Below are 54,969 nucleotides of genomic sequence, written 5' to 3' on the forward strand. Positions count from 1 at the left end.
CCGGCCAGGCCGACCGCCTGGATATGTATCAGCTGCGCTGCGAAGCCAGTGAACACCTGGCGCATCATCAGGCCAGTGAGGTTGCCGGTTTATTAGGTGTTCGTACCCATTTGCTGCCGCACCAGTTGTATATTGCCAAAACTGTTGCCGACCGTTACCACCCGCGAGTGCTTTTAGCCGATGAAGTGGGCTTAGGTAAAACCATTGAAGCCGGCATGATCATCAAGCGCCGCCTGAATACCGGCCGCTCGCAGCGGGTCTTAATTGTGGTACCGGAATCTTTAATGCATCAGTGGCTGGTTGAGTTACGCCGCCGCTTTGCGCTGAACTTTACTCTGTTTGATGATGAGCGTTGCGAGCAGGCGGAAGCCGACAGTGAAAATCCGTTTTTAACTGAACAGCACATTATTATCAGTAGCCGCTTTATGCACGAGTCGCGCTGGAGTCAGGCGTTGCTTGAGGCGGAATTCGATCTGCTGATAATTGATGAAGCACACCATTTACAGCCCGAGGCACCGGAATTTAGTGCGGTTAAAAGCCTTTGCGAAGCGGTTCCCGGCTTGTTGCTGTTAACGGCAACCCCGGAGCAAGAAGGTGCCGAAGGTCATTTCCAGCGACTGCAGCTACTGGACCCGGACAGGTTCTCCGACTTTGCCAGTTTCCAGCAAGAGCAAACACAGTATAAAGAATTAGCAGAACAAGCCGAGTCTGTTACTGACCCGGCAGAACTCGATGACCTGCTGGATAAACATGGTACTGGCCGCGTTATGTTCCGTAACCGTAGGGCCGATATTGGCGGTTTTCCTGAACGCCATTTTCATCCGGTAGAACTGGATGAATGCGAACCCGATGAAGACATGCCCTGGTGGATGGAAGATCCGCGCATTGACTGGTTATTGAATCACATTAAACAGAACCGCTCGGAAAAAGCACTGCTGATATGCAAAACGGCAGAGCAAGTACTGGATTTGTCGGAAGCCTTGCGCGTACTGGCGGGGGTACAGGCGGCAACCTTCCATGAAGGTATGACGCTGACCGAACGTGACCGCTCCGCCGCCTTTTTTGCCAGCGAAGAAGACGGCAGCCCTATTCTGCTGTGCTCAGAAATTGGCAGTGAAGGTCGTAACTTTCAGTTTGTTCATCAACTGATTCTGTTCGACTTGCCAACGAACCCTGACCTGCTGGAACAGCGTATTGGCCGCTTAGACCGCATTGGCCAGCAGCAAAATATTGATATTTACCTGCCTTACTGCAAAGGCTCGGCGGAAGCCATATTGCTGCCATGGTACGAGCAGGGTATGAACGCCTTCTCTCAATGTAATGCGATAGGCCGTAAACTGTACGATGCTTTTGGTAAGGACATTGAGCAGGCTGTTGCTGAGCAGAAGCCACTCAGTGACGAATTGCTGGAGCAGACGAAAGAACTGCACAAAACCTGGCTGGAACGGAACCGTGAAGGGCAGGACAAGTTGCAGGCACTAAACGCCTGTCGTCCTGAAACTGCTGAAAAAATCATAGAACAAATTCATAGCGACAGCGATACCGACACTCTGGCAGACTTTATGATTGCCTTCTTTGACCGTTTTGGCGTGACTAACGAAGTGCTGGATGAAGAGCGCTGGTTTATTCGCCCGGGTGAGCATATGCGTGTCGGCAGCCTGCCGGGACTGCCGGATGATGGCATCACCATAACCTTTGACAGGGTGACCGCACTGAACTTTGAAGATACTGACTTTTTAAGTTGGGATCACCCCATGGTGCAGGCTGCGCTTGAACTGCTGACTGCAGATGACTTTGGCAGCACCTGCGTTGCAGAGCTGAAAAACCCGGCTATTCCGGCTGGCAGCTGGTTCCTGGAACTGGACTTTGCCAGCATAGTACCGGCGCCTAAAGCCGCGGCATTGCAGGAGTTCTGCCCATTGCAGAGTTTACGTCTGTTGTTTAATGGTCAGGGTCAGGAGCTGTCCGCTAAAGTGTCACGCGAGCTGCTGGACCAACAATCCAGCTTTATTGATAAAAAGACCGCGCGACAGATATTGCGTCAGTTACGTGACCCGGCGCAAAAGATTATTCAGTCCGGCCAGCAACAGGCTCGTGAGTGGCAGCAAAAGCAGCTGGATGAAGTAAAGCAAAATGCGCTGGCTGCACTGCAACACGAACGCACGCGCTTGCTGGAATTACGACAGAAAAACCCGTCGGTGCGCAGCAGTGAAATAGAGGCGATAAATTGGCGCGAAGAGCAAATTACGGCGGCGCTGGAGAGCCCGCAGTTATCGCTTCAGGCAGTGCGTATCCTGGTGAATAACCATTAATGACGCTGCTCCATTATCAGCCGCCGACAACGCCATTTCTTCAGGTTATCTATGAGGACAGCCAGTTGTTGGTGGTTGATAAGCAAAGCGGGCTGCTCAGTGTTCCGGGCAAGCGACCAGAACATAAAGACTCGGTTTATACCCGCGTACAGCGCGTACACCCAGAAATAAGAGTGGTCCACCGGCTGGATATGGCAACTTCCGGAGTTCTTTTACTGGCAAAAACTAAAGCCGCGCAAAGTCACCTGAACCGGCAGTTTCAGAATCGCACAACCAGTAAAAGGTATATTGCCCGAGTTTGGGGCAAACCACCTTCTCCGCAAGGGGAAATAGAGTTGCCGTTGTCCTGCGACTGGCCGAATCGCCCGCGCCAGCACATGGATTTTTTCACCGGCAAACCCAGCACGACCTTTTATCGTGTAACGGATTTTGATAACGGTTGTAGCCGCCTTGAACTGACACCTCATACCGGACGCTCACATCAGCTCAGAGTTCATATGCAGGCCCTTGGCTGCCCGATACTTGGAGATAAATTCTATGCACACAGCGATGCTTTCGCTGCTGCTGAGCGTTTATTACTGCATGCGGAATACCTTGGCGTAACCCATCCGCAAACCGAACAACCTATAGAGTTTTTCAGCCCCGTTCAGTTTTAGCAATTTGCACTCAAGCTAGCGCCGCTTCAGCCGATACAGGCTGCATGAAGCGCTATCTATTAATTCTGCTGGCGGTTGTTTTCATCAACCCCGCAGTAAGCCAGGACGACCTAGAACGTTATTTGCCGCAAGACCAGCTCCATTGGTTAACCGGAAATGACGGCGAACGCTATTTGGCGTTAAAGAAAGAGTACTTGCAGGCCTTTGAGCGCGGGCAAATGGTGCTTTTACCAGATTGGTACTACCATCCACTGCAGTCTTTTTATATTCGCCCGGTTTATGAAAACGCACCGGATTTTGGCTGGACCACCTGGGCTTTAACCCCGCCCGACAACGACATACGTACAGACAATTTGCAGACACCTGCTACGACAACGCATTTCCCTGAGGCTGCAGACGAAGAGGTCTTTACGGCACCAGTGAATGCTTTGCAGCAACGCATGACTCTGCTGCTGAACGAAACCCTGGACCGCCCGGGCTTTTCTGTATGGGTAGTAGAAGGAATTACCGCAGACATAGCCCTGCGTTTGCTGGAAAGTGAGCCTTCAATAATGCCCGATGCTATTGTATTGGTTAACGCTTATGTGCCTCAGTTTCAGTATAACCGCACTCTTGCTGAACGCATTAGCCAGTCGCAACTGCCGGTTCTCGATATTCGCAGTGCGGAAGCTAACCGTTGGGTGAGTGAACACTGGGCCTTGCGTAAAAAACTAGCGAATAAATACCAGCACCCAGCGTACCGCCAGCGTCAGCTGGTTAATTCCGGTAACACCGGGCAGCGTGAATTAATCTCTACTATAAAAGGCTGGCTGGAATTTCACGGCTTTTAACCTTTCCAGTTTTAACACCCTTTTTTAACGGACGCCGCGCTTTTCTTTGATCTTCTCATAAGCCGCCTGAATGTCCTGAGCACGTTGATGAGCCTGCTTCATTACCTCTTCCGGTAACCCCTTAGAAGCCAGCTTGTCCGGATGATGCCGAGCCATTAATTTACGATACGCTTTCTTAATTTCGGCGTTACTGTTTTGAGCTGTTACGCCAAGCACTTCATAAGCGTTATTTATTTCATCCTGGCTGGTGGTTTTTCGCTGTTGCTGATGCTGCTGCCGACGATGCTGATGAAAACGAAAAGCCGCTTTTTCCATCATCAACCACTGGTCCAGCTGAAAACGAGTAAACCCAAGGTGCTTAGCCACGTTAACCAAAACTTCATGCTCTGACTTTTCCAACACACCGTCATTTAACGCAAGACCAATCAGCTGCTCCATAAAAAGCTGCAGAACATCGCGGTTACCGTAAAAGGAGGCACTAAAATCCTTCATGACTTGTTGCAGAGGAAACGTCGGTTCTTTACCTTCGCGAAAGGCTTCCTGTGCTTCGCGGGTCGCGTCCTGATTTAAATTCAAACGACGCATTAGCTCCTGAGCCTGAGAAATATCGCTAGTGGTGACTTTACCTTTTGCCTTAGCAACGTGGCCCATTACTGCGAACAGTGTGTAAATAAAATTAGCGTCCCCGGCGGCTTGCTCTGCCCCATACAAAAAACGCCCCCAGGCGCCTTTTTGGGAAAAGTCCTGAGCCATGCCCCGATCAAACCAGTGACCAATGAGCGCCCCCAGAATAGCACCCGGCCATTTCATAAACGCAAAGCCAGCCAGTGCGCCGACTACCTTTCCCCAAACCATGTTATTTCTCCAGCCGCTGGTTAACTTGATGCAGGCGTTCCGGTGTACCTACGTCTGTCCAAAATCCATCCTGATGGCTTGCTGCCAGTTGCTTCTTATTAATTGCCCTGTCGAAAAAAGGCTTTAATGCCCGTTTCCCCTCAGGGTATGGCGCCAACAGTTCTTTGCGATACAGACCAACACCGGAAAAAGTTTTACGGGCATCATTCTCATTTTCCCCATTAACCAACAATCCATTTTCAATAGCAAAGTCACCATTTGAATGATGAATCGGATTATCCACCATAATTAAATGTCCCAGCAGCCCTTTTTCCAGATCCGTTGGTAAATCCCGGTAATCCCAGTCTGTCCAGATATCACCATTAATAACCCAAAACGGGTCATCTCCGAGCAGTGGCAAGGCTTTAATAATACCCCCTGCAGTCTCAAGTCCACCCTCAGGTTCCGCAGAGAATGAAACCTGCAGACCCCACTGGCTGCCGTCCCCGACAAAATCTTCAATTTGCTCACCATGCCAGGCATGATTAATAACCACTTCATTAACACCTGCGTTTGCCAGCTTTTCCAGGTGATAACCCAACAAGGGTTTTCCCGCTACCGGCAACAAAGGCTTTGGCTGATTATCCGTTAACGGGCGCATTCTACTGCCCCGTCCGGCAGCTAAAATCATCGCTCTCATAGGCTGTCCTTCCAGGCTGGGATAATGCGCTCACGCAACCAGCGGTTGTAATTTGAAAGCTGCGGATAGTTAGCACTTACTCGCTGCAAATACCCGAGGGTTCTGGGCACATCCTGTAAATAGCCGGGCTTATGATCGCGATGCGCCAACCGGGCAAAAATACCTGCCGCTTTGGTGTGCCGCTGCAGCCCCATCCAGTCAAACCAGTGTTGCCATTGTTGTGGTTCAACCTGCGCCGCTAAGCAGTCAGACTCAACCAGATGTTGCCTTAACCCTTCACTCAATTCGTTGACCAATTCCTCTGGCCACTCAATATAGCAGTCGCGTAGTAACGACACCGCGTCATAGGTCACCGGACCCAGCACCGCATCCTGAAAGTCGATAATACCAATACGGTCATCGTCCAGCAGCATTAAGTTACGTGAATGAAAGTCCCGATGCACTCCCACCTGCGGTTGCTGCAATGCGTTATCAATCATTTGTTGGCTAAACTGACTCCAAACTTCATCGTCCCCGGTATGCCAGTCTAAGTTCAGGTGATGTTTTAATAACCAGTCCTTAAATAAAGAAAGTTCACGTTCCAACAAAGCGGTATCGAAAGCGGGCAGCTCACCCTGCTCAGTCCGGCGTACCGACATAATGTTAGGCAGCGCGGTAAGTGCCTGCTGGTAGTATTGCCGCGCATTTCGTGGATGCAGTTTACTCAGCAACAGTATCTGACCAAAATCGGATTGCAGCATAAAGCCCTGTTCTAAATCCGCCGCAATAATCTCTGGCACAGTAACGCCGGCTTCAGAATAGGCTTGTGCAACGGCCAAAAAAGGCTTCATTGGTTCTTTTTCGGGAGGACAGTCGACCGCTATCAGGCTTTCCTGGCCATTAGTTGCCCGAAAATAGCGACGGAAACTGGCATCACCGGATACAACTTCTAAAGTTGGTTGTGAAACACCTGTCTGGGCTTCACACCAAGCCTGCAGAGCCACTTCTCGTTTGTCTTCCAAAATATCCTCCACCAAATTTGTCGCAAAGCCTTAAAACTAGCAGTGTACCAAATAGCGAAACAAACAAAATTGCTTTATTATACCCTCGCGCTGCAAAACAGAATAAATGCATTTAACAACAACGACGGAAGATTAAATTGCTGCAACGGTTTATTACTTCGCTAATGCTACTGCCCTTTCCCGGCAGCGCGCTAGCGGCTTTACAAAATCAAGACGCACCACAACACATGACTTGCACCGTGCCTCAGTCTACTGAGAGTACGATTACCGCCGTCCAGTTGCAGGAAACCGATGCAGGAACTATTGGTGTTGAATCGCGTAGCGCCGAAATTCTGGCCAATGAAAAAGCGTATTTTACCGGTAACGTCATCATTCAGCGTAACGGACAGTGGCTTTCAACTTCAAAAGCCACTATCGATCAGCAGCGGGGTGAGATTATCGCCTCAGACGGCATTACTTTTAATGACGGCTATTTAAGCGTTACGGGTGATTCGTTATCGCTAGACTTAAACGATGACGAGGCCAAACTCTACAACAGTGATTACCGACTGCGAAATCATAACGCGCGTGGCCACGCAGAGTTGCTTTCATTGTCCCGGCAGGAAGTTTTATTACAGGACTCAAGCTTCACCACCTGCCCGGGCGAGACTCCGGCCTGGCAATTACGCGCAGAACGTATTCAGATAAATGAAACCAGCGACTTCGGTGAAGCCTGGCACGCCCGATTTGAGTTATTCGACGTACCGGTGCTTTACTTACCGTATTTTAATTTTCCATTGAGTGACGCGCGTAAAACCGGTTTGCTCTACCCCACGTTCGACTCATCATCAAACAGTGGTTTTGAAGTAGAAGTTCCCTACTACTTTAATATTGCTCCCAATATGGATGCGACAATAGCTCCGGTTTATATGTCCGAGCGCGGCACCATGATGAAAGGCGAGTATCGCTATTTATTTGAGCAAAATGCCGGACAATTCAATTTAGAATATTTAGGCAATGACGACACTCGCATCGCAAATAAAAAACGCTACCTTTGGCACGTTCAGCATTCGGCGCAAATAAACCAGGACTTGAGTTTTTACCTGGATGCGACCGAAATTAGTGACGACAACTACCTGAATGACTTTGGTAGTGATTTTGCAGGCCGGGCTGACACTCACTTATATCGCGTAGCCCAGCTTGATTACGACAACGAAAACTGGACCGCACAATTACGTACCGAAGACTACGAGCTTATTGGCGACTACCGCAGCCCCTATCGCACACTGCCGCAGCTTAGTATCGATTACAACACTGGCGACTTCACCGGCTTTAGCGCCAGCTTATACAACGAACTAACCTATTTTCAGAATCAGGATCAGACCCGCGAATACGCGACCCGGGCACATATAGAGCCGAGCATTCAGTACCGTTTTGAGAAGCCTGCTTTTGATACAGAAGCCGAGCTTTCTTATCTTTATACGCGCTATTGGCAGGAAAGCCCGGACAACAAGATTGCTGAGGAAGTTTCACGTGCGCTTCCCCGCGCTCGTGTAAGGGCTCGTTTGCATCTCGAGCGAGCCATTGAACTGGGTGACAGCCAGTACCGTCAAACCCTGTCGCCGCAAATTCAGTATTTGTATGTGCCCTATGAAAACCAACAGAACATCGGCATTTATGATACCTCTTTATTGCAGGACGATTACCACGGGCTGTTCCGTAGCCGCCGTTTTTCGGGGTTGGATCGCATCGCCGAGGCTAACCAGATAACGTACGGTGTCAGCAGCAGCTTATTCACTCAGAATGAACGCGAAGTGCTGCGAGCCAGTATTGGGCAAATTTACAATATTAATGACAGTCGTACGCAACTGTTTGCCAGCGATGAAGAAACCACAACCTCCAGTAACAGTGAGTGGGTTGCCGACATTAACTGGGCTGTTGATGAGAACTGGTCAATACGCAGCTCAATTCAATACGATACGGAACTTAACACCACCCGTAAGAGTCAGACCGCGGTAGAGTTCCGTAAAGATGAATCAAACTTGATACAGGTCAGTCATCGCACCGCAACCAACATTCTGAACAACGATATTGAACAAGTTGGAACGCAGGCAGTTTGGTCAGCAAGTTCGCGCTGGCAAGTCGCATCAAATGTCTTTTACGATCTCACACATGATCGTTTAAATGATGCTATGGTGGGCATTCAATACAGCAGTTGCTGCTGGGCCTTACGGGTTAGCGCGTACAGACGCATAAACCGTGATCTTGAGCCGGCTTTTAGTGCGACTCAGATAAACGGCGAAACTCAATTTGACAATGGCATTAGTATACAATTTATTATCAGCGGTTTAGCTTCTGATAGCAGTGGTCTAATTAACATGCTTGAGAAAAGTACGTACGGTTACCGCCGTCCTTTTTATCTCAGTAACTAGTGGTAGGTATAATGAAAAAAATTGCATCGTTTTGTTCAGCAGCTGTGCTGATTGCATCGTCTTTTTTGCTGAATAACACCGTTCAGGCTCAGCAAATACTGGATCGCGTTGTCGTCGTAGTCGATGACGGCGTAGTGCTGCAAAGCCAGATTGACCAACTTATCCAACAAGTTAAGAACGGTCAGAACTTCAACTCGAGTAACGCGCCTTCAGACGAAGTTCTGGAAACTCAGGCTATAGAACGCCTGATTCTGCAGGAAATTCAGTTGCAAATGGCTAACCGCATGGGTATCGAGATTGACGACAACCAGTTAGAGCAAGCCATCAACGAAATAGCAAATAACCAAGACCTTACAACAGCTGAGCTTCGGGAAAACATGGTCAGTAGTGGTATGAGCTGGGCAGCCTACCGCGAAAATATTCGTAACGAATTGGTTATCCAGCAAGTTCAACGAGCAGCTGTACAGCAACGCGTTTCTATCACACCGCAAGAAATTAATAACCTGGTGAAACTCATAGAGAGCAACCAGGAAGTTCAGACAGAGTATCGTTTGGCTCAAATTCTGATTTCCGCTGACTCAAACTCATCACAAGCCGAACTTGAAAAAGCCAAAGAGCGTGCCAACACAGTTTTGAATTTACTGGACAAAGGTAGTGACTTTGCTGACTTGGCGGTACGTTCCTCCTCCGGTTCTGCGGCATTGGATGGCGGTGACCTGGGCTGGATGACAGTTAATGGCATGCCGACCTTGTTTGCGGAAGCGGTAGATGGGAAGTCTGTAGGTGACGTTGTCGGCCCAATCCGCAGTGGTATCGGCTTTCATATTTTGAAAGTACAGGACAAGCGCGGAGAGCAAACAGTCGAAGTACAAGAAGTTAAAGCACGTCATATTTTAATCAAGCCTTCCGTTATTTTGTCAGACAACAAAGCGAAAGAGATGCTCAATCAATACCGTGAGCAAATTGCCAATGGCGAAAAGACTTTTGCTGAACTTGCACGTGAACATTCAGCTGACCCTGGTTCGGCCTCTCGTGGCGGCGATTTGGGCTGGGCTCGTCCCAATAAATACGCACCAGAATTCAAGCAAAAAGTAGAAAGCATTGAACAAGACACAATAAGTGAACCGTTCAGCACACAGTTTGGCTGGCACATTGTAGAAGTTACCGGTCGCAGAACTCTGGATGCCACTGAAGAAAACAAGCAAGAACGCGCATACCAAATGCTGTTTAGCCGTAAATTCCGCGAAGAGCTTGATAACTGGCAGCAAGAAATTCGCGACCAGGCGTTTATCAGAAGAGTTGCTGAGTGAGTATACCAACTCTTGTATTTACACCGGGTGAGCCGGCAGGTATTGGCCCGGACTTAATTATAAAAATAGCGCAGCAGCCCTGGTCGGCTGCTGTCGTTGTCTGTGCAGATAAAAATTTACTAAAACAACGCGCCGAGCAATTGAACCTTCCTATTACCTTGCACAGGTATAGAAAAGGTGAAGAACTGCCGCAACATGAACCCGGACATCTTTGGGTAGAACATATTCCAGTGTGCGAAGACGTGACTCCTGGCGAGTTATGTACAGCCAACGGTCATTATGTGGTTGATTGCTTAAAAAGAGCCTCTGACGGTAATCTCTCAGGCGAGTTCGATGCCATTGTTACCGGCCCTGTACACAAAGGTGTGATTAATCAAGCCGGCGTGGCGTTTTCAGGACACACTGAATTTTTAGCTCATGAAGCGAACTGCAATGATGTCGTTATGATGTTGGCTACAGAAGGCCTGCGTGTGGCGCTGGTCACGACTCACATTCCGCTGGCCTATGTGGCAAAAGCCGTTACCGCGGAGCGTCTGACCAACATTATTACCATACTGCATAACGACCTGACTAAGAAATTCGGCGAGTCGTCGCCCAAAATATTGGTTTGCGGATTAAACCCTCATGCGGGAGAGTCGGGACATTTAGGCAGGGAAGAAATAGACATTATTATTCCGGTTCTGGAACAACTTAAAAAGCAAGGCATGAACTTGCACGGCCCGTATCCCGCAGATACCATTTTTCAGCCAAAGTACCTTGAAGATGCCAGTGCGGTAGTTGCTATGTATCACGATCAGGGTCTTCCGGTGCTAAAATATAAAGGTTTCGGGCAGGCCGTAAACATTACACTCGGGTTACCTTATATCCGGACTTCTGTTGATCACGGTACAGCACTTGAGCTGGCCGGGTCTGGCAAGATTAGCGACGGTAGTTGCCGCCTGGCAATGCAGACCGCTATAGATATGGCAAGAGCAGCGTATTATGAGTAAAAACCAAGGTGGGAATAAACACCAGGGCGGAAGTAAAACCCACTTGGGCCACCGGGCACGTAAACGGTTTGGCCAGAACTTCCTGAATGACGACTATATTATTGAGCAGATTGTTGATGCCATTAACCCTTTGCCCGGTGAAAACCTAATAGAAATTGGCCCGGGGTTAGCAGCACTAACTGAGCCGACAGTAGATCGCAGTGGCCATTTAAAAGTTATCGAAATTGACCGTGACTTAGTTGAAAGGCTTCAGCATCACCCTTTTTTAAGTTCAAAACTGGAAGTGATTCAAGCCGATGCGCTAAGCATAGATTTTAGTCAGTTTGCCAAAGAGAGTCCGGCACGAGTGTTCGGTAACCTGCCCTATAACATCTCCACGCCGCTTATCTTTCATCTGCTGAAGTTTGCCGATGATGTAAAAGATATGCACTTTATGCTGCAAAAAGAAGTGGTTGATCGCTTAGCAGCAGAGCCCGGCTCAAAAAGTTATGGCAGAATCAGCGTCGGCGTGCAGCAAGCCTGTAAAGTCACCCCGGTGGTTGCCGTTCCGCCATCGGCGTTTACGCCGCCACCGAAAGTAGAATCGTCGGTGGTTCGGTTAGAACCTTACACCGAAAGTCCTCATCCAGTTAAAGATAAAGCGCAACTGCACAGCTTATGTTTGACAGCCTTTAATCAACGCCGTAAAACAATAAGAAACAACCTTAAACAGTTGGTTCCTGCAGAGCAGTTGGAAGCCCTTGGCATTGACCCGGGCGCAAGACCGGAAACACTCTCTGTAGACGATTACTGCAGGATATCCGACTGGCTCACCGAACAAGCGAAAAAGAATGACAGTCAGTAACATTACAGTAGAGGTTAAAACACAATATTTAGCGGCTCAGTCAAACCCTGATACCGGACAATATGTGTTTTCTTACACCATAACCATAACCAATGAGTCCAGCCAGATAGTACAGCTACTTGCCCGCGAATGGCGCATTACCGATGCCGACAATAAGATTACCCGGGTGGCCGGTGATGGAGTTGTGGGACAACAGCCTAAACTGGCTGCCGGTGAATCGTTCAGTTATACCAGCGGCACCGTTCTGGCTACGCCTATTGGCACTATGGAAGGTCATTACCTGATGATAGATGAACATGGCTCGCAGTTTAAAGCGCCGATTCCGTCTTTCCGGCTGGCCATTCCTAATATTATTCATTAATTATGAGCAATTACGTTGTTGGTGATATTCAGGGCTGCTTCCGCGAACTTGAAGCTCTGCTTACTCAAGTCAGCTTTAACCCTGCAAACGACTCATTATGGTGCGTAGGTGATATTGTCGCGCGCGGCCCCGATTCGCGCGATGCGTTGCGTTTTTTCTACGAAAACAGTAACTCGGTACACACCGTATTAGGTAATCACGATTTAAACTTAATGGCAGTGTTGCTGGGTTGCCGACAACCTAATCCGAAAGATAAACTTAACGCATTGCTAGAAGACAGCAGTCGCTATGACTGGTTAGAGTGGCTTCGCCACCAGCCTTTGCTGCACCAGCTGATAGAGCACAAAACGGTAATAGCTCACGCCGGTATTTACCCATGGTGGACACTCGAACAAGCCAGTCAATACGCGCAGGAAGTCACGAAAGTTATTGCTGGCAATGAGTTTGAAAACTTTATGCAGCAATTATTTGGCAACTCCCCGGGAAAATGGGACTCAAGTCTGCAAGGTTTTGACCGATACCGTTTTATAGTGAACGCCTTTACCCGAATGCGTTACTGTAACCCGGAAGGTGAACTGGATTTTTCTCAAAAAGATAATCCATATGAGCGTTCGTCGCAGGATTCGTATAAGCCATGGTTTAACTTTTGGTCAGAATCTGAGAATCGAGTATTATTCGGGCATTGGGCTGCGCTAATGGGCGAAACCCGCCGTCAGGATGTGATAGCGCTGGATACTGGCTGTGTTTGGGGTCAGTACATGACGTTATACAGCGTTGAAAATAAAACCTTCTTTCATGAACCGGCTTTGACCGGGAAGTGATAATAATAATTATGCAGTGCTGAGGAAAGTTTCATGAAAATTACTGTTGCCATGCGAGTTATCGGTGGTTTTGCCATCATTACTTTGCTGTTACTCATCATTAGCTTAAGCTCGTTGTTTAATATCAACAGCATAGGCTCGTCGGTTGATAAGCTCAACGATGAGGCAGTACCGGCACTGAATCAAGTCTCGGCTATTAAAGTCGATATTCTCGAGCTGGGTAATGTTCAGCTAGAAACTTTTTATGATGAAAGTTTAGAACAGGTAGCAGCTCACAAAAAAGAGTTTAACGAATCTAACAAGTTGCTTTTCTCCTCTCTTGATAAGCTTAAAGAGCTTATTCAGGGGAATGGTCAGAGTGACGAAATTAACGAGCTGGAAAAAGACTCACGCCAGTACATTAGTCTGATAGACCGCCTGTTTAGTCAGCACAGTGAATACCTCGAACTGCAAAATGTTACTGCCTCGCAGTTAGATGAAATTGCATTCAATATTGATGATGCCGCTATCATGCTGCTGGACACTATGGATGCCTCTAATAACGAAGTAATCTCCCGTGAAGCCAGCAACATCGAATCGTCACTGTCCAGTCTCATCACTTTAATGTATGACCTGAACAAAGCGAATAAATTAGACAGTGCTCAAATCATTCGCAGCGAAATTGACATAAATATTGACAGTATTCGTCCTCGCCTGGAAGTTTTAGATAATGAGGCTACAGGCGGTACAGCCTCAATGGTAGATGATGCAATTGCGACAGTTCGTGATGCGCTCGACAGCCTTCAAGGCACGGGTTCGTATCCGGACAATGTCATTCGTCGCCAACAGCTTCGTGTAGACTCAGAAGACTCTCTGAATAAATCAGAAGTCCAGCTAAATAAATTAATGGCTGAAGCCGACCGCCTACAAACTGCGGTTCGCGGAATAGCCGACGGTACACGGGTTTCAGTAACAGACTCTATCTCTACCAGTAGCTGGCTCAATAGTATTATCACCATTATTTCTATTGCTCTGGCCGTGTTTATTTCATGGTACACCGTACGTAGTATCAGCCGTCCATTGTCACGCGTTAACCACATGTTGAACATTATGGCTGATGGTAACTTAACCGAACGTGTTGACTATAGCTCGCAGGACGAATTTGGAGAGCTAGCCTCAAATACCAATAAACTGACCGGTAATTTACGTAAACTTATTGAAGGTATTGCGAACCGCGCCACTCAGCTAGCTACGGCCGCGGAGCAGTCTTCCAATGTTTCAGACGAGACAACTAACGCCATTGACGAACAGCGCCGTCAAATTGAGCAAGTAGCCACGGCCACTCAGGAAATGAATAGTACTGCCAGCGAAATGGCTGACGGTGCAGAACAGGCCTTACGCGAAATTCAACACTCTGATGATGAAGCAAAACGCGTTCGTCAAATTTCAGACAAGAACCGTGCAACTATCGAAGGCCTGGCAAATGAAATTAAAGGCGCATCGGAAGTTATCGATCAGTTGTCAGAAAACAGTAAAAACATTGGTGGCATTCTGGATGTTATTCGCGGTATTGCCGACCAGACTAATTTGCTGGCACTGAATGCTGCCATTGAAGCGGCACGAGCCGGTGAGCAAGGCCGCGGGTTTGCGGTTGTTGCTGATGAGGTTCGTACTCTGGCCAGCCGTACTCAAGAGTCCACCGAAGAAATTCAGGACATGATTGAGAATCTGCAGAATGACTCTCAGCGAGCGGTTACCGTAATGAATAAAGGCCGCGAGCAGGCTGAACTCAGTGTTCAACAGTCCGATGAAGCAGCTCAGGCACTTCAGTCTATTACTGAGTCAGTGCATCAGGCGTCTGACAGCAGTAACCATATTGCTAATGCGGCGAAAGAGCAAAGTAGTACTGCGCAGGATATCAGCGAGCGTCTTGAGTCTATTGTTTCCATTGCCGAACAAACGGCTTCTGGTTCCAAACAAACAGCTCAGGCGTCTAATGAAGTCGCTAAACTGGCAGATGAGCTCCAGGACTCAATTAAGAGTTTCAGAGTCTAAAGCAAACCTCTGAACTGCAGAAACGAAAAAAGGCGCCCTTTGAAGGCGCCTTTTTACTATTTAATGACTTTATAGCCTCAACATTTAACGCTCTTAGGCGGTTAAGTTAATTTTAGCGAAGCGGCGTTTACCCACCTGATAAACTCCAGAGTCCTTTTCTGTGCACAGGTAACGCGAGTCGCTGAATTTCTCACCGTCCACTTTAACGGCATTTTGTTTTATCATCCGTAACGCTTCAGAGGTGGACTCAACCAGCCCGGCTTCTTTTAGCACATTACCTATTGCCATTCCCTCAGTGCCAACTTGCACCGTCTTTTCAGGTATGTCGTCCGGTAAGGCGTTTTTCTGGAAACGCTGAATAAAATCCTGCTCGGCTTTTTCTGCGTCGTCTTCCGAGTGGAAACGAGCAATAATCTCTTTTGCCAGCAAAACTTTCACATCACGCGGGTTTTTCCCGTCAGCTACAGCGGCTTTCAGTTCGTCAATTTCGGTAATGGAACGGAAGCTGAGCAACTGGAAGTAGCGCCACATAAGCTCGTCTGACACCGACATAATTTTACCGAACATGTCATTCGCCGGTTCAGTAATGCCAATATAGTTATTCAACGACTTGGACATCTTCTGCACACCGTCCAGCCCTTCCAGCAACGGCGTCATAATGACAGTTTGTGGACGCTGCCCTTCTTCTTTTTGCAGTTCACGACCCATTAGCAGGTTAAAGCGCTGGTCAGTACCACCAAGCTCAACATCTGCTTTTAACTCAACCGAGTCCCAGCCCTGAACTAACGGGTATAAAAACTCATGAATGGCTATGGATTGATTGTTCTGATAGCGCTTTTTAAAGTCATCACGCTCTAACATACGGGCTACGGTCTGGCGCGCAGCCAGTTTAATCATGTCGGCCGCCCCCATTTTCGACATCCATTCGGAGTTAAAGCGGATTTCGGTTTTAGCCGGGTCGAGAATTTTAAAAACCTGTTCTTTATAAGTTTCAGCGTTAGCAATAACCTGTTCGGTGGTCAGCGGCTTTCTGGTGACATTTTTGCCTGTAGGGTCACCTATCATGCCGGTGAAATCACCTATCAGGAATACCACTTTATGGCCAAAATCCTGAAATACTCTCAGCTTGTTAATTAAAACAGTATGGCCCAAGTGTAAATCGGGGGCAGTTGGGTCAAAGCCAGCTTTCACTATCAGCGGCTTACCACTGGCTAACTTCTCAGCCAGTTCCTGCTCGAGCAAAACTTCTTCGGCACCGCGAGTAATCTCGGCAATAGCTTCCGCCACTTCGGTTTTCATCCTTATCTCCAACTGTAAAAACTCATAAACCAGCCATTTTACGCCATTATTACCACTGTTTTAAGCTCAATAATCTGGTATTCTTCATTTTTTCGTATTATCCTCGAAACCATAAGGTTATTCCGTGGTCGTAAACAGGTGCAGTAATCTCCGTGTTTGCTGACAAATGTTTACTGGATAATCACAATAAAGAAAGTGAAGTGCGCTAAAATATGACATTAAAATCTGTCACCAAAATTCAGCGGATGTTTATGGAACTTCCGCATTTTCATAAAATTCTGATCAGTGCGATCAGCGTTGCCCTCTTGCTATTACTGATCATTCCGTCGGAACCCGCCACGGCATCTAAGAACAGTACTTCAGCAGAGCAGTTAATGCCGGGTAAACGCTATCAGCTGGATTTAGCCTTTGAGCAATCCAGTTCAAATGAAAACTCCGAAAACTCAGAACTGACCTGGCAGACCTATCAGGTTAAGTCGGGTGACAGCTTAGCAAAAATATTCAGCAAAGTAGGCTTTAGTGCCCAGCAGCTTTATCGTGTTACCGAGTCTGGTGACGATGCGAAGTACCTGCGTAAAGTCCACCCCGGTGATTTGCTTCGCTTTGCGACAGACAGTGACGACAATCTGGTGCAGCTAGCGCATCAGATAAACGACACCGAAACACTTATTATTACTCGCCAGAACGACAACTTTGTTGCTGAAATAGAAACTAAAGAAGTTGAAGTTCGCACAGAGTTTACTCATGCCGTTATTGACTCCAGCTTCTGGAATGCCGGTATCGACTCAGGTCTGACTGACAACCAAATTATGCGCATTGCCGATATTTTTGGCTGGGATATCGACTTTGCTTTAGACCTGCGTAAAAACGATGAATTTAGCGTACTTTATGAAACGCACTATGTAGATGGCGAGTTTGTTGGCTACGGCAAAATTTTAGCGGCAGAGTTTGTCAACCGGGATGAGAACTTCCAGGCCATTCTTCACGACAATGGACAATATTATACGCCGAACGGTCGCGCCATGCGCAAAACCTTCCTGCGTTCACCGGTTAACTTTACTTACATAAGTTCAAGCTTTAACCCTCGTCGTCTGCACCCTGTTACGGGCCGGGTACGCCCGCATAACGGTATAGATTACGCAGCGTCTACTGGCACACCAGTGATGTCATCCGGTGACGGTAAGGTTATTTCCGCAGGCTATAGCTCATTAAACGGCAACTTTATTTTTGTTCAGCACGGCGAGCGCTATGTAACTAAGTATTTGCATCTTAGCCGTAAGCACGTGAAAAAAGGTGACCGTGTTAAGCAGGGTCAGGTTATTGGCCGTGTCGGTGCTACAGGTCGGGTAACGGGCCCACACTTACACTACGAATTCCTCGTAGACGGCGTACATCGTAACCCTCGTACAGTAGAATTGCCGGAAGCTAAGTCGCTGGGCGAATCAGAATTGCCTTCTTTCCGCCAACACGCGGATCAGGTAATGGCCATACTAAACGACAACAGACGCGTTTACCTGGCGATGCAGTAATGTTTCAGCGTTATATTGGACTGATGTCGGGCACCAGTATGGATGCGGTTGACGCGGCATTGGTTCAGATAGACGCGCAAGGCACACTTAAACTTGAAGCTCATCACTCTTTGTCTTTCCCTCCGGAACTGCGCGCTGGCCTACTGGCTTTAAGCCATACAGATACCTGGCAGGCAGATGAGCTGGCCGGTTTAGACATCGCTTTTTCCGAGCTTTGTGCCAAAGTGGTACGCCAACTTCTTGAACAGGCCGATATAACAGCAAAAGAAGTTACCGCTATTGCCAGTCACGGGCAAACCGTTCGACACAAACCCAATGAAATACCAGCCTACACCTGTCAAATTGGCGACCCTACACGGTTGGCTTTAGGTACGGGCATTGATGTTATTTACGATTTTCGGCGCAAAGACATTGCCGCAGGTGGTCAGGGAGCACCGTTGGTTCCGGCTTTTCATAAGCAAGTTTTTGCCCGCAAAAATCAAAGCATTGCGGTTATTAACCTGGGTGGCATTGCCAATGTCACCTGGCTGGGCCATAAAGGCCAAGTACTGGGCTTTGATACAGGACCTGCCAACACCTTACTGGACCAATGGGTTCAGTATAATGACCCAAGTAAAAGCTTCGATGAAAACGCCCAATTTGCGAGTGCAGGCAAACTTCAGCCTGACCTGCTAAAGCGTTTATTGCAACATCCGTTTTTTGCTAAACCAGCTCCCAAAAGTACGGGTCGCGAGGAGTTCAACTTAAAATGGCTGCAACAACAATTGGCCGGGCAGAATATATCTCCGGCTGATGTACAGCGCACTTTGACCGAACTTACCGCTATTAGCATCAAAGATGCACTGGCAACGCTGCCACAACAGCCCGATACGGCTTATTTTTGTGGTGGAGGCACCCGAAACCCATTATTGATGGAGCGCTTAACTGAGCTCTTAGCACCGATTCAATGCGATACTACAGCAAGTTTAGGCGTTGACCCGCAATGGGTTGAGGCAATAGCTTTTGCCTGGTTAGGCTGGTGTTACGAGCATAAAAAACCGGGTAACCAGCCTGAAGTTACAGGAGCCAGTCACCCGGTGGTTTTAGGCGCTAAAGTCCTACATCAATAGCAGCGTTATTCAGCACCCAGCTCTTTGAAGGCGTCCCGGGTCAGGTTTTCGTTACCATCAGCTCCAACGACAATACTGTCTTCAATACGTACACCACCGTATGGACGCAGCTCATCAACTTTCTCCCAGTTAATATCTGCACTGTCTTTGTGCTCTTCCAGCAGCTGATCGACCACATATAAGCCCGGCTCAATAGTAAAGACGTGGCCAACTTCAATGTCTCGTAGTAAGCGTAAAAACGGATGACGCTCACTGCGCTCGTAGCTGTTGCCTTTGTCATCTTTCAAGAAACCGCCAACATCATGTACCTGCAAACCGATAAAGTGGCCTAACCCGTGCGGCATAAAGGCACTGGTGTAACCTTTGTCGTAAATGCTTTGCTCATCACCTTTTATAAACTCAAAGTCAGTTAAAATTTGCGCGACTTTCAGATGCATAGATACATGCAGGTCGTAATAGCTCACACCGGGCTTAATCTCGCTCAACAGCTCTTGTTGAGCTTTATCCATAGCTTCAACCAAGTCCGCATAGAAACCCTCTTCATAAGCGTACGAGCGGGTTATATCAGAGCAATAACCACGGTAGCGTGCGCCAGCATCAATTAAGAACGAACGGATTTGCTTAGGCGGAACGGTGTCGTATACGTCGTAATGCAAAATTGCGGAATCGCTGTTCAATGCAACGATGCTATTGTAAGGCACCTGAGACTCACGAAAGTCGATAGCACTCAGGTAAGCATGGTGTATTTCCAGCTCGCTTTTACCGGCAAAAAAAGCTTCTTTTGCTGCAACATGGGCTTTTGCCGCTAAGCGGTTGGCTTCGCGCAAATTGTCCACTTCCCATTCCGTTTTTATTGAGCGATGGAAATGCAGATGATCAATCAATGCCTGCGGGTTGCGAGCTTTCACTTTCCAGTCACTGACCGGCTGAGCAAAGTCTTCACCAATAAAGGCTGACTGTTCTAAGTCACTACCTAAATCTTCAGTCAGCATGCTTAAGTCGTCGATAATTTTTAAATCAACGTGCTGCTGCCATTCTTCTTCCGGCACGTTAACCGGAGCATGCCAGAAGTCCCGAGCCTGAAATAAGTAAACCGTAGGACGTTGGCTACCCTTACGATAAAAAATAGCACTTTTGGGGCTTTCTGTGACCGGAACCCAATATTTAAATAGCGGGTTAACCCGGTACGGCGGCGCGTTATCGTCGAGAAAATCAACTCGTGGCTGGCCCGAGTAAACCAAAACGGATTCAAACTGATTATCTTCTAACGCTTTATCAAAGCGGCTACAAACTGTCTTGATGTGTTCTGCGTACGCGCTCATAAAAAAACCTCACAAAAAATTGTGAGGTTATTCTAGCGGAAAAGCCAAAAAATTTCAGCTGTTCCCGAGGGGAAGCTAAAGCCTAAACGGAAAAGCTGGAGCCACAACCACAGGTTGTTGTGGCATTCGGGTTGTCGACAAAAAAGCGAGAGCCCTGCAGCCCTTCTTCGTAGCTGACCACGCCACCCATTAAATACTGTAAACTCATTGGATCAACCAGCAGGGTGACGCCGTTTTTTTCTATTTCCATATCACCCGGGTTTTTCTTTTCATCAAAGGTAAAACCATATTGGAAGCCCGAACAACCGCCTCCGGTTACGTAAACACGCAACTTCAAATTTGGGTTTTCTTCTTCAGCAATCAGCTTACCCACTTTGCTTGCCGCTTGTTCAGTGAACTCAATCGGCATTGCCTGCTCTGCTGCACTGCTCATGATTTCTCTACCTTGGTTGAACTCTACTGCTATTTTCTCTTACCTGAGTATTTTGGTCAAGTATCGCCGTCACTACGCACACCGGGGTTAGCATCTCCCCGGCTAATTTCTTTCCAGAAAAAGGTTCGATCCAGCGTGCCGTTACCACCTTTGGTAATTCTGACTTTCACCTCTACCCGTTCAGGAGCCAGTCCTTCCGGCATAAAGAAGTCGCCCTCGTACAAGGAAAAATAGCGCATAGAAAAACTGCGATCATCTTGCGCTATATTGGCAAGTTGCAGTAAGTCATAACGCTTTTTCTTGCCATCGATACGACCAACCAGCTCAACAGTAACATTTCCCTGGACAAAGTTGCGACGCTGCTCAATTTGTAAAACCGCCAGAGAGAAATGGAAATGGTTTTCCGAACGATTCTGAGTAACGGTTAAAGAGTCTATAGTAACGCCGCTTTCCTGTAGCTCCGGCGCCATAATTTTCTGATAAAACGCTAAGTCACGACGCAAACCGTAGTTATCATTTTGTAACGCGCTCAACTCGTCCTGCAAACTTTGGTTGGCCGAACGCTCAATATCTAGCTCAACTTGCAGTACATGGCGTTGATACTCCATCTGCTCAAGTCGCTGATAAAGCTCTTCAAGTTGCTGCGACTGCTTCGAAACTTCTTCTTTTAATGCCTTTGCATGCCACACACCAGCTAAGTAGGCTAGGTAAACAACCAAAACAGCAACACAGATCAACAACACAAATACCGGGAAGGCTCCCCAGCGTTGTTGCCAGTATTTCAGGTTAAAATAGGGCTTCATAACTTCCAGCTCATTTCCATCAAGCGTTTATGCTGATATGTTATTGATAAATATGCAAGCGCCATCCCACGGTTTAAGGTAAGGATCTTATTTTAAATGGCTTCTAACTCGGTACTCCGACAACAATTGCGCAAACAGCTGGCGATGCCATCGACCACTATCGCCATTTGTTTAATGGGACTGGCCGGCGGAATTCTGGCAGCTCTTATGATTGCCGGGTTTCGTTTTGCAATAGAACAAGGCGCTTATCTTGTCGGGAATGACAGCTACTGGCAACAGCCTTTACCAACTACTTACCGCTTTTTACTACCTATTATTGCCGCCGCCATTGTTTATGTTCTGTTTCGGCTGTCGGGCTCTAAACACGTGCGCATGGGTATTCCCTACGTTATCCATCGTATGAAGCAGCACTACGGCATGCTTCCCTGGCGCAGTACCGTAAACCAGTTCTTTGGTGGAATAATTGCGCTGGTTGCCGGTTTCAGTGTTGGCCGCGAAGGGCCAGCAGTTCATTTAGGCGCGGCAGCCGCTACCTGGCTAGGCTTTCATTTCGACGCCCCCAAGAACGCCATACGAACCCTAGCGGCCTGTGGTATCGCCGCAGCTATCGCTGCCTCTTTTAACACGCCGTTGGCGGCTATGGTTCTGGTAATGGAAGTGGTACTGCGGGAATACAAAGTTCACGTTTTTATACCGGTTATGTTGTCGGCGGTAGCCGGTTCGCTAATTACCGAAGAAATTTTTGGTGTTGCTTCTGAGCTGGCCGTGCTCTCAGCCCAGGATATTCCCACCACACAGTTGCCCTGGGTGATGCTACTGGGCGTTGTACTGGGGTTTGTTGGGGTGTTGTTCAAAAAACTCATGCTGGATGTTATGGAAACCGTGCAAGACATGTCATTGCTTACGCGCTTGCTCTTTGCCGGGCTTATAACGGCAATGCTGGCTGTCATCATTCCCAGCAGCTTAGGTCCGGGGCTTACAGCTATTGAGCAGGTGTTGAATCATCAGGGTGAAATGTCGCTACTGACCACCTTACTTATAGCTAAGCTTTTTGCCTCAGCTATTGCTTTGGGCATGGGGATACCCGGCGGTTTAATTGGTGCCGTGTTTGGTATCGGAGCCATTATTGCTGCGGTATTTGTCGGTGCAGTTAACGGGCTGGATATTCAACAGCCATTGTCTTTCGACAGCTTCATTCTATTAGGAATGGCTGGTATTTTAGCGGCCTGTATTCACGCTCCAATGGCAGCCCTGCTCGCTATTGTCGAGTTGTCACGCAGTGTGGAAATTATTATTCCCGCTATGTTAGTGATTGTTCCGGCTTACTTAATATCCAGTCAGTTACTGAAATCCAAGTCCATTTTCATCTCCCAGCTAGAGCTGCAGGGTTTGCCTTACCAGTTAGCTCCGGTGCATGTCGCATTACAGAAAACCGGTGTTGAAAACGTCATGGAAACGGATTTCAAATTGCTGCTTGAGCCCACTCAGAACGAACTGGTTGATTCACTTGAATCTGCGCAGGCGAAAACCGTTATTGTTATGTCAGTCGATGAAGATAATCAGGCACTTTATCGTCTGGTAACTTATGATATCAACGCCGGTGACAGTCCCAGCCTGAGCTACACTCCTATTAAAGGAATTCGAGTCACATCGACTCTGGCCGAAGTGTATGATGAAATTGGGCCCCAACGCCGGGGCGCCGTGTATATCTATGAAACGGATGACGGCCAGCCCTGTGGCATTGTTACCTGGGAAATAGTCCGTAAAGCCCTACAGAGAGAACTCGCATGACATGGATACTATGGGTTAAAGCCCTACACATTGCTTTTATGGTGGCCTGGTTTGCCGGCATTTTCTACTTACCACGTTTGTTTGTTTATCACGCAATGAATGCCAAGCCTGCCGTAGACGAGCAACTCTGCATAATGGAAAGACGCTTACTGTATTTCGTCACCCCCTTCGCCATTCTTACGCTCATTTTCGGTGTCGTGCTTATTTTTGCCTATGGTTCAGCCTGGTTTGCCGCCAGTGGCTGGATGCACACTAAACTGGTACTGGTGTTACTACTTTTTGCGTATCACGGTTACTGTTTCAAACTATTGAAGGACTTTAAAACCGGTACCAACCGCCGCAGCCACAGGTTTTACCGGGTGTTTAATGAGCTCCCGGTACTGGCACTTTTCGCTATTATCATTTTAGCGGTAGTTAAGCCTTATTAGATTCTCTTGTGCCGCATGATTTGCTATAGTGTGCGCCCAGTGACATTCTGCGGCAGAGGCGCACCCAAAGATGAATTTCACCGGCTCCAATATTCTTTCTGTAAATCAGTTCAATCGCGACAGCATTGACTACATATTCTCCGTTGCGGACAAGATGCAACCTTACGCCCGGCGTAAAACACGCACTCGAGTTCTTGACGGCGCTATCCTTGGTAATCTTTTCTTCGAACCTTCAACTCGTACCCGGGTAAGCTTCGGCACGGCGTTCAACCTGTTAGGGGGCGAAGTCCGCGAAACCACCGGCATGGAAAGTTCGGCCATTGCAAAAGGCGAATCGCTTTACGATACCGCCCGCGTATTAAGCAGCTACAGCGACGTTATTGCCATGCGCCACCCAAAGTCGGGCTCGGTAAGAGAGTTTGCTGAAGGCAGCCGGGTACCGGTCATTAACGGTGGTGATGGGGCGAACGAGCACCCTACTCAGGCATTGCTGGACCTTTACACCATCCAGAAAGAACTGGCGTACCATCAGCAGAGCATTGATAACATGCACATTTGCATGATTGGCGATTTGAAATACGGGCGTACCGTACATTCGTTGTCCACTTTGCTCTCTATGTACAAAAACATTAAATTCACTTTAATTTCGCCCCGTGAACTTTCCATGCCAGATTCCGTATTAGATACGCTGGCAAATGCAGGCCATCGTGTAACGGTTACAGAAAAAGTCGACGGTATTGTCGATGCTGACATTGTTTATCAAACCCGCATACAGCAAGAACGCTTCGCAAGTCCGGAAGACGCTGATCAATATCGCGGTAAGTTTCGTTTAAACCAGGCTATTTACACTAAGCACTACAAGCCGAATACGGTCATCATGCATCCTTTGCCGCGAGATTCGCGCGCCGAAGCGAATGAACTGGATAACGACTTAAACCAAAACCCCAACCTGGCTATTTTTCGTCAGGCTGACAACGGAGTGCTAATTCGTATGGCTCTGTTTGCATTAACACTTGGGGTCGTTGACCAGGTTGATAAGCACCAATGTGATGTCATCTGGTACAGCGAAAAAAGCCAACAGTAAAGAGGTAGTTACGACATGAGTCGCTCAGAAGAATTATACACCCAAGCACAAATCAGTATCCCTGGCGGCGTTAACTCGCCGGTACGGGCTTTTAACGGCGTTGGTGGCAGCCCCATTTTCTTTGAGCGTGCTGAAGGCGCTTACATGGTTGATGCCGACGGCAAACGTTATATCGATTACGTCGGCTCATGGGGCCCCATGATTTTGGGACATAACCACCCGGCAGTGTTAGAAGCCACTTTACAGGCGGCCAAGCGAGGCCTAAGCTTCGGTACACCGACGGAAGTTGAAATCACCATGGCGGAGACTATTCGCAAAATAGTCCCTTCTATTGAAAAAGTACGCATGGTGAACTCCGGTACCGAAGCCACGATGACGGCCATTCGTCTGGCACGCGGCTACACCGGCCGGGATAAAATTCTGAAGTTTGAAGGTAACTACCACGGCCACGCCGACTCCTTACTGGTTAAAGCTGGTTCAGGCGCTTTGACTCTGGGCGTTCCTAACTCTCCCGGCATTCCGGAAGACTTTGCGAAACATACTTTAACCGCAACTTACAACGATATTGAATCAGTGAAACAAATTTTCGCTGAAATGGGCGATGAAATTGCCTGCATTATTGTTGAGCCGGTAGCCGGTAACATGAACTGCATTCCACCAGTTGAAGGCTTTTTGGAAGGCTTACGCAGCCTTTGTGACGACCACGGTTCAGTTCTGATTTTCGACGAAGTTATGACTGGCTTCCGTGTAGCTCCGGGCGGCGCTCAGGATCGTTACAAGATTAAGCCTGACCTCACTACTTTGGGTAAAGTCATTGGCGGTGGCATGCCGGTTGGCGCTTTTGGCGGCAAAAAAGAAGTCATGGACTACATTGCTCCTGTTGGCCCTGTATATCAGGCAGGAACGTTATCGGGTAACCCGGTCGCCATGGCCGCCGGCTTAGCCGCGTTACAGCAATTATCCACCCCCGGGCTTTACGACCAGCTTTACCAACGCGTTGACACGCTGCTGGACGGTTTACAGGAACGCGCTGACAAGGCTGGTGTACCAATGACAACGAACCGTGCCGGTTCTATGTTTGGTTTCTTCTTTACCGAAGAGCCCGAAGTGACCACTTACGCTCAGGCTACACAGTGTAATATGGAACACTTTAAGACGTTCTATCACGCCATGTTAGAGCAAGGCGTGTATCTTGCGCCATCGGCCTTTGAAGGTGGCTTTATGTCGGCAGCGCACAGTGAAGAAGACATTCAAAACACTCTGGATGCCGCTGAAAAAGCCTTTGCTAAGTTAGTCTAGCTCTGCGGCTATAGCGCCTGGCCTTGGCTCCGGCGCTTTAGCCACCAAATAAACGTTCCCACCAGCTTTTCTCGCGGATATCGCCTTCACAGGTAATATCCTCGGGAAGCCTTATTTCCTCAGCCGGTAATCTACGACCATTGCCGCAATCTTCAGGAATTCGCTGTCCCGTTGTGGGGTGGAAGTTTTGCATTTGCAGAGGCTCCGGTACATCTAAAGCCATGCTCAACGGCGGTAAGTAATCATAAAAATCCGCCACAACTTTGAGAGCGCCACTACTGCCAGTTAAGCCAACCGGTTGATTATCATCACGGCCTAACCAGACCGTAACTACGTGCTCGCCATCTACTGCGACAAACCAGCTGTCGCGATAATCATTCGTTGTACCTGTCTTGCCACCAACTACCTGACCGGCTAAAGCACTTTGCAGGCGGCTTGCAGTTCCCTCTGATACCACTCCGCGTAAACCATAGCGAGTCAGATAAGACACTTTTTTATCGAAAACTTCTTCTGTCTCAGGTGCTTCGCGCCTATAAAGTACCTCACCCTGATGTGTGGTGATAGACGAAACCGCAGCCAAAGGCTGATAACGACCATCATTCATAAGCGCGCTGTACATTCGTGTCACCGCCACAGGCGACAGCGATGCTGAGCCTAAAGTCAGCGACGGGTAAGCTTGTAGTGGCGTTGTCACGCCTAACTCGCGTAAATAACTCACCAGTTGATCTATACCTACTTCCATGCCCACCCGAACGGCCGGTAAGTTGCGCGACTGAACCAACGCATCATACAACAGCAAACTACCATCAAACTCTTTATCGTAGTTTTGCGGCTTCCATTCTTTGCCCTTTTTGTCAGATAACGTAATGGGTTCATCTGCAACCGGCGTATGCAGACCAACGTTTGAATCCTGCATCGCGGCGGCATAAATAATGGGCTTCATTAGTGAACCTATTGGTCGCAGTGCTAACAACGCCCGGTTATAACCTATAGCCTGACTTAAGCGCCCACCAGCCAGCGCACTAACCGTGCCGTTGCGGTAATCAGCAACTACCATTGCGCCTTCTAACTTTTCATCTTCGCCGTCAGCCATAAGCTGTTGTGCTAACGAGCGCTGCACTGCATTTTGTGCATCCACCTGCAAATGCGTGAAGATTTTCAGCCCGGTTTCCTGCCAGTCTTCCGGCAGGATAATGCGCTTCATCTCGCGCCGTACTAAGTCCATATAATGTGGGTACGGGTGTTCAACCAGACGACGGCTTTCTTTAACCTCAAGCTGCTGCTCAACCGCCGCAACGTAGTTATCTTTACCGAGCAGATCCTGTTCAAACATGACTTTAAGCACGGTGTCCCTGCGGCTGCGGGCGCGCTCCGGGAAGCGTCTTGGGTCATAATAAGAAGGACCTTTTATCATCCCCACCATTAAAGCAATTTCGCTGGGGTTCAGTTCCTGTACTTGCTTACCAAAATAAAACTGACTGGCAAGTCCTATACCGTGAATAGCGTTGCTTCCGTCCTGCCCAAAATACACTTCGTTCAGGTAGGTCTCTAATATGGTGTTTTTATCAAACCGGTAATCGATAACCAGCGACATCATGGCTTCATGAAACTTGCGCCACAACGTCTGGTCTCTGCTCAGATAAATATTTTTTACCAACTGCTGAGTAAGAGTAGAGCCACCCTGAACCGTTCTGCCTGCTTTTAAGTTCGCAGCTAAAGCCCGCAGAATAGACCATGGCGATACGCCCTGATGGTGATAGAACTCTCTGTCTTCAACTTTTAATAAGGTTTCAATGAGTAGGTTAGGCACGACTTCCAGCCCAACTAACAAACGATCTTCTTTACTTAAGGTGCTAATGCGGCCTATCAGCTCGGGTTCCAGACGAAAGCTTTCCAGCTCTCTGCCACTGGGCCAGCTTTTTATAGACTCAATACGGTCACCGTGAAAGTTGATTTGCACTCGTTGCGCCATCTGCGGCCCATCGGAAAAGTCGAAAGGCCGTCTGTGCACCATGACATTGTTTTTACCCACAGAATAGTAACCCGACTGCTCGGTATTACTATTACGCTGATAACCCACCCGTTCCAGAACGTCGACCAACCGCTGCAAACGCATAGGGTGATTCTTTACCAGCGTCACTTCCCCCGCGTAGACCAAAGCCGGTGCCTGATAACGCTTGTTGCTATAGTGGCGGGATAAACTGGCATCCAGATAAATGGCATAAAGCCCAATGACGGCGATAAGTACCAGCCCTATCTTAAAGCTTGTCCAGAATAGGTATTGAAACCATCGACTTTTTATCACTACTGCTGCCTTTTGGTTTTAAACGTTGCGGTTGCATTCAGAGGGTCTTCCGGCCATGGATGCTTAGGATAGCGACCGCGCATTTCTTTGCGCACGTCGGCGTAAGCATTTTGCCAGAAACTCGCGAGATCATTGGTTCGCTGTAACAGACGCCCGGCCGGCGACAGAAGATCAACGGTCACAACTTGTTGGTTATCGATAATTTTAGGCGACTCAGAGACACCAAACATTTCCTGTAATTTGACCTCAACTCTGGGGGTATCGTCCAGATAATTTATAAACACTTTACGTTCTGTCGGAGTTTGCCACCATTCAGGACAGGCCGAATTAAGACGTTGCAGTTCTGAGTAGTCGAGAAAATAACACAAAGCTTCGTATGGATCCCACTGCTGCAATTGCTTTAGCGACCGGAGATTCGTCCAGTATGGCGCAGCCCAGCGCTCCAGGCTATTAAGTAATCCTGCATCGCTCATGTCGTAAGCGCCCAACTCTCCGGCTTGTTGCAGCCAGTAGACTCTGCGTTGTAGCTGTTTCGCGCGTTGACTCCAGTTGAGTTTATCCAGGCCTTTATCGCGCAACCACAGGCAGAAGGCTTCGGCTTTTTGTTCATTGGAAACCGGTCCATTATTATTGGTCTGACTGAGTACCAAAGAGCCCAACTGAGTGCGGGTTATTTGTCGCAGTTGTTGCTGTTCACCTACCCATTCAGCTGTTTGCACGGTCTGCAAAGGAATACCGGCTTCTTTCAGTAACGACGGGGCATCGTCCACAGGTAACAGACAGCGGCTGCGCCCTATCGTGTCTTGCTCATGAAAGGTGACATCAAAAATAATTGCCCAGGTTGGCTGCTGAAGGCGACTGCTGTCGCCACTAACCCGACCACCGCAAGCCAGTTGAAAGTCGCCTCGGCTGACATCGTACTTTGCGACTCGGTCGGGGTACCCCTGCAGTAAGGCAGCGGCAAGGCCGTCTTCACTGGTTCCTGCAGATTCTACAGCTTCTTTCAGACCAAAATGGTTTAACCAATAGCGCCAGCGTTGTTGCCACAAAGGCGCCTGATTTCGTTGTTGATAATGCTGCTGAGTGCGTTCAAATAGATCGACTGTTTTTATGCTAGTTTGCGGCTCTTCCAGTGTAGCCAAAACACGAGCCATAGCGGCTTGCTGCTCGTTCGCCAAAGCTTTGGCTGCGTCCGCCACCAGTAAAATTCTGGGATCAAAACCGCCGGACTCCAGCTGCCGGGCTTTTGCGGTTAACTGCCCCTGTTTTATTAAGCCGGTGCTGGCTAAAAAGTCGGTCGCCGCAGCGCAATGCCCGGGGTCGGGCTGAGAAAACCAGGCCAGTTGGTTCACCTCACTGCCCCAACGCAGCACATCCAGTACCAGTGCTGATAAATCCTGAGTGGCAACGTCCGGAGGCGCATAATCGGCAAAGCCATGCTCGTCGGAGCGCGCCCACAAGCGAAAACATAGCCCCGCCTGCTGACGACCCGCGCGACCCGCACGCTGTGTTGCTGAAGCTTTAGCAATACGCTGCGTAATTAGCTGGCTTAACCCGTATTGAGGCAGGTACTGAGCCCGGCGCTCACGACCACTGTCGACAACCACATCAATACCGTCCAGAGTTAAGCTGGTTTCAGCAATATTGGTTGCCAGAATAATCCGTTTTTCGTCCGGCGCCTTTAATACTTGCCGCTGTTGCTGCAAGGGAATACGCCCGTGCAAGGGTAAAATCAGTGTTCCCGGCGGCATTCGCTGACTCAGTTCAGTCGCAATCTTTTGTATTTCATAAACGCCCGGCAGGAAAACCAGAACACCTTTTTCGGCAGCAGCAAAGGCTTCGACAACCACTTTGGGTAATTCAGCCAGCCATTGAGTAACATGAGATGCTGGGCGATAGTGATACTCAACCGGATAACTGCGGCCTTCGCTACGCAAAACCTGCACCTGATCACAGTAATTCTCTAACCAGAGTTTCAGACTTTCTGCTGGCAAGGTGGCCGACATAATCAGCAGGTTTAAATCCGGACGCAATGGCAGGGCATCAATCACAAGCGCCAGACTTAAGTCACTGTGCAAATTGCGTTCGTGAAATTCATCGAAGATTAGCGTGCCAATACCGCCAAGCTCAGGATCCTCCTGTAGCCATCGCACCAACACGCCTTCCGTGATAACGAGTAACTTAGTTGCCTTACTGCGCTTGCTGTCGCCGCGCACCGTGTAACCAACTTGCTCCCCTACCGACTCGCCTAACTGCTTAGCCAAATAATGAGCAATATTCAGCGCAGCAACACGCCGGGGCTGCAGCATGACAATTAGACCGTCATTAGCAATATCTTGCTGCAACAAAAATAGCGGAAGTTGTGTTGATTTACCGGCACCGGGCGGTGCCTCAATAACGACACGTGCAGCCGGAAAGGCTTTCGCCAGCTCCGGCAGCACGCTCTCAATTGGCAAGGTCATGCCAAATTAATCACCTTGTACTGTTGCGGCTATGGTGCGCACACCGGCGGCGGTAGCGCCTGTCGCCCACATAGAGGTAGCCGATTTTTGGTAAGCGCCAGCTAAGTCAAAGTGCAGCCAGCCTTTGCCGCTGTTCGGCGCAAAGCGCAGTAAAAAGCCCGCTGCATTACTTGCACCACCGGCACCACCACCTTTTTGCGGGCGGCTGTTGGCCGTATCAGCAAAAGCTGACGGACAGTTTTCACTGTGCCATGGGGCTAAAGGTAAGCGCCACAATAGCTCATTTTCTTTATCCGCATTAGCCAATGCTTTAGTGGCAGCCACTTCATCCACACTAAACAACGCGTTGTATTCATTACCAACCGCCATTTGCGCGGCACCGGTCAGCGTTGCCGCATCAATAATCTGTTTCGCACCAAACTCACCCGCGGCCTGTAAGCCATCGGCCAGCACCAGACGACCTTCGGCATCGGTATTAACAACTTCAACCGTCAGGCCGTTTTTATAGCGAATAATGTCACCCAGTTTGTATGCGCGGCCATCAATCATGTTTTCGGCGCAGCAAAGAATGAGCTTCACGCGCTTGTTCAGACCCCGGCGTATTGCCAGCGACAATGCACCGGATACGGTAGCTGCACCACCCATGTCGCACTTCATAGCGAGCATGCCTTCGCTCGGCTTAATACTGTAACCACCACTGTCGTAGGTAATACCCTTACCTATTAACGCAGTTTCTACTGGCGCATTGTCATCGCCGGTTGGGTTGTAATCTAATACCAATAAGCCTGGTGCGTGCTGACTGGCACGACCTACGGTGTAAATTCCCATCCAGCCAGCATCTTTCAGCGCTTCACCTTTTATAAATTCCGCACTGATGGCGTCTGGCGCCAGAGCCTTAAAGTGTTCGGTTACACGTTGCGCCAAACTTTCAGGGTAAATTTCTTCCGCTGACAAATTGGTCAGTTCACGGCTGAAACGAGTCGCTTCACGCATGGCATCAAGTTCTTTGACTGCAGGCTCGTCAGTTTTATTCCAGATAACCTGATTGGTCGACAAGGTTGAAGTAAAACCTTGTGACAGCGCCCACTGACGCTCCAGGTTCCAGTCACTGCCAGCAGCTTCAATGGTTACTGCTCCGGTGTTGTCCAGAGTCCGGCCTGCTTTCTGAATACGCCGCAAGTTTTCAGCTTCATCTTCAACTAAGATGATTTGTGCTTTGTTGTCACCAAAGACTAAGTTTGATTTTGGATTCCAATAACTTGCGGGGGCTTCCTGAGTTAAATAGATTGCGAGTGCGCTGGACATTCTGTACCTCTCCCGATAATTTGCTGTCTGTTTATACTAGAGTTATGAGGTCTCTGATGCAATTTAACAAGCCCCTGCGCCAGGGAGTTTTGCAAAAAAGATACAAGCGCTTTCTCGCCGACATTGATTTTGGTGACAACGAAACGACGACAACCCACTGCCCTAATACCGGAGCCATGACCGGGTGTGCAGAACCCGGCTTTACAGCCTGGTGCAGTGTTTCCGATAACCCCAAACGTAAATACTCACTGACCTGGGAGCTCGCTCAGAATAACAACGGTGAAATGATTGTAGTCAATACACAGCACGCTAACCGCATGGCCGGAGAGTTACTACACACCAACCTTGTACCTGAATTAAGTCAGTGGCAAGAGCTAAAACCAGAGCAACGCTACGGTAAGGAAAAAAGCCGCATCGACTGGTGGGGCGTAGACCAGCATAACCGTGAATGCTTTATTGAAGTAAAAAGCGTCACTTTAGCGGACGCAAGTCAAGGTTACTTTCCCGACGCAGTCAGCCAACGCGCTCACAAACACCTTAATGAACTGATGCAGGTTGTGGCCGATGGTCATCGCGCAGTGCAGCTTTACATGGTAATGCACGACGGTATCGAACGAGTTTCTCCCGCCGCACATATTGACAGCCAGTATGCTGAGCTGTGTAGAAAAGCAGCGTCAGTCGGAGTCGAGTTTTATGCAGTAAAGTGCCGCGCGTCGGCGAAAGAAATAAAACTGGAGAGACCAGTTCCCGTAAGCCTTTAAAACTCAATGCCTTCACAATTTCACCGCAGAAATTTAATCCGAATGACGTTGCCAACCGTAAACCTTTCTGGTATACGTAGCGTCCTTTTTTTAATGTACTGCTTTTTAAGCACTCTTTTATAGAGAATGTAGGAGATCCATGATGCCTCAAGGCAAGGATAAGAAAACCCATGGCATCCTGGCGATGGCCGGCCTGGAGCCGTATCAGGAAAAACAGGGCGAAGAGTACATGAACGATGCGCAACGTTCGCATTTTCGTCGTATTCTGGAAGAATGGCGTCGTCAATTACGTCAGGAAGTTGATCGCACAGTGCATCATATGAAAGACGAAGCAGCGAACTTCCCTGATCCGGTAGACCGCGCTGCGCAGGAAGAAGAATTCAGTATCGAACTGCGTACACGTGACCGTGAGCGTAAGTTGATTAAGAAGATTGAAAAAACCTTACAAAAGATAGAAGAAGATGATTTTGGCTTTTGCGAATCGTGCGGAATTGAAATTGGTATCCGCCGTTTAGAAGCTCGCCCAACAGCTGACCAGTGCGTCGACTGTAAAACGCTGGCCGAGATGAAAGAGAAGCAAATGACCGGAGCCTAAAGGCTCATGTATCGTGGCCGTTTTGCACCAACACCTTCAGGGCCCTTACACCTGGGATCATTAGTAGCTGCCGTTGGTAGCTACTTAGATGCTAAAGCGCATAGAGGTGAGTGGCTGGTTCGCATTGAAGATGTCGATAAACCGCGAGCCGTGCCCGGAGCGGCCGATACTATTTTAACGCAGTTGGAAGCCCATGGTTTAGAATGGGACGGTTCCGTTTTATACCAAAGCCAGCGCGATTCGGTTTACCAGCATCAGCTCAATCAGCTGGAAAACGCTCAACGTCTTTATCAATGCGACTGCAGTCGCCGGGCTATTCGTGCCCGCAGCGATCACTACGATGGCTACTGTCGTAACCGCCAGCCTCGTTCAACCCCTTACGCCCTGCGCTTCATTAATAATAACCCGGTTGATACATTTAATGACCGCGCACACGGCTTATTAGAAGATCACTCAGCCTCAGTCAGTGAAGACTTCGTACTTAAACGTCGCGACGGATTGTATGCTTACCAGCTGGCTGTGGTCGTTGATGATATTGAACAGGGTATTACCGATATTGTGCGTGGCAGCGACTTGATAACTCCAAGCTTCTGGCAGCTGACTTTATGGCAGTATTTCACCGGAAAGCAGCCGAGAATGATGCACTTACCTCTGATAATGAATGACGATGGACTCAAATTGAGTAAGCAAAACCATGCACCGTCAATTGAGTCCAGCCAGGCAAGAAATAACCTTTTCACAGCGCTGGATTATCTGGGTATTAAACCAGAATCAGAGCTGCGACACAGCCCTGTCAGTGAAATATTGCAACAGGCGTTGCAAAGTTGGTGCAAAAAGTGGCATATAGCAGGTCGTTAACGGTACAATATGCAGACAACAACTGATTCTAAATAAAAACAATGGTAAGGGAGAACCACCATTATTAAGCGAATAAAAGCACTGGCAAAGCGCGCCTTTTCCAGTAAAGCGGCAGAGCCTGAATCCAGCCGGTTACCCAAATTACAAGTTATCTCACGGGACAAACATCCAGTATCCCGCAACGATATCAGTAAAAATGCAATAAAGGTTCTTTACCGCCTGCACAACAGTGGTTTTGAAGCCTATCTGGTTGGCGGCTGCATCCGCGATATTCTTCTGGGGCTTGAACCAAAAGATTTTGATGTCACCACTAATGCCACACCAGAGCAAATTAAGTCCCTATTTCGTAACTGTCGCCTAATTGGTCGTCGCTTCCGCCTGGCCCATGTGGTGTTTGGAAAAGAAGTTATTGAAGTTGCGACTTTCCGCGGCCACCACGGTGCCAGCCCGCAGGAAGAAAATAAGAAAAACCGCACGGCAGACCAGGACGAGCACGGTCAGCTGGTTCGCGATAATGTCTATGGCAGCATAGAAGAAGACGCCGAGCGTCGCGACTTTACCGCCAATGCGCTGTATTACAATATCGCTGACTTCGCCATTTACGATTTTGCCAACGGCGTTGATGACATTAACGCTGGCATTTTGCGGATGATTGGTGACCCGGAAGTGCGCTACCGTGAAGATCCGGTACGCATGCTTCGCGCCGTTCGCTTTGCCACAAAACTGAATATGCAAATGGATAACTCGGTCAGCGGCCCGTTAAAAGAACTTGCGCCGTTACTGATAAACATTCCACCGGCGCGTTTGTTTGACGAATTCCTGAAAATGTTTATGTCGGGTAAAGCAGAAGCTAACTTCCTGATGATGAAAGATTTCGGACTGTTTCAGCAGTTATTCCCAATGCTGAAAGATTACGTCGCTGACGAACAAAGCCCGGCCTACCAAATGATGCTGAAAGCCTTTAAAGACACCGACAGACGCATTGCAGAAGAGCAGCGTGTTACTCCGGCCTATTTAATTGCCGTGTTGTTGTGGTGGCCATTACAGGCTCGGCGCGAACAACTTGAGAACGAAGGTGGCCTGCCACCTATGGACGCATTAAACGTTGCCGCCGCTGATGTTATTCACAGACAGTCGCAACGCGTTTCATTACCCAAACGGTTCAGTCTGCCAGCCAGAGATATCTGGCAGTTACAGCGTCGTTTGAATATCACTAAAGGCGTACGCGCTCAAAAAGTGCTTGAGCATAAACGGTTCCGTGCGGCCTACGACTTTTTATTGTTACGCTCTTATGCGGAAAATAGCGATAAAAAATTAGCCGGGCTGGCAGAGCACTGGAGTAAAGCGCAGGACAACCCGGCGCAATTAAAGTCCTCAAAGCCGGAAGCGGGATCAGGCCGACGCAAACCGCGCCGTCGTCGTGGTCCACGCCGTAAGCCTCAGGAAAATAAAGGTAATGACGCAACATAAAGCCTTTATTGCGCTGGGTAGTAACCTGGGTAAGCCGATGGACAATATTCTGTCGGCTTTAAAGGCGCTGAATAATGATTCTCGCTGGCAACTATTAGCTTATTCCTCTCTTTACGGTAGCAAACCTATGGGCCCGCAAGACCAGCCCGATTACGTTAATGCAGTTTGTTCCGTAAGCACTAGCTTACCGGCGGCCGAGCTTTTGCAAGCCTTACACGATATAGAAGATGCTTTTGGTCGTAAACGAGTCAGGCATTGGGGCGAGCGCACGCTGGACCTGGACCTGCTGCTGTTTGATGAGCAGCAACATCAATCGGACTCTCTCAGGGTTCCTCACCCGGGCTTATACGAACGCAGCTTTGTACTTTATCCTCTGGCCGAAATAGCCGCCGACAAACTTTTGCCTAATGGCAATACCGTAAAACAACAAACAGAGACTCTTACCGAAGAGGGTCTGGACGTGCTAATCTGTCGGTCTGATATAACCATCTAAAACTGCTGAAGGTGCGTCATGGCAACAACCAAAACCAGCATTGCAACGTTACAACAAATGAAACGGGAAGGGACCAAAATCAGCTCCCTCACCGCCTATGATTCAAGTTTTGCTAAACTCATGACCGAGCAAGGCGTCGACTTTATTTTGGTGGGCGATTCACTGGGTAATGTTGTGCAGGGTCGCGACTCAACTGTGCCGGTAACCGTCGATGATATGATTTACCACACTCAGTGTGTGCGTCGTGGTGCGAGCAATGCCTTTGTTATAGCAGACATGCCATTTATGACTTACAGCACGCCCGAGCAAGCCTATGATGTGGCGGCAGCTTTAATGCAAGCCGGCGCCAACATGGTAAAACTGGAAGGTGGTCACTGGCTGGTTGAAACCATTGAAGGCTTAAAGACCCGGGGCATTCCGGTGTGCGCTCACCTTGGTTTACTGCCGCAATCGGTTAATGTTCTAGGTGGTTATAAAGTACAAGGCAAAGAGCAACAACAAGCCGAGGACACACTGAACCAGGCTTTGGCCCTCGAAGAGGCCGGCGCTCAATTGCTTGTTCTGGAATGCGTACCCGCTTCTCTGGGTAAACGTATTACCGAGCAGCTATCTATCCCTACTATTGGTATTGGTGCAGGCGCAGACACCGACGGACAAATTTTAGTTATGCACGATATGCTCGGCATGAACAGTGACTATCTGCCTAAATTTGCCAAAGACTTTTTGGCTCAGGGCGGCTCTCTTGCCGATGCATTCCGTTTATATTCGGAACAGGTGCGCTCAGGCGAGTTCCCGACAGCAGAGCATAGCTACAAATGAGAATTTTAAAATCACTTGCTGAACTTCGAAGATGGCGTCAACAGCAGTCTGAAGTAGCTTTAGTACCGACTATGGGCAACCTGCACGATGGTCACCTGCAGTTGGTTAAAACAGCGTTAGAACGATGCGACAACGTGGTTGTCAGTATTTTTGTCAACCCTATGCAGTTCGGTGCAAACGAGGATCTCGACAGTTACCCACGCACGCTGGAAGCCGACTGTCAGGCGCTAGACGCTTTAGGTGTTTCAGCGGTATTTACCCCTCAGGTAAGTGATGTTTACCCCCGCGGTCTCGACAAACAAACTCGTATTGAAGTGCCCGGCATCAGTGACATTCTTTGCGGAGCCAGTCGCCCGGGGCATTTCACCGGCGTCGCAACTATTGTTTGTAAACTATTTAATATGGTGCAGCCACAGCTGGCTGTATTTGGCGAAAAAGATTATCAACAGCTTCAGGTTATTCGCTTAATGGTACAAGACCTAAGCCTGCCAGTAGAGGTTCTGGGAACAGCCACACAGCGTGAAACCAGTGGTCTTGCCATGAGCTCGCGTAACGGTTACTTATCCACAGAGCAAAAGCATCAAGCGGCGGAGCTTTATAAAACTCTGGAAGAAACCAAAGCTAAACTGAGTGTAAACACTGACTTTGGTGAGCTGGAAGCTGCAGCAAAAGAAAAGCTGACCCAGGCGGGGTTTGTGCCGGATTATTTCAGTATTCGTAACGCAGCAGATTTGCAGGAAGCGACGCCTGAAGACCACGAATGGGTCATTCTGGCAGCCGCTTTTATGGGCAAAACACGCTTAATTGATAACTTACGAGTTACCAACGCAGCGGCTAAATAAGCATACCCAGTTCGCGCATTTCAGTATGCAGAGCGCCACGCAAACTGGTGGCTTTTGCCGCAATTTTACGCTGTTCGCATAAAACTTCCTGCAGCATCTCATCGGTTGTTAATGGGTTTGCCAGCACCACGCGGAAAACCACCGTTGGTTCATGATGATATTGAGCCGGTGTTAACTTAGTCCGGGATACAAATGACTGTCCCGTCTCCCGCTGACGCTTCTGAATATATCGCGTCAGTGCGTTTAAGTGCGGCGTCAAGCGCGCCAGCTGCTCTGGCGTCGCTTTATCCAACACCGTTTTTACTTTGATTGGTACAAAACGATAGGTCAGAATACAAAGTTCAGGCTCAGTAATGACTTCAAAGTCATCCTGCTCAGAAATCAGCTTAGAGAAATAACGTGCTTTATCAATACTGTTATTAATCAGCAGTTCGTAACCACGGCGACCGATAACATGCATGGCCGAAAACACCATCATAGCCATGCCCGCGCGTGAACCTTCCATGGTATGCGAACCTAAATCTTTTGAGCCCTGACGAATAATATACTCGGCATGGTATTCTATGGACTTAACCAATGATGGGTTCTTAAATAACACCAGCCCAGCGCCCATAGGGACGTACATTTGCTTATGCGCATCAATAGTCACACTGTCGGCTCTCTCGATACCGGCCAGTAACGGACGATGCTGTTCAGACAATAACGTCGCACCACCCCACGCGGCGTCTACATGAAAGTGAGCATCCACTTCTTCTGCAACAGTCGCCATTTCGTCGAGCGGATCAATGTGGCCGGTTTCTGTTGTACCAGCGACACCAACCAGCGCAAGCACCTTACCACCTTCTTTTGCAATTTTTTCGCAGGTTTTTCGTAATTCATCAATACGAATACGGTTATCACTGTCTGTTGCCACCGACACTAAATTTCGGCGACCAATACCAAGTACATCCGCAGCTTTACTTAATGAATAGTGCCCACGCTCGGACACCACTACAGTTAACTTTGAGTAGCCATAATGCTGAAGACCTGCGGCCAGTCCATCGGCTGAAATGCCCGCGAAATCACCATCTGCCTGTAACAACCGGTTGCGCGCTACCCACAGAGCCGTCATGTTGGCTATGGTTCCGCCCGAGCAAAAAGCTCCCAGCGAGTGCTGAGCGCTATGCATCCAGCGATTATAAAACGGCGCGTCCTGCTGATACACCAGATGATGCATCATGCCAATAACGTTACGCTCCAGCGGCGTAAAGGCTTTAGAGGTCTCAATTTTAACCAGATTCTGATTCAGCCCCACCATAAGCTTAGCTAAAGGCAGCAGGAAATACGGCAAGGCTGATGTCATGTGGCCGATAAAACGCGGCGACGCCGTATGCACCGAATGAGCGACCAGCTTATCCAACAGAAATTCAGTATGGTCGGAAACAAAAGCGGGTTCTTCCGGTATCTGCGACTTATCGAAGTCACGCTCAATTTCCTGCAGCGGCTTTTCGCGGGCAACAATATGTTCCCCCAGAAAACCCATCAGGTTTTCTGAGAGATGCTTTTCGATTTTACCCAGCGTTGAATCAGGAGCCTCGGGTATCGTAAATATGCGATACAGCGATTCCTGATTTACTTCCGCTATGTCTGTTTTAGGGCTCAATCAAGACTCCTTAGATAAATTCGCGTGCAGTTGCCATAAAGCCTGACCGCTGTTCTTATATTTGCGTTCAAAAGGCGTTATTGGCTCAGCGTCATCGGACAACAGTGAGATATCGGCATAATATCCGCTCACCTTAAGTGCCTGCGCCACTTCTAACAAGTATAGGCTCCAATTAGAACGCATATGCAATTCACCGCCAAGCGCAACCACATCTTTCCATACCGGACTACCATGCCAGCGGCGGGCTAAATGAGCCGATTTAGGCCAGGGGTTTGGGTAAAAAATGCAGTGCTGCCGGGGCCGCCATCCGGCTCTGTTCGCCAACCGCCAGAAATCATTCAGGTCGGCTCTTACCACCCAGTACCGCTGACCATTCTCGCTGGTCTGATAATGGCTGTGACGGTCCACCCGATGCGCCGACTTATCAACGCCGATAACCATAGCATCGGAATGAATTTCTGCCAGTTTTGCAGTACTTTCGCCCACGCCGCAGCAGGAATCCAGAATAATCGGCCCACCCCAGCTTTCAACTTGCGCGTTGATTTCGTCAAACGCCTGCTGGTTGTGCTCCTGAATAGGTTTCAGAAACTCACTTTCTAAATGGCGACGGACTGCTGCTTCAGTGTCTTCATGCGGTCCATTCTGGTTGGTTGTAACCGGTCTTGCCTGCTGCATCAGGAACGGATTCCTATGCCTTTATCGAGAATATAATAAGCCGCCGCAAAGAACAGCACATTGAAGCCCACCAGAACCGCTATGGCAAGACCTATACTCACGTCTGACTGGCCTAAGAAACCATAACGAAAGCCATTAACCATGTACAATACCGGGTTTGCCATAGATACTTTCTGCCAGAATTCCGGCAACAGGCTAACCGAGTAAAACACACCGCCTAGATAGGTTAGCGGTGTCAGTACAAATGTCGGTACGATAGAAATATCGTCAAAGGTTTTGCCGTAAACGGCGTTAATTAACCCGCCCAAACAGAATAAGGTAGAGGTTAAAATTATCGTTAATATGACATAACCAATATGCGCAATCTGGATGTCTTCTACAAAGAAGAATGACACGCAGGTGACAATAACCGCGACAATCAGGGCTCGGGCCATACCGCCACCGACATAACCGGCAATAATGACCGCTGTAGGGACAGGGGACACCAGCATCTCTTCAATATTGCGCTGAAACTTAGCGCTAAAGAAAGACGACGCCACATTGGAATAGGAGTTGGTAATAACCGACATCATAATAAGACCGGGAACAATGAACTCCATGTAGCCAACGCCACTCATTTCACCAATTCGTTCACCCACAATGCTACCGAAAATGACAAAGTAGAGCGTCATGGTAATAGCCGGCGGCACCAGAGTTTGTATCCAAATACGAAGAAAGCGAGTGCACTCTTTTATCCAGATGGTTTTTAACGCAATAAAATTCGCTGCGGAATGGCTCATTTAGCTTCCTCCTGCTGACGCCCCTGTTCGACCATAGACACAAACAATTCCTCTAAACGGTTGGCTTTATTACGCATTGACAGCACTTTTACCTTTTGGGCAGAAAGCTGCTCGAACACGGCATTCAGCCCGGCATTTTTATCAACTTCCACTTCCAGTGTCTGCTCATCTGTCCAACGGTGATTAAAGTTCTCTATGTCTGCACCGTTATGGCCCGGTTCTAAATCTAAGACAAAGGTTTCGCGGCTTAGCTGCGCCAGCAAGCGCTTCATTGACGTGTTTTCTATAATTCGGCCACTATCAATAATACCGATATTACGGCACAGCATTTCGGCTTCTTCCAGATAGTGGGTAGTCAGAATAATGGTAATGCCCTGCTGATTAATCTTAGTCAGGTAGTCCCACATGGAGCGGCGCAGTTCGATATCAACGCCTGCCGTTGGCTCATCCAGAATCAGTAATTTAGGTTCGTGCAGTAATGCGCGGGCTATCATCAACCGGCGTTTCATGCCTCCAGACAAAGAGCGTGCCGGTTCATTGCGCTTATCCCATAACCCCAACTGTTTCAGGTATTTTTCAGAACGTTCCTTAGCCAGCGAGCGAGGAACACCATAGTAACCCGCCTGATTCACGACAATTTGCTGAACCGTTTCAAACTGATTGAAGTTAAATTCCTGCGGCACCAAACCAATCTGGCGTTTTAAATCGGTGAGCTGCGTGTCTAAGTCGTAACCAAATACCTTCACCTGACCTGAGGTTTTATTTACCAGCGATGAAATAATTCCGATAGTGGTCGACTTCCCGGCTCCATTAGGGCCAAGCAGTGCATAGAAATCACCTTCGTCAACCTCTAAATCAATACCTTTTAAGGCTTCAAAACCACCACGGTATGTTTTGCGTAAGCCTGTAATTTCTAAAGCTTTCATAGACCTCTTTATGACTCCTTTCCATAGCCCCAGCGGCTGACTAAACGCTGCTCAAGGCCAAGATGATCCAGCATTCTGGCCACCATAAAATCGATTAAATCATCAATACTTTCTGGTTGATGATAGAAGCCCGGCGCTGCCGGCATTATCGTTACGCCCTGCTGACTGAGTTGCAGCATGTTTTGTAAGTGGATTGTCGAAAGCGGAGACTCCCTCGGAACTAAAATTAATTGTCCGCGCTCCTTCAATACGACATCGGCGGCGCGCTCGATCAACGTATTACTACTGCCATGCGCAATTGACGACAAGGTACTGGTTGAACAAGGGCACACCACCATTTTCGCGGGCGCCGCCGAACCTGAAGCCACCGGCGAAAACCATTCTTCTTTGCCGTAAACTTTGAGTTGCTCAGCACCAACCGAAAAGTGTTCACACAGCATTGCTGCTGCTTTGTCAGGAGCTGCCGGAATTTGCATGCCCTGCTCCGTTGCCAATACGACCCGGGCAGCACTGGAAATTAGCAACAGCACCTGTTGATCCTGATCAAGCAAACATTGTAACAAACGCAGCGCGTAAGGGGCACCCGAGGCACCGGTTATCGCAACAGTAATTCTATTGTCGGTTTTCATTGAACGGTTCCTGTGTCATCCAGTTATTGCAAGGCTTTAAGAAAGCGCTGGTGCAAACCATCAAAGCTGCCATTACTCATAATAAGTACGGCGTCTCCGGCTCTGACTTCGGCTAGCAACCCTGCCAGCAAGTCGTCGGTCGACTCAAACACATGCGCCTTGGGCATTTTTTCGGCCAATTGCCATTTTAGCCCTTCGGGCTGCAATACGAATACATTGTCTGCGTCTTCTAATGACTGAACCAAGGTATCGCTGTGGACGCCCATTTTCATGGTATTTGATCGCGGTTCAAGTACCGCAATAATGCGACTGTCGGGCTGATGCTGCCGCAAACCTGATACGGTTGTCTTAATTGCGCTGGGATGGTGAGCAAAATCATCAAAGACTTTTACCCCGCGGTGCTCGCCCAGTAACTCCATACGTCGTTTGGGACTTCTAAAACGGTTTAACGCCTGCGCGCTCTGCTCAGCTTTTATGCCAACATGGGCGGCGGCGATAATGGCCATCATGGCATTATTAACGTTATGAGTACCCAATACGTTCCAGCTAACCTGCGCAATACACTTGCTCTGATAATGCACTTCGAACTCCGTACCGTCAGTTTTAAGCAATTTTGTCTGCCAGTCGCCCTGCTCACCCATACGTACCACCGGACTCCAGCAGCCTTGCCCCAGAACTTCATCCAGTGCTTTATCGCCCGCGGGTAGAATCACCTGACCGGTGTCGGGAACAACCCGCAGCAAATGCGCAAACTGCCGTTGAATAGCGGCTAAATCAGGGAAGATGTCTGCATGATCAAATTCCAGATTATTCAGAATTAACGTATCTGGTGCATAATGAACAAACTTGGATCGTTTATCAAAAAACGCCGTATCGTACTCATCGGCTTCAATCACAAAAAAGTTGGAGTCGGTTAAACGTGCACTGACCGGAAAGTTCCCCGGTACACCTCCAATCATAAAACCGGGGTCGAATCCGTTGTCTTCTAAGATCCAGGCCAGCATACTCGCGGTGGTGGTTTTGCCGTGAGTTCCGGCAACCGCCAATACCCAGCGCTGGGTTAATACGTTGTCGTGCAGCCATTGCGCGCCGGACACATACGGAATGCGCTCGCGTAAAACCGCTTCAACTTCGTCGTTACCACGGCTTAACGCGTTACCGATAATCACTATGTCGGGGCGTGGCTTTAAATTGTTATGCGAGTAGCCCTGCATCAATTCAATACCGAGATTTTCCAGTTGCGTGCTCATGGGCGGATAGACCTTAGCATCAGACCCGGTTACCCGATGACCAAGTTGCTGCGCAATGGCGGCCACGCCTCCCATAAAAGTTCCGCAAATCCCAACAATATGAATGTGCATGTGCTCTCTAAATCCGTTCGCTTTAAAAATACCGAAAGTGTACCACCGTACTCACTGACAAGCAGGATTTTTACCAAAAAATAAGGTATCATTTGCGCTCTCTGAACAAACATTTGTTAGCACCCAATAACCAGAGCTGCAGGAACTTTCATGAAACGTTTATTACCAACACTGAGAGCGGATCAAACCAGTGAATCGCTTATCTCTGTTATTAACACCATTCAAATTGCAGCCAAGGAAATTTCTTTCCGTCTGCATCAGGGCGCATTAGCCGGTGTATTAGGCTCAACTCTGGACGAAAACATTCAGGGCGAAACGCAAAAGAAGCTCGATGTTGTCGCCAATCAGCTGTTAAAAACTCTGTTGCTTGAGTCACCTAACGTCCATGCTGTTGCTTCTGAAGAAGAAGATTCCATTGTTGAGAGCCCAAACTCAGGCCATTACCTGGTGGCATTTGACCCACTGGACGGCAGCTCTAACATCGACATAAACGGTGGTGTGGGTACTATTTTCTCTATTCTGCGTAAGCCTGAAGGCGAAGAAACCAGCGAGAACATGTTCCTACAACCAGGTAAAGCTCAGGTTGCTGCCGGTTATGTCTTGTATGGTCCTGCAACTATGCTGGTTATGACGACCGGTAAAGCGGTGCGAATTTACACTCTGGATCAGACCGTTGGTGAATTCTTATTGACCCACGAGAAAGCGGAAATCCCGAAAGATACCAAAGAGTTTGCCATTAATATGTCGAACCGTCGTCACTGGGCTGACCCAATCCGCGCTTACATTAGCGACTTGCTGGAAGGCGAAGAAGGTCCGCGCGGCAAGAACTTTAATATGCGCTGGAATGCCGCGATGGTCTCTGATGTACACCGGGTTATTTCGCGTGGTGGTTTATTCACTTACCCCTGGGATGCCCGTAAGCCGGAAAAACCCTTTAAGCTGCGCCTTTTATACGAAGCCGCACCTATGGCAATGCTGGTGGAAAAAGCCGGCGGGAAAGCCACCGACGGTTACAGCCGTTTAATGGAAATTGTGCCAGAACATATTCACCAACGCGTCTCGGTGGTTATGGGGTCTGCCAATGAGGTAGATGTGTGCATGGATTACCATAAGCAACATCCAAAACCCTATTAGACTGATGTCGATATTGCGCGGCTATTGCGTGAGTGGCCCGAGCCGCTATAATCGCGCAGTACCTTTTATTATTTTATTACTACAGCAGGAAGTACTATGAGCTTAGGAAACGTAACGGCTGGCGCAAACATGCCAGAAGAAGTTAACGTCATCATCGAGATTCCGGCAAATGCCGATCCGATTAAATACGAAGTTGATAAAGACACCGGTACATTGTGGGTTGACCGTTTTATGGCAACCGCTATGTTTTATCCGGCGAACTACGGTTTTGTTAACCAGACGCTGTCTTTAGATGGTGACCCGGTAGACGTACTTGTCCCGACTCCGTACCCGCTGCAAGCTGGTTCTGTTATTAAATGCCGCCCGGTTGGCGTGTTAAAAATGACTGACGAGTCAGGTGAAGATGCGAAAGTTATCGCGGTTCCGGTCAGTAAGCTGACTAAAGAGTACGATCACATCAATGACGTTGATGACCTGCCTGAGTTGTTAAAAGCACAAATCACTCACTTCTTCGAGCGTTACAAAGAGCTGGAAAAAGGTAAGTGGGTTAAAGTTGACGGTTGGGGTGATGCCGCTGCAGCAAAAGAAGAAATTGTGTCTTCTTTTGAACGTGCGAAAAAGTCTTAATATAAAGTGGTAAGCAGCACCGACGTAATGAATGCCGTCAATCTAGAAAAACTGAGTTTTTCCTGGGCGGGACAAAAACCAACCCTGGATATTCCTGCCTGGCAGGTAAAACAGGGGGAAACGGTGCTGCTGCGCGGCCCCAGCGGTAGTGGTAAATCAACATTACTATCTCTGTTGGCCGGCATTAATACACCGGAACAGGGCCGGTTAGACCTGTTTGATACTGCATTCTCCAGTCTGTCCGGCAGACAACGAGACCGTTATCGTGCCGACAATATTGGCTATATATTTCAACAATTTAATTTACTGCCCTATTTATCCGCCTTAGACAACGCCTTACTCGCCTGTCAGTTCTCGAAAAAACGCCGACAACGTTTGGCAGAGAAGGGAACATCGGCAGAAGCGACTGCGCTGGAAATGCTCAAACGCTTAGGTTTATCCTCAGAACAAATTCAGCAACAGGCTCATACCCTCAGCGTTGGTCAGCAACAACGAGTAGCAGCTGCCAGAGCCTTACTGGGAGCACCTAAACTGCTGATAGCGGATGAACCAACCTCGGCGCTGGATGCTGAGCACCGGGATACCTTTATTCAATTATTACTCGAGCTGAGTAGCCAAAATAACACCACGGTTATTTTTGTGACTCATGACGCCGCTTTGTCTTCTTATTTTGATAAACACGTCGAGCTTAACGAACTTAATCGGGCGGGGGCTAAATCATGATCCGCCTTGCTATAAAAAGCCTATTGAACCGACGCGCGAGTGTGCTTTTAACTGTTATAGCGATTGCTGTCAGCGTCACCTTATTACTGGCAGTGGAGCGTGTACGTGACCAGGTACAAAGTCATTTTGCCAATACAGTTTCTGGTACTGACTTAATTATTGGCGCCAGAACCGGACAGACACAGTTGTTGCTGTCTTCGGTCTTTCATATTGGCAGCATGACCAACAATATGAGCTGGGAAAGCTTTGCCGAAATTAGCAGCCGCCCTGAAATCAGTTGGGCCGTGCCAATTTCGCTGGGTGACAGTGTCCAGGGGTTGCCAGTTGTAGCGACAACCAATGCGTATTTCGAGCATTTTAAATATGCTGATAAGCAACCTTTAGAGTTTTCACAAGGCCAGCCTTTTGCCTCAAATGAAGACGTTGTATTAGGAGCTGATGCGGCAGAGAAGCTGTCAAAAGCCATTGGTGACGATATCATTATTGCCCACGGCAGTGGCGGCATTAGCTTTAGCGAACACGATGAGCATCCATTGACTGTTACTGGTGTCCTGCAACGGACAGGAACGCCGGTTGATCAAGCGGTGCTGGTAACCTTGCACAGCCTCGAGATGATTCACAGCGGTGGGGCCGGGCACGACGAAGAACATAACCACAACCATGAACACGAACATAACGATGCTCATGCCGACGAGCACGAGCATCATGGCGAAGCCCCGGCTGAAAGCATCAGTGCCGCATTACTTGGCTTAAAGGCCAAGCCTCTGGCTTTGCGCCTACAACGTCAAATCAACACCTATGACAAAGAGCCTTTAACCGCTCTGCTACCGGGAATGACGCTGCAGGAGCTATGGAAAACCTTAAGAGTTTTCGAGCAGGCGTTAACCGCCATCTCGGCTATGGTGGTGCTGATTGGTCTGCTGGGTATGCTGACAATTATGCTTGCCAGTTTAAGGGAACGCCGTCGCGAAATGGCGGTCTTAAGAGCCGTGGGCGCAGGTCCGGGAACAATATTCGGCTTATTACTCAGTGAAGCCCTGCTACTTACCGTGGTCGGCGCTTTCTCTGGCTTACTCTTGCTATATGGCCTGCAATGGTCGTTGGCCGGCGTTATCCAGTCGCAGACAGGGTTAATCTTCACCAGCTCATGGCCCAGCATTAGTGAGTGGTGGCGCATAGTACTCGTGATTGGTGCAGGCTTTATGTTAAGTTTAATTCCCGCATGGCGTGCGTATCGCCAATCTCTTGCAGACGGACTTACGGTGAAAATATGAAGAAGTTATTTGCGGTTGCACTCTTAATGCTAACCCTTCCCGCATTCGCGGCTGCTGAAAAAATTGGCTGGAAGGATCTCATCCCTGAAGGATTTACTCCGCCTCCGGTCAAGCCTCAGTCATATTATGATGCCAATCCGGACGAAGACAAGCAGGTTAGCCTGGACGCGCCTGTAGTTGAATCTCTGGACGGCAAAAAAGTGCGGATTCCTGGCTACGTTGTGCAACTGGAAGGGAACGCTGATAACGTCACTGAATTTTTACTGGTTCCTTATTTTGGTGCGTGCATCCACGTTCCGCCACCACCGCCAAACCAAATTATTCACGTTGAATACCCGGAAGGTGTTCCCTACGAAAACACTTATGATGCTGTTTGGATAGAAGGCACCATTAAGGTAGAACGCAAAGAAGGTGACCTTGCGGTTGTAGGCTATCAGATGAAAGCCGATAGCGTAGAAGTCTATAACTAAGAATAACTCATTTGCTTTTGTAACAAGCAAATTAACTGGTCAGCGGGCATTGGGTTAGCAAAGAAAAAACCTTGCCCCTCAGTGCAGTCCAACCCTAAAAAGTAGTCCAGTTGCGACTGCTCCTCGATACCTTCAGCCAGCACTTTTAAACCTAAACGACGAGCCATGTCGACAATAGTCTCTATGATGATCTTGCCGCTCTTCTCATCTGAATTATTCACGAAGGTTTTGTCTATTTTAATTCGATCTAAGGGCAGCTTTTGTAAGTAACTGAGTGATGAAAAGCCGACACCAAAATCATCAATTGCCACCTGAATTCCTTGCTGCTTCAAACGCCTTAAAATGTCAGCAACCAGATCAGGGTCTTCCATCACAATACTTTCTGTAATTTCCAGCTCAATTCGCGTCGGATCGATTCCCCATTGTTCTATTTGCTTTTCTACCAGCTCAGGAAAGTCACGCTTTCGAAATTGTGGTACTGAAACATTTACCGCCACCCGAAGCTGGGGAAGACCAATTTCATCAAAGGCATTAATTTGACGACAGGCTTCTTCAATAACCCAGGAGCCTATTTCTACAATCAGCCCGGAGTATTCAGCCAAAGGAATGAACTCTGCAGGAGAAATAAAAGAACCGTCGCTTTGAGGCCAGCGCAGAAGTGCTTCTACACCTACAACTTTTTTTGTTTTCAGCTCAACTTGCGGCTGATACCAAACCTGCAGTTTTCTATTGGCAAAATCGGCGCGCAACCTACGAACCAAATGAAGCCGTCGTTGAGTGTCTTGTTCCATCGACGGCTCATAATAGTTATAACGGTCAAAGGAGTTATTTTTAGCATTTTTTAGAGCGATATAAACTTGCTTCAGCAACCCTTTGCCATTAACACTCTCAGGGTTTGTGGCTGAGGCAAAGCCACAAGTTACCCGCAATGGTATGTAGTGCTCGCCGGCTCTAAAAGGTAAGGCAAAAAGCTCACTGAAAGCATTAGGCGTGACAATATTCGCAGGACCGTAAACGCCGAATACGTCGGCAGAAATCCGCGAAACAAAGACTTTATCTCCAAGTTGGTCTGTCAGACGAAGCGCCACAGCACGCAACAATAAATTTCCGACATCCTGACCCAATCCATCGTTAACATCAGAGAAGTGGTCTATGTCGATGACAGCGATCATTTTGTCTTTGTCCGGTTTTTCAGACAGAACTTGAAGACACCGTGTAAACTCTGCCCGATTCGGGATGCCAGTTAAAGGATCAAGATACGCTGCAGTCCGCAGTTCTTCGAATAAATTCGCATTCTCGAAGCCGACCGCAATATTGGCTAAAAAGACTTCCAGCAACTCCTGGTCATACTCAGCGACAGCGTTTTTTGTTTCTATGTAGGCCGCCGCCTGATGCGCCTGGCCATCAATAAAGAAGACCGTAGCGGTGTCGGTATGAATATGACGTTGTTCATTCAGGCATTTTCTGACATTTTTCTCTATTTCGTCAGAGTTAAGAGTGGATAGGCTTTTATTAATACTATTCGCGAAATGTCCGGCAGCTCCGAGTACCAGAATATCATTATCTTTATGAGGCGCTCTGGCACCGACAATCCCTTCGGCGTTTAAGCCAAGCAAGGAAGCAATTTGCGTAACCACCCCTTCAGAAAAGTTAACAATGGAGTGTTTTTCCATTAAGTTGGAAGCCGAGTGAATGATTTTACGCAATCCCCGACGATTTTCATTAATGGTGCAAAGTTGCTGATACGAGCGGACAGCAGAAAATACAGTGGTTAAAAGACGGCTTCTTGTGAGTTCTGTTTTTGTTTTGTAGTCGTTAATATCATAGTTTTTTACAACGCTTTCTTCAGGAGCATAACCCGGTTGCCCTGTTCGCAGCACAATCCGGATCTCATCATTGCCTAACTGCTCCCTAATAGCCTGAGCCACTTTTAAACCGGCGTCATCGGTTTCCATCACAACATCAAGCAATACCATGGCGATGTCGTCATGTTCAGTCAGGCGATCAAGCGCTTCACTGCCACTATAAGCATGGAAGAACTCCAACTGGCGACCACTAATAATAACATCAGCAAGTGCCATTTTAGTGACCGCATGAATTTCCTGATCATCATCGACAATCAGAATTTTCCAGAAACCTTTACTGTACTCTGCCGGAGTTACTTCATCGTCGTCGTGAAGAAACAGTGGTTCATCTTGACTACTGACCATGCGTTGAGGCCATCCATTTATAAGAAGTTACAAACATATAACAATTTAGCTTATATGCTGAACGACCTGCAAGCTTTGAATGGTCTAATTAATCGATTAGAAGTGAACTTCGACTCCAACAAACGGGCCTTTAAAGGTCACATCTGAATAAATATCATCGACATCATCAAGCTCTATCACCGAATGGCGGTAACCTGCATTAAGGCTTACATCGACAGCTAAGTTATCAACTAAACGATATTCGATGCCAATTTGCGCATCCTGAACTTTACTGTCTTTCGCGCTAAGCGCACTGGCATCAGCAAAGAAGGTCCAGTCGGTAGCTGGTATTCCAACTCGCGCTGCTACATAGGCTGTAGGCACAACAACGGAAAAGTCCTGGCGGCCAATAGTATCGCTGCCTAGCACCCACAAACTGCCGTCGAAATCCATAGCATTGACGCCAACATCAAATGAAACTAAATCATTATCGAAAATTTCGTAGTAAAAAATGTAATCTCTATGACTAAAGTCATTTTTTCCGTAATCGCTGGTAACTTCCAAACTATTTTCCCGTACTTTAATATTTGGGATAAATGGAACCGGGTGCTCTAATGCGATGTAGTAACTGCTTTGACTTTCATTCTCGAAATTAGGTTCTATTACGTTAGAAGCAAAAGCATACTCGCCTTCACTGTCGGCATCCCAGAATTGTCCACCGGCATAAACACCAAAAACTGTATCAGCCAGCGCACTGGCAGGAGCAACCGCTAATACAACGGCTAACGCTAATGTCTTTTTATACATAACTTTTCCTATTAGATGTCGAGTTCTCTATTTTTTAACTAGAAATTGAACGGTTTGTTTGGAGCCTGACTGAAAATGTAAGGTCAGAGAAAAGCTTTCTTTGGCTTCAAGCGGAGATTTCAAGCCAAATAACATAAAGTGATACCCTCCTGGCTGAAACTTAATTGTTTCACCTGGAGCAATAGAGAGTGATTTAACTTCTTCCATTTTCATCACGTCGCCCGACATTGTGTGTCGATGTATTTCAGCTACTTTAGTGACGTCTGAGCTGATACGGGTAATTTCGACAGGGGCATCCTTCAGATTTTTAAGTGTGGCATAAGCGGCGCCATTTTCGGTTCCAGGGATAGTCGCACGAGCCCAGGCATCGTCAATTTTTAATGTCTCGGCGGCGACTATAACCGGTAACAAACTCAATACAGCAATTATTGTTTTAAACATAGCCTAAGCCTTATTGGATTTAACTTAGGCTTTATATTACACGTGATTAACCCGTTCTAGAAACCTTTGATTTGCGAAATATAAAGTAAAGAACCAGAACACAAAGAATCAGCGGCCAAAAGAAACCTATTCCACTGAGTATTAGCGCAATAAATGCTGCACCAGCGCCTAAGAGCACGCTACCGAATACCGTAACCACCACAAAAAATACCAGACCGACAAAAAATAAGCTGATCAATAAAGTAACCGACAACTCAATCACCGAGCCAAGAGCCATTCCGAAAACTGAAAATATCTCTTCAGCGAAAAAGAACAGGCCAATAACAGATAAAACTAATAACCAACCAAAGCTGCGATTCGACATGACAATAACTCCAATAGTGAGCAATTTAACTATACTTAGTCTTTTGATTACAACTACCATGCCAACTATTTATCTTATATATTTCAGTTAGTTAAAATTTAAAACCTTAACCTGAAATAAAAAAACCGCCAATAAATGGCGGTTTTTACTAATATTAGCTCTCGGAGACAATTAAAATTTATATTCAACTTCCGAGTAGAAATAGCCACCATTGAAGCCGATAGGCGAATTAGTTAATGGGTACTTAAAAATACCATTAAACTGATTTCCTTCTGAGCGCTCGTCAGGATACTCGTTGAACAGGTTCTGCGCTCCCACTCTCACAGCCAGAGCATCGTTCCACTGATAATTAACGGTGACGTCTGTTATCCAGTTAGGACCGTATGTCTCGGTTCCACTGCTGTAACCAATGGCATAGTTACCAAAATAACTGAACTGGACATTACTGGTCCATTTGCCCTTAGTATGGGTTAAACCAATTGACCCTGAATGATCAGGTGTGGAGCGCGTCATACGTATTTGCTCATCACTATCAAACAGAACATCGTCCAGCCCATCTAATAATTGCGGCAGGTTAATAGAGTCAATGTCCGTAGTATTATAACCATAAGCTAACTGCGCTTTAAGGTCGCCGTAGTCGCCGATACCGAAGGTTTTACTGGCTACAATATCTAGCCCTTTGGTTGTCGTATCAACAGCATTAAGGAAAAACCGCGCGTTTTCCGCCGCTGTACCGGCAAGTGCTTCTTCAACAGCTGGAGAATCACCAGGGGCAACATCGCCGGATAAAATTATCCGATCCTCAATTTCGATTTGGAATGCGTCAATGGTGATTGCCAGACCATCATAACCATTCCAGACCATACCCAGGCTAACGCTTTCAGATTCTTCCGGTTGAAGAGCACCAATACCCAGAGCCTGAGTTACCGGACTAATATTATTAAAGGTTCCTGACTGTTCAGGTTCCAGTCCGTTGCCGCGATCAACAAACAGGGTAGAGATATTGCTAAAGTACAATTGTTGTACGCTAGGTGCTCTGAAACCTGTATTAATGGCACCACGTACCGCAACTCTGTCAGTTAAATCATAACGACCGGAAAGCTTCCAACTGGTGTTATTGCCAAAGTCTGAGTAATCTTCATATCGAACCGCAGCGCCCCACATAAAGTCGGTTGTGAGCTGATTTTCTGCTTCAACATAAACACCCACATTATCGCGCGACTCATCTACTTCGGAATCAGGAGAAAATCCAGTGAAGCCCTGACTGCCACCGGGTCTATCTTCGTAGCCACCATTAATGTAAGAAGCTTCTTCACCGGCAATAACTTCATAAGAGTTTTCGCGGTAACTAATACCCATAGCCAGAGAAATTTCTGAGTTATTCGCAAATGGGATAAAGCGTTGGGCGTCTAAGGTAACGTTGGATTCACTGTTTTCCAGCGTACCTGCATCAAATGAAGTTGGTGTAAGTTCCGGACCTAAAGACGCATTTAATGAGTTCTCAACGTTATACTGAAACTTACTGAAGCCATAGCCACCGCTAAAATCTAACGTCCATTCGCCGACTAACCATTCGTAGCCAGCATAAATTGAGTGATCATTAACGTCAGGGGCTAAAATAGGTAAAAAGCCGTCCGGATACAATTCAGTTAATGTATTACTTTGAAGAGCCCGACGATAAAACGCACCTGATTCAGAAGTGCGGTCACTGATCCCACCGAACGCATAAAAATTGCCTTCACCTATAGCGATGTCCATGTTCGCAAACAACGAAGCATTTTCGTATTCTGCGTCACCAACATGAAAACTCTGTCTGTCAAAGGTCTCTTCTCTTGGATCGGGATCGCCATTTGGTAGTTCTGGATACTGTTGGCGCGGATCGGGGCCAGCACGATTGGTTCTGTTTTTATGATGCAACTCGCCAGACAGAGTTAGCGCACCGTCGTTTCCAATAGCAAACCCGGAGCTGGCAGAAAGTTTCCATTGCTCGCCATCACCTTTATAGGTTTGGCCACCTTGTATACTGGCATTGCCGCCACTGGCATTGTCTTTCAAAACGATATTGATAACACCAGCGATAGCATCTGAACCGTATAAAGCCGCGGCGCCGTCCCGCAAGACTTCAATACGTTTTATTGCCGCCATAGGAATAGCATTCAAATCCACGTTTGAACTGCCTCTTCCTGTTGTTCCGCTTAAATGAACTAAGGCTGACTTGTGACGTCTTTTACCGTTAATGAGTACTAATGTGTGATCCGGAGACAGGCCTCTTAAAGAAGCCGGACGAACTGCATCTGTGCCGTCTGTAACCGATGATGATGGAAAATTAAAGCTAGGTACCGCGTACTGAAGAGCTTTAGCGGTTTCAGTAATTCCTGTCGCGGCTAAGTCCTCTCCACTAATGATGTCCACTGGTGCAGCGCCGTCTGTTGCCGTTCTCATCGATAATCGGGAACCTACAACCTGAATCACTTCTTCTACGTCTTGCGCAGAATCTTGTTGCGCTGACGCAACTGGCGTAATGAAAAATGAGCTCGCCAAAGCAAGCGTAATAGCATTGAAACGTTTCATACTGCTCTCCCTATAATTATTACAGTGAATATAGCAGTAAATTGACAGTTTGGTTCAGTCTGGAAAGCAATTAGGTATAAGCAAACGTTATAGTAGCCTGATGCTCTTGCATCAGGTGGGGTGGTAAAGGAGTAAAGCCTCAGGGAGCTCACCTGACGTGAACGTCAGGCTACCCAGCAGGCATAAAAAAACCCCAGCCGATTGGGCTGGGGTTATTTATTTGTAGTCTGGCGGTGACCTACTCTCG

General features: G+C 48.0%; 49 protein-coding genes. 28 read left to right on the forward strand and 21 right to left on the reverse strand.

Features of this window, described 5'->3' with window-relative positions; translation table 11 throughout:
- From rapA to B2U97_RS12050, 3 genes are all read left to right on the forward strand, one after another.
- Nucleotides 1-2,312: RNA polymerase-associated protein RapA (gene rapA, locus B2U97_RS12040; RefSeq protein WP_286830541.1), on the forward strand; the 2,312-nt coding region annotated here is incomplete at its 5' end.
- Entirely contained in the window at nucleotides 2,312-2,968 is a 657-nt protein-coding gene (locus tag B2U97_RS12045; protein ID WP_034822079.1) for a pseudouridine synthase, read from the forward strand. The genes rapA and B2U97_RS12045, both read left to right, overlap by 1 nt.
- Nucleotides 2,969-3,012: 44 nt before the next feature.
- A complete protein-coding gene (locus B2U97_RS12050; protein ID WP_034822076.1) occupies nucleotides 3,013-3,798 on the forward strand; it encodes a DUF3530 family protein in 786 nt (261 codons plus the stop codon).
- A 24-nt stretch (nucleotides 3,799-3,822) separates the two neighbouring features.
- Here the strand turns inward: B2U97_RS12050 and djlA are convergent, their stop codons facing one another.
- From djlA to B2U97_RS12065, 3 genes are read right to left on the reverse strand one after another with little or no spacing between them, the layout of a single operon-like run.
- On the reverse strand, nucleotides 3,823-4,653 hold the full coding sequence (gene djlA, locus B2U97_RS12055) for a co-chaperone DjlA (RefSeq protein ID WP_286823187.1): 831 nt from the start codon (nucleotides 4,651-4,653) through the stop codon (nucleotides 3,823-3,825).
- Between the two features lies 1 nt (nucleotide 4,654).
- The gene (gene murU, locus B2U97_RS12060; RefSeq protein ID WP_034822071.1) at nucleotides 4,655-5,332 is read right to left on the reverse strand and encodes an N-acetylmuramate alpha-1-phosphate uridylyltransferase MurU; all 678 of its coding nucleotides are present in this window, start codon (nucleotides 5,330-5,332) and stop codon (nucleotides 4,655-4,657) included.
- Nucleotides 5,329-6,333 carry an aminoglycoside phosphotransferase family protein gene (locus B2U97_RS12065; protein ID WP_034822179.1) on the reverse strand — a complete coding sequence of 335 codons (1,005 nt, stop codon included), beginning with the start codon at nucleotides 6,331-6,333 and terminating at the stop codon, nucleotides 5,329-5,331. The genes murU and B2U97_RS12065 overlap by 4 nt, the downstream gene beginning before the upstream one ends.
- A 137-nt stretch (nucleotides 6,334-6,470) precedes the next feature.
- Here B2U97_RS12065 and B2U97_RS12070 point away from each other — a divergent pair, with 137 nt between their 5' ends.
- Genes B2U97_RS12070 through B2U97_RS12100 form a run of 7 tightly spaced genes read left to right on the forward strand, consistent with a single transcriptional unit; the run spans nucleotide 6,471 to nucleotide 15,103 of the window.
- A complete protein-coding gene (locus B2U97_RS12070) occupies nucleotides 6,471-8,744 on the forward strand; it encodes an LPS-assembly protein LptD (RefSeq protein WP_034822068.1) in 2,274 nt (757 codons plus the stop codon).
- An 11-nt stretch (nucleotides 8,745-8,755) separates the two neighbouring features.
- The gene (gene surA / locus B2U97_RS12075) at nucleotides 8,756-10,054 is read left to right on the forward strand and encodes a peptidylprolyl isomerase SurA (protein ID WP_110014315.1); all 1,299 of its coding nucleotides are present in this window, start codon (nucleotides 8,756-8,758) and stop codon (nucleotides 10,052-10,054) included.
- Nucleotides 10,051-11,043, forward strand: coding sequence for a 4-hydroxythreonine-4-phosphate dehydrogenase PdxA (pdxA, locus tag B2U97_RS12080; RefSeq protein WP_034822059.1), 993 nt, complete (start codon nucleotides 10,051-10,053; stop codon nucleotides 11,041-11,043). Before surA ends, pdxA begins: the two co-directional genes overlap by 4 nt.
- Nucleotides 11,036-11,887, forward strand: a complete 852-nt coding sequence (rsmA, locus tag B2U97_RS12085) for a 16S rRNA (adenine(1518)-N(6)/adenine(1519)-N(6))-dimethyltransferase RsmA (protein WP_286823189.1) — start codon at nucleotides 11,036-11,038, stop codon at nucleotides 11,885-11,887. Before pdxA ends, rsmA begins: the two co-directional genes overlap by 8 nt.
- Nucleotides 11,874-12,248, forward strand: coding sequence for a Co2+/Mg2+ efflux protein ApaG (gene apaG / locus B2U97_RS12090; RefSeq protein WP_286823190.1), 375 nt, complete (start codon nucleotides 11,874-11,876; stop codon nucleotides 12,246-12,248). The genes rsmA and apaG overlap by 14 nt, the downstream gene beginning before the upstream one ends.
- Nucleotides 12,249-12,250: 2 nt before the next feature.
- Nucleotides 12,251-13,069 (forward strand): symmetrical bis(5'-nucleosyl)-tetraphosphatase, encoded by an 819-nt coding sequence (locus tag B2U97_RS12095; protein ID WP_286823191.1) that lies wholly within the window; start codon nucleotides 12,251-12,253, stop codon nucleotides 13,067-13,069.
- A 33-nt stretch (nucleotides 13,070-13,102) separates the two neighbouring features.
- Nucleotides 13,103-15,103, forward strand: a complete 2,001-nt coding sequence (locus B2U97_RS12100) for a methyl-accepting chemotaxis protein (RefSeq protein WP_286823192.1) — start codon at nucleotides 13,103-13,105, stop codon at nucleotides 15,101-15,103.
- Nucleotides 15,104-15,196: 93 nt separating this feature from the next.
- Here B2U97_RS12100 and tyrS read toward each other — a convergent pair whose 3' ends face one another.
- On the reverse strand, nucleotides 15,197-16,402 hold the full coding sequence (gene tyrS, locus B2U97_RS12105) for a tyrosine--tRNA ligase (RefSeq protein WP_272988970.1): 1,206 nt from the start codon (nucleotides 16,400-16,402) through the stop codon (nucleotides 15,197-15,199).
- A gap of 236 nt (nucleotides 16,403-16,638) precedes the next feature.
- Here tyrS and B2U97_RS12110 point away from each other — a divergent pair, with 236 nt between their 5' ends.
- Both B2U97_RS12110 and B2U97_RS12115 read left to right on the forward strand, forming a co-directional pair.
- The gene (locus B2U97_RS12110; RefSeq protein ID WP_414653526.1) at nucleotides 16,639-17,931 is read left to right on the forward strand and encodes an OapA family protein; all 1,293 of its coding nucleotides are present in this window, start codon (nucleotides 16,639-16,641) and stop codon (nucleotides 17,929-17,931) included.
- The gene (locus B2U97_RS12115) at nucleotides 17,931-19,040 is read left to right on the forward strand and encodes an anhydro-N-acetylmuramic acid kinase (RefSeq protein ID WP_286823194.1); all 1,110 of its coding nucleotides are present in this window, start codon (nucleotides 17,931-17,933) and stop codon (nucleotides 19,038-19,040) included. Before B2U97_RS12110 ends, B2U97_RS12115 begins: the two co-directional genes overlap by 1 nt.
- 5 nt (nucleotides 19,041-19,045) lie before the next feature.
- Here B2U97_RS12115 and pepQ read toward each other — a convergent pair whose 3' ends face one another.
- The 3 genes from pepQ to B2U97_RS12130 form a co-directional block, all read right to left on the reverse strand.
- Nucleotides 19,046-20,362 carry a Xaa-Pro dipeptidase gene (gene pepQ / locus B2U97_RS12120; protein WP_272988967.1) on the reverse strand — a complete coding sequence of 439 codons (1,317 nt, stop codon included), beginning with the start codon at nucleotides 20,360-20,362 and terminating at the stop codon, nucleotides 19,046-19,048.
- 82 nt (nucleotides 20,363-20,444) lie between these two features.
- Nucleotides 20,445-20,795, reverse strand: coding sequence for an iron-sulfur cluster insertion protein ErpA (gene erpA, locus B2U97_RS12125; protein ID WP_011235467.1), 351 nt, complete (start codon nucleotides 20,793-20,795; stop codon nucleotides 20,445-20,447).
- Between the two features lie 56 nt (nucleotides 20,796-20,851).
- A complete protein-coding gene (locus B2U97_RS12130; RefSeq protein WP_272988966.1) occupies nucleotides 20,852-21,598 on the reverse strand; it encodes a DUF6776 family protein in 747 nt (248 codons plus the stop codon).
- 96 nt (nucleotides 21,599-21,694) lie between these two features.
- Between B2U97_RS12130 and B2U97_RS12135 the strand changes: the two genes are divergently transcribed.
- From B2U97_RS12135 to hemL, 4 genes are all read left to right on the forward strand, one after another.
- Nucleotides 21,695-23,389 (forward strand): chloride channel protein, encoded by a 1,695-nt coding sequence (locus tag B2U97_RS12135; RefSeq protein ID WP_272988965.1) that lies wholly within the window; start codon nucleotides 21,695-21,697, stop codon nucleotides 23,387-23,389.
- Entirely contained in the window at nucleotides 23,386-23,817 is a 432-nt protein-coding gene (gene hemJ / locus B2U97_RS12140) for a protoporphyrinogen oxidase HemJ (RefSeq protein ID WP_272988964.1), read from the forward strand. The genes B2U97_RS12135 and hemJ overlap by 4 nt, the downstream gene beginning before the upstream one ends.
- Nucleotides 23,818-23,887: 70 nt before the next feature.
- A complete protein-coding gene (locus B2U97_RS12145; protein WP_272988962.1) occupies nucleotides 23,888-24,901 on the forward strand; it encodes an aspartate carbamoyltransferase in 1,014 nt (337 codons plus the stop codon).
- Between the two features lie 15 nt (nucleotides 24,902-24,916).
- The gene (gene hemL / locus B2U97_RS12150) at nucleotides 24,917-26,200 is read left to right on the forward strand and encodes a glutamate-1-semialdehyde 2,1-aminomutase (protein ID WP_272988960.1); all 1,284 of its coding nucleotides are present in this window, start codon (nucleotides 24,917-24,919) and stop codon (nucleotides 26,198-26,200) included.
- A 37-nt stretch (nucleotides 26,201-26,237) separates the two neighbouring features.
- Here the strand turns inward: hemL and mrcB are convergent, their stop codons facing one another.
- The 3 genes from mrcB to pepB are packed head-to-tail and all read right to left on the reverse strand — an operon-like array spanning nucleotide 26,238 to nucleotide 32,272.
- Complete coding sequence (mrcB, locus tag B2U97_RS12155) at nucleotides 26,238-28,505, reverse strand: penicillin-binding protein 1B (protein WP_272988958.1); 2,268 nt, start codon at nucleotides 28,503-28,505, stop codon at nucleotides 26,238-26,240.
- Nucleotides 28,505-30,967: an ATP-dependent helicase HrpB gene (gene hrpB, locus B2U97_RS12160; protein ID WP_286823198.1), complete on the reverse strand. Its 2,463-nt coding sequence runs from the start codon at nucleotides 30,965-30,967 to the stop codon at nucleotides 28,505-28,507. Before hrpB ends, mrcB begins: the two co-directional genes overlap by 1 nt.
- A 6-nt stretch (nucleotides 30,968-30,973) precedes the next feature.
- On the reverse strand, nucleotides 30,974-32,272 hold the full coding sequence (gene pepB / locus B2U97_RS12165; protein ID WP_034822021.1) for an aminopeptidase PepB: 1,299 nt from the start codon (nucleotides 32,270-32,272) through the stop codon (nucleotides 30,974-30,976).
- Nucleotides 32,273-32,328: 56 nt separating this feature from the next.
- Between pepB and sfsA the strand changes: the two genes are divergently transcribed.
- The 7 genes from sfsA (at nucleotide 32,329) to panC (ending at nucleotide 38,110) form a co-directional block, all read left to right on the forward strand.
- Entirely contained in the window at nucleotides 32,329-33,033 is a 705-nt protein-coding gene (gene sfsA / locus B2U97_RS12170; RefSeq protein WP_110014303.1) for a DNA/RNA nuclease SfsA, read from the forward strand.
- Between the two features lie 142 nt (nucleotides 33,034-33,175).
- A complete protein-coding gene (gene dksA, locus B2U97_RS12175; protein ID WP_011235477.1) occupies nucleotides 33,176-33,628 on the forward strand; it encodes an RNA polymerase-binding protein DksA in 453 nt (150 codons plus the stop codon).
- A 6-nt stretch (nucleotides 33,629-33,634) separates the two neighbouring features.
- The gene (gene gluQRS, locus B2U97_RS12180) at nucleotides 33,635-34,486 is read left to right on the forward strand and encodes a tRNA glutamyl-Q(34) synthetase GluQRS (protein WP_011235478.1); all 852 of its coding nucleotides are present in this window, start codon (nucleotides 33,635-33,637) and stop codon (nucleotides 34,484-34,486) included.
- A gap of 150 nt (nucleotides 34,487-34,636) precedes the next feature.
- The gene (gene pcnB, locus B2U97_RS12185; RefSeq protein ID WP_041291761.1) at nucleotides 34,637-35,956 is read left to right on the forward strand and encodes a polynucleotide adenylyltransferase PcnB; all 1,320 of its coding nucleotides are present in this window, start codon (nucleotides 34,637-34,639) and stop codon (nucleotides 35,954-35,956) included.
- Nucleotides 35,943-36,449 carry a 2-amino-4-hydroxy-6-hydroxymethyldihydropteridine diphosphokinase gene (gene folK / locus B2U97_RS12190; RefSeq protein WP_286823199.1) on the forward strand — a complete coding sequence of 169 codons (507 nt, stop codon included), beginning with the start codon at nucleotides 35,943-35,945 and terminating at the stop codon, nucleotides 36,447-36,449. Before pcnB ends, folK begins: the two co-directional genes overlap by 14 nt.
- Nucleotides 36,450-36,467: 18 nt before the next feature.
- Nucleotides 36,468-37,268, forward strand: a complete 801-nt coding sequence (panB, locus tag B2U97_RS12195) for a 3-methyl-2-oxobutanoate hydroxymethyltransferase (protein ID WP_286823200.1) — start codon at nucleotides 36,468-36,470, stop codon at nucleotides 37,266-37,268.
- On the forward strand, nucleotides 37,265-38,110 hold the full coding sequence (gene panC / locus B2U97_RS12200; protein WP_286823201.1) for a pantoate--beta-alanine ligase: 846 nt from the start codon (nucleotides 37,265-37,267) through the stop codon (nucleotides 38,108-38,110). Before panB ends, panC begins: the two co-directional genes overlap by 4 nt.
- Here panC and panP read toward each other — a convergent pair.
- The 6 genes from panP to mpl are packed head-to-tail and all read right to left on the reverse strand — an operon-like array spanning nucleotide 38,103 to nucleotide 44,122.
- A complete protein-coding gene (gene panP / locus B2U97_RS12205; RefSeq protein ID WP_286823202.1) occupies nucleotides 38,103-39,752 on the reverse strand; it encodes a pyridoxal-dependent aspartate 1-decarboxylase PanP in 1,650 nt (549 codons plus the stop codon). The two genes, panC and panP, sit on opposite strands and share 8 nt — an antisense overlap.
- Nucleotides 39,753-40,427, reverse strand: coding sequence for a tRNA (guanine(46)-N(7))-methyltransferase TrmB (gene trmB, locus B2U97_RS12210; RefSeq protein ID WP_011235484.1), 675 nt, complete (start codon nucleotides 40,425-40,427; stop codon nucleotides 39,753-39,755). It lies immediately after the preceding gene.
- The gene (locus tag B2U97_RS12215; protein WP_286823203.1) at nucleotides 40,427-41,206 is read right to left on the reverse strand and encodes an ABC transporter permease; all 780 of its coding nucleotides are present in this window, start codon (nucleotides 41,204-41,206) and stop codon (nucleotides 40,427-40,429) included. Before B2U97_RS12215 ends, trmB begins: the two co-directional genes overlap by 1 nt.
- A complete protein-coding gene (locus tag B2U97_RS12220) occupies nucleotides 41,203-42,132 on the reverse strand; it encodes an ABC transporter ATP-binding protein (RefSeq protein WP_286823204.1) in 930 nt (309 codons plus the stop codon). Before B2U97_RS12220 ends, B2U97_RS12215 begins: the two co-directional genes overlap by 4 nt.
- 8 nt (nucleotides 42,133-42,140) lie before the next feature.
- A complete protein-coding gene (locus B2U97_RS12225) occupies nucleotides 42,141-42,761 on the reverse strand; it encodes a flavin prenyltransferase UbiX (protein WP_034822004.1) in 621 nt (206 codons plus the stop codon).
- A gap of 23 nt (nucleotides 42,762-42,784) precedes the next feature.
- Nucleotides 42,785-44,122, reverse strand: coding sequence for a UDP-N-acetylmuramate:L-alanyl-gamma-D-glutamyl-meso-diaminopimelate ligase (mpl, locus tag B2U97_RS12230; protein ID WP_286823207.1), 1,338 nt, complete (start codon nucleotides 44,120-44,122; stop codon nucleotides 42,785-42,787).
- Between the two features lie 150 nt (nucleotides 44,123-44,272).
- Here mpl and B2U97_RS12235 point away from each other — a divergent pair, with 150 nt between their 5' ends.
- The 5 genes from B2U97_RS12235 to B2U97_RS12255 all read left to right on the forward strand — a co-directional run bounded on the left by B2U97_RS12235 (nucleotide 44,273) and on the right by B2U97_RS12255 (nucleotide 48,350).
- Nucleotides 44,273-45,256 carry a class 1 fructose-bisphosphatase gene (locus tag B2U97_RS12235; RefSeq protein WP_011235489.1) on the forward strand — a complete coding sequence of 328 codons (984 nt, stop codon included), beginning with the start codon at nucleotides 44,273-44,275 and terminating at the stop codon, nucleotides 45,254-45,256.
- A gap of 96 nt (nucleotides 45,257-45,352) precedes the next feature.
- Nucleotides 45,353-45,883, forward strand: coding sequence for an inorganic diphosphatase (gene ppa, locus B2U97_RS12240; RefSeq protein ID WP_011235490.1), 531 nt, complete (start codon nucleotides 45,353-45,355; stop codon nucleotides 45,881-45,883).
- A 27-nt stretch (nucleotides 45,884-45,910) separates the two neighbouring features.
- Nucleotides 45,911-46,606, forward strand: a complete 696-nt coding sequence (locus B2U97_RS12245) for an ABC transporter ATP-binding protein (RefSeq protein ID WP_011235491.1) — start codon at nucleotides 45,911-45,913, stop codon at nucleotides 46,604-46,606.
- Nucleotides 46,603-47,880, forward strand: a complete 1,278-nt coding sequence (locus B2U97_RS12250; RefSeq protein ID WP_011235492.1) for an ABC transporter permease — start codon at nucleotides 46,603-46,605, stop codon at nucleotides 47,878-47,880. The genes B2U97_RS12245 and B2U97_RS12250 overlap by 4 nt, the downstream gene beginning before the upstream one ends.
- Entirely contained in the window at nucleotides 47,877-48,350 is a 474-nt protein-coding gene (locus tag B2U97_RS12255) for a DUF3299 domain-containing protein (RefSeq protein ID WP_011235493.1), read from the forward strand. Before B2U97_RS12250 ends, B2U97_RS12255 begins: the two co-directional genes overlap by 4 nt.
- On the opposite strand, the gene B2U97_RS12260 is transcribed toward B2U97_RS12255, so the two are convergent.
- The 5 genes from B2U97_RS12260 to B2U97_RS12280 all read right to left on the reverse strand — a co-directional run bounded on the left by B2U97_RS12260 (nucleotide 48,347) and on the right by B2U97_RS12280 (nucleotide 54,722).
- Entirely contained in the window at nucleotides 48,347-50,560 is a 2,214-nt protein-coding gene (locus tag B2U97_RS12260) for a bifunctional diguanylate cyclase/phosphodiesterase (protein ID WP_286823214.1), read from the reverse strand. The genes B2U97_RS12255 and B2U97_RS12260 overlap by 4 nt on opposite strands.
- A gap of 96 nt (nucleotides 50,561-50,656) precedes the next feature.
- The gene (locus B2U97_RS12265) at nucleotides 50,657-51,346 is read right to left on the reverse strand and encodes a TIGR04219 family outer membrane beta-barrel protein (protein WP_011235495.1); all 690 of its coding nucleotides are present in this window, start codon (nucleotides 51,344-51,346) and stop codon (nucleotides 50,657-50,659) included.
- Between the two features lie 27 nt (nucleotides 51,347-51,373).
- The gene (locus B2U97_RS12270; protein WP_011235496.1) at nucleotides 51,374-51,787 is read right to left on the reverse strand and encodes a copper chaperone PCu(A)C; all 414 of its coding nucleotides are present in this window, start codon (nucleotides 51,785-51,787) and stop codon (nucleotides 51,374-51,376) included.
- A 46-nt stretch (nucleotides 51,788-51,833) separates the two neighbouring features.
- On the reverse strand, nucleotides 51,834-52,151 hold the full coding sequence (locus tag B2U97_RS12275; protein ID WP_272988920.1) for a hypothetical protein: 318 nt from the start codon (nucleotides 52,149-52,151) through the stop codon (nucleotides 51,834-51,836).
- 171 nt (nucleotides 52,152-52,322) lie between these two features.
- Nucleotides 52,323-54,722, reverse strand: coding sequence for a TonB-dependent receptor plug domain-containing protein (locus B2U97_RS12280; RefSeq protein WP_114981642.1), 2,400 nt, complete (start codon nucleotides 54,720-54,722; stop codon nucleotides 52,323-52,325).
- Nucleotides 54,723-54,969 lie beyond the last annotated feature (247 nt).

Origin of the sequence: Idiomarina sp. UBA3176 (genome assembly GCF_002364295.1) — a bacterium.
In the GTDB taxonomy this organism is placed as follows: Bacteria; Pseudomonadota; Gammaproteobacteria; order Enterobacterales; family Alteromonadaceae; genus Idiomarina; species Idiomarina loihiensis.

Bases quoted from the DNA above. Each gene is read 5' to 3' on its own strand.
- B2U97_RS12260 (WP_286823214.1), bottom strand. From the start codon at position 50,560: ATGGTCAGTAGTCAAGATGAACCACTGTTTCTTCACGACGACGATGAA.
- apaG (WP_286823190.1), top strand. From the start codon at position 11,874: ATGACAGTCAGTAACATTACAGTAGAGGTTAAAACACAATATTTAGCG.
- gluQRS (WP_011235478.1), top strand. From the start codon at position 33,635: ATGTATCGTGGCCGTTTTGCACCAACACCTTCAGGGCCCTTACACCTG.
- ppa (WP_011235490.1), top strand. From the start codon at position 45,353: ATGAGCTTAGGAAACGTAACGGCTGGCGCAAACATGCCAGAAGAAGTT.
- B2U97_RS12050 (WP_034822076.1), top strand. From the start codon at position 3,013: ATGAAGCGCTATCTATTAATTCTGCTGGCGGTTGTTTTCATCAACCCC.
- B2U97_RS12280 (WP_114981642.1), bottom strand. From the start codon at position 54,722: ATGAAACGTTTCAATGCTATTACGCTTGCTTTGGCGAGCTCATTTTTC.
- hemJ (WP_272988964.1), top strand. From the start codon at position 23,386: ATGACATGGATACTATGGGTTAAAGCCCTACACATTGCTTTTATGGTG.
- B2U97_RS12135 (WP_272988965.1), top strand. From the start codon at position 21,695: ATGGCTTCTAACTCGGTACTCCGACAACAATTGCGCAAACAGCTGGCG.
- folK (WP_286823199.1), top strand. From the start codon at position 35,943: ATGACGCAACATAAAGCCTTTATTGCGCTGGGTAGTAACCTGGGTAAG.
- B2U97_RS12045 (WP_034822079.1), top strand. From the start codon at position 2,312: ATGACGCTGCTCCATTATCAGCCGCCGACAACGCCATTTCTTCAGGTT.
- B2U97_RS12245 (WP_011235491.1), top strand. From the start codon at position 45,911: ATGAATGCCGTCAATCTAGAAAAACTGAGTTTTTCCTGGGCGGGACAA.
- B2U97_RS12270 (WP_011235496.1), bottom strand. From the start codon at position 51,787: ATGTTTAAAACAATAATTGCTGTATTGAGTTTGTTACCGGTTATAGTC.
- pepB (WP_034822021.1), bottom strand. From the start codon at position 32,272: ATGTCCAGCGCACTCGCAATCTATTTAACTCAGGAAGCCCCCGCAAGT.
- panB (WP_286823200.1), top strand. From the start codon at position 36,468: ATGGCAACAACCAAAACCAGCATTGCAACGTTACAACAAATGAAACGG.
- tyrS (WP_272988970.1), bottom strand. From the start codon at position 16,402: ATGAAAACCGAAGTGGCGGAAGCTATTGCCGAGATTACTCGCGGTGCC.
- djlA (WP_286823187.1), bottom strand. From the start codon at position 4,653: ATGGTTTGGGGAAAGGTAGTCGGCGCACTGGCTGGCTTTGCGTTTATG.
- B2U97_RS12145 (WP_272988962.1), top strand. From the start codon at position 23,888: ATGAATTTCACCGGCTCCAATATTCTTTCTGTAAATCAGTTCAATCGC.
- panC (WP_286823201.1), top strand. From the start codon at position 37,265: ATGAGAATTTTAAAATCACTTGCTGAACTTCGAAGATGGCGTCAACAG.
- B2U97_RS12215 (WP_286823203.1), bottom strand. From the start codon at position 41,206: ATGAGCCATTCCGCAGCGAATTTTATTGCGTTAAAAACCATCTGGATA.
- erpA (WP_011235467.1), bottom strand. From the start codon at position 20,795: ATGAGCAGTGCAGCAGAGCAGGCAATGCCGATTGAGTTCACTGAACAA.
- hemL (WP_272988960.1), top strand. From the start codon at position 24,917: ATGAGTCGCTCAGAAGAATTATACACCCAAGCACAAATCAGTATCCCT.
- rsmA (WP_286823189.1), top strand. From the start codon at position 11,036: ATGAGTAAAAACCAAGGTGGGAATAAACACCAGGGCGGAAGTAAAACC.
- pepQ (WP_272988967.1), bottom strand. From the start codon at position 20,362: ATGAGCGCGTACGCAGAACACATCAAGACAGTTTGTAGCCGCTTTGAT.
- surA (WP_110014315.1), top strand. From the start codon at position 8,756: ATGAAAAAAATTGCATCGTTTTGTTCAGCAGCTGTGCTGATTGCATCG.
- B2U97_RS12220 (WP_286823204.1), bottom strand. From the start codon at position 42,132: ATGAAAGCTTTAGAAATTACAGGCTTACGCAAAACATACCGTGGTGGT.
- B2U97_RS12265 (WP_011235495.1), bottom strand. From the start codon at position 51,346: ATGTATAAAAAGACATTAGCGTTAGCCGTTGTATTAGCGGTTGCTCCT.
- B2U97_RS12250 (WP_011235492.1), top strand. From the start codon at position 46,603: ATGATCCGCCTTGCTATAAAAAGCCTATTGAACCGACGCGCGAGTGTG.
- B2U97_RS12225 (WP_034822004.1), bottom strand. From the start codon at position 42,761: ATGAAAACCGACAATAGAATTACTGTTGCGATAACCGGTGCCTCGGGT.
- mpl (WP_286823207.1), bottom strand. From the start codon at position 44,122: ATGCACATTCATATTGTTGGGATTTGCGGAACTTTTATGGGAGGCGTG.
- B2U97_RS12235 (WP_011235489.1), top strand. From the start codon at position 44,273: ATGAAACGTTTATTACCAACACTGAGAGCGGATCAAACCAGTGAATCG.
- sfsA (WP_110014303.1), top strand. From the start codon at position 32,329: ATGCAATTTAACAAGCCCCTGCGCCAGGGAGTTTTGCAAAAAAGATAC.
- B2U97_RS12255 (WP_011235493.1), top strand. From the start codon at position 47,877: ATGAAGAAGTTATTTGCGGTTGCACTCTTAATGCTAACCCTTCCCGCA.
- B2U97_RS12130 (WP_272988966.1), bottom strand. From the start codon at position 21,598: ATGAAGCCCTATTTTAACCTGAAATACTGGCAACAACGCTGGGGAGCC.
- B2U97_RS12100 (WP_286823192.1), top strand. From the start codon at position 13,103: ATGAAAATTACTGTTGCCATGCGAGTTATCGGTGGTTTTGCCATCATT.
- B2U97_RS12275 (WP_272988920.1), bottom strand. From the start codon at position 52,151: ATGTCGAATCGCAGCTTTGGTTGGTTATTAGTTTTATCTGTTATTGGC.
- trmB (WP_011235484.1), bottom strand. From the start codon at position 40,427: ATGCAGCAGGCAAGACCGGTTACAACCAACCAGAATGGACCGCATGAA.
- murU (WP_034822071.1), bottom strand. From the start codon at position 5,332: ATGAGAGCGATGATTTTAGCTGCCGGACGGGGCAGTAGAATGCGCCCG.
- B2U97_RS12115 (WP_286823194.1), top strand. From the start codon at position 17,931: ATGTTTCAGCGTTATATTGGACTGATGTCGGGCACCAGTATGGATGCG.
- B2U97_RS12095 (WP_286823191.1), top strand. From the start codon at position 12,251: ATGAGCAATTACGTTGTTGGTGATATTCAGGGCTGCTTCCGCGAACTT.
- hrpB (WP_286823198.1), bottom strand. From the start codon at position 30,967: ATGACCTTGCCAATTGAGAGCGTGCTGCCGGAGCTGGCGAAAGCCTTT.
- dksA (WP_011235477.1), top strand. From the start codon at position 33,176: ATGCCTCAAGGCAAGGATAAGAAAACCCATGGCATCCTGGCGATGGCC.